This is a genomic window from Streptomyces caatingaensis (assembly GCF_001187435.1).
Classification (GTDB): domain Bacteria; phylum Actinomycetota; class Actinomycetes; order Streptomycetales; family Streptomycetaceae; genus Streptomyces; species Streptomyces caatingaensis.
In genome coordinates this window covers 1-57,088 of record NZ_LFXA01000018.1, presented here as the reverse complement: position 1 = coordinate 57,088, position 57,088 = coordinate 1, and the positions used below count along the sequence as shown (strand labels likewise).

General features: G+C 71.6%; 51 protein-coding genes, 1 tRNA gene and 4 pseudogenes (1 of these 56 cut by a window edge). 29 read left to right on the top strand and 27 right to left on the bottom strand.

Annotation, left to right across the window (positions count from 1 at the left end; genetic code table 11):
• The 7 genes from AC230_RS26920 to ssd all read right to left on the bottom strand — a co-directional run.
• A protein-coding gene (locus AC230_RS26920) for a DUF6262 family protein (protein WP_049718974.1) crosses the window boundary here: on the bottom strand, positions 1–46 show its 5' end (the start). Its footprint begins 527 nt before the window's first position; the window shows 46 of its 573 coding nt (coding positions 1–46); its start codon is at positions 44–46; the stop codon falls past the left edge of the window.
• Positions 43–2,565, bottom strand: a complete 2,523-nt coding sequence (locus tag AC230_RS26915) for a tyrosine-type recombinase/integrase (protein ID WP_049718973.1) — start codon at positions 2,563–2,565, stop codon at positions 43–45. Before AC230_RS26915 ends, AC230_RS26920 begins: the two co-directional genes overlap by 4 nt.
• Positions 2,525–3,652 (bottom strand): tyrosine-type recombinase/integrase, encoded by a 1,128-nt coding sequence (locus tag AC230_RS26910; RefSeq protein WP_198535494.1) that lies wholly within the window; start codon positions 3,650–3,652, stop codon positions 2,525–2,527. Before AC230_RS26910 ends, AC230_RS26915 begins: the two co-directional genes overlap by 41 nt.
• Before the next feature lie 374 nt (positions 3,653–4,026).
• Complete coding sequence (locus AC230_RS26905; RefSeq protein ID WP_241833384.1) at positions 4,027–4,809, bottom strand: type II secretion system F family protein; 783 nt, start codon at positions 4,807–4,809, stop codon at positions 4,027–4,029.
• Between the two features lie 14 nt (positions 4,810–4,823).
• A complete protein-coding gene (locus AC230_RS26900) occupies positions 4,824–5,708 on the bottom strand; it encodes a type II secretion system F family protein (RefSeq protein ID WP_053161432.1) in 885 nt (294 codons plus the stop codon).
• Positions 5,705–6,862, bottom strand: a complete 1,158-nt coding sequence (locus tag AC230_RS26895) for a TadA family conjugal transfer-associated ATPase (RefSeq protein ID WP_049718972.1) — start codon at positions 6,860–6,862, stop codon at positions 5,705–5,707. Before AC230_RS26895 ends, AC230_RS26900 begins: the two co-directional genes overlap by 4 nt.
• A complete protein-coding gene (ssd, locus tag AC230_RS26890) occupies positions 6,859–7,965 on the bottom strand; it encodes a septum site-determining protein Ssd (protein ID WP_049718971.1) in 1,107 nt (368 codons plus the stop codon). The genes AC230_RS26895 and ssd overlap by 4 nt, the downstream gene beginning before the upstream one ends.
• Positions 7,966–8,427: 462 nt before the next feature.
• On the opposite strand from ssd, the gene AC230_RS26885 reads away from it, so the two are divergent.
• Positions 8,428–9,285 (top strand): HAD family hydrolase, encoded by an 858-nt coding sequence (locus AC230_RS26885; protein WP_049718970.1) that lies wholly within the window; start codon positions 8,428–8,430, stop codon positions 9,283–9,285.
• Positions 9,286–9,673: 388 nt separating this feature from the next.
• On the opposite strand, the gene AC230_RS26880 is transcribed toward AC230_RS26885, so the two are convergent.
• Positions 9,674–10,495 carry a Fic family protein gene (locus tag AC230_RS26880; RefSeq protein ID WP_049718969.1) on the bottom strand — a complete coding sequence of 274 codons (822 nt, stop codon included), beginning with the start codon at positions 10,493–10,495 and terminating at the stop codon, positions 9,674–9,676.
• A gap of 101 nt (positions 10,496–10,596) precedes the next feature.
• On the opposite strand from AC230_RS26880, the gene AC230_RS26875 reads away from it, so the two are divergent.
• Positions 10,597–11,589, top strand: coding sequence for an ATP-binding protein (locus tag AC230_RS26875; protein ID WP_049718968.1), 993 nt, complete (start codon positions 10,597–10,599; stop codon positions 11,587–11,589).
• On the opposite strand, the gene AC230_RS26870 is transcribed toward AC230_RS26875, so the two are convergent.
• On the bottom strand, positions 11,570–12,985 hold the full coding sequence (locus tag AC230_RS26870; protein ID WP_049718967.1) for a polysaccharide deacetylase family protein: 1,416 nt from the start codon (positions 12,983–12,985) through the stop codon (positions 11,570–11,572). The genes AC230_RS26875 and AC230_RS26870 overlap by 20 nt on opposite strands.
• A 327-nt stretch (positions 12,986–13,312) precedes the next feature.
• Here AC230_RS26870 and AC230_RS26865 point away from each other — a divergent pair, with 327 nt between their 5' ends.
• The 6 genes from AC230_RS26865 (at position 13,313) to AC230_RS26840 (ending at position 21,130) form a co-directional block, all read left to right on the top strand.
• Positions 13,313–15,556 carry a carbonic anhydrase gene (locus AC230_RS26865; RefSeq protein ID WP_053161396.1) on the top strand — a complete coding sequence of 748 codons (2,244 nt, stop codon included), beginning with the start codon at positions 13,313–13,315 and terminating at the stop codon, positions 15,554–15,556.
• A 122-nt stretch (positions 15,557–15,678) separates the two neighbouring features.
• Positions 15,679–17,652, top strand: a complete 1,974-nt coding sequence (gene acs, locus AC230_RS26860; RefSeq protein ID WP_049718966.1) for an acetate--CoA ligase — start codon at positions 15,679–15,681, stop codon at positions 17,650–17,652.
• A gap of 185 nt (positions 17,653–17,837) precedes the next feature.
• Positions 17,838–19,235, top strand: a complete 1,398-nt coding sequence (gene nhaA, locus AC230_RS26855; protein WP_049718965.1) for a Na+/H+ antiporter NhaA — start codon at positions 17,838–17,840, stop codon at positions 19,233–19,235.
• A 107-nt stretch (positions 19,236–19,342) separates the two neighbouring features.
• Positions 19,343–19,801: a phage holin family protein gene (locus tag AC230_RS26850; protein WP_049718964.1), complete on the top strand. Its 459-nt coding sequence runs from the start codon at positions 19,343–19,345 to the stop codon at positions 19,799–19,801.
• Positions 19,798–20,796, top strand: a complete 999-nt coding sequence (locus AC230_RS26845; protein ID WP_078871608.1) for an alpha/beta fold hydrolase — start codon at positions 19,798–19,800, stop codon at positions 20,794–20,796. Before AC230_RS26850 ends, AC230_RS26845 begins: the two co-directional genes overlap by 4 nt.
• Before the next feature lie 115 nt (positions 20,797–20,911).
• Positions 20,912–21,130 carry a hypothetical protein gene (locus AC230_RS26840; RefSeq protein ID WP_049718962.1) on the top strand — a complete coding sequence of 73 codons (219 nt, stop codon included), beginning with the start codon at positions 20,912–20,914 and terminating at the stop codon, positions 21,128–21,130.
• A gap of 54 nt (positions 21,131–21,184) precedes the next feature.
• Here the strand turns inward: AC230_RS26840 and AC230_RS26835 are convergent, their stop codons facing one another.
• From AC230_RS26835 to nth, 3 genes are all read right to left on the bottom strand, one after another.
• Positions 21,185–22,384 (bottom strand): MarP family serine protease, encoded by a 1,200-nt coding sequence (locus AC230_RS26835; RefSeq protein WP_049718961.1) that lies wholly within the window; start codon positions 22,382–22,384, stop codon positions 21,185–21,187.
• Positions 22,385–22,455: 71 nt separating this feature from the next.
• Positions 22,456–23,148 carry an NUDIX hydrolase gene (locus AC230_RS26830; RefSeq protein ID WP_049718960.1) on the bottom strand — a complete coding sequence of 231 codons (693 nt, stop codon included), beginning with the start codon at positions 23,146–23,148 and terminating at the stop codon, positions 22,456–22,458.
• A gap of 81 nt (positions 23,149–23,229) precedes the next feature.
• Positions 23,230–24,126, bottom strand: a complete 897-nt coding sequence (nth, locus tag AC230_RS26825) for an endonuclease III (RefSeq protein WP_049718959.1) — start codon at positions 24,124–24,126, stop codon at positions 23,230–23,232.
• Between the two features lie 250 nt (positions 24,127–24,376).
• Between nth and AC230_RS26820 the strand changes: the two genes are divergently transcribed.
• A complete protein-coding gene (locus tag AC230_RS26820) occupies positions 24,377–25,051 on the top strand; it encodes a Crp/Fnr family transcriptional regulator (protein WP_004939715.1) in 675 nt (224 codons plus the stop codon).
• A gap of 161 nt (positions 25,052–25,212) precedes the next feature.
• On the opposite strand, the gene AC230_RS26815 is transcribed toward AC230_RS26820, so the two are convergent.
• The 4 genes from AC230_RS26815 to AC230_RS32805 form a co-directional block, all read right to left on the bottom strand.
• A complete protein-coding gene (locus AC230_RS26815; protein WP_049718958.1) occupies positions 25,213–26,055 on the bottom strand; it encodes an MBL fold metallo-hydrolase in 843 nt (280 codons plus the stop codon).
• Complete coding sequence (locus tag AC230_RS26810; RefSeq protein ID WP_049718957.1) at positions 26,052–26,960, bottom strand: NUDIX hydrolase; 909 nt, start codon at positions 26,958–26,960, stop codon at positions 26,052–26,054. Before AC230_RS26810 ends, AC230_RS26815 begins: the two co-directional genes overlap by 4 nt.
• A gap of 90 nt (positions 26,961–27,050) precedes the next feature.
• Positions 27,051–27,515: a RidA family protein gene (locus AC230_RS26805; RefSeq protein WP_049718956.1), complete on the bottom strand. Its 465-nt coding sequence runs from the start codon at positions 27,513–27,515 to the stop codon at positions 27,051–27,053.
• Positions 27,512–27,667, bottom strand: a complete 156-nt coding sequence (locus tag AC230_RS32805) for a Sp36 family protein (RefSeq protein ID WP_157868670.1) — start codon at positions 27,665–27,667, stop codon at positions 27,512–27,514. The genes AC230_RS26805 and AC230_RS32805 overlap by 4 nt, the downstream gene beginning before the upstream one ends.
• A 71-nt stretch (positions 27,668–27,738) precedes the next feature.
• Between AC230_RS32805 and bagA the strand changes: the two genes are divergently transcribed.
• Together bagA and bagB are read left to right on the top strand one after the other, a co-directional pair.
• Complete coding sequence (bagA, locus tag AC230_RS26800; RefSeq protein ID WP_049718955.1) at positions 27,739–28,752, top strand: ATPase BagA; 1,014 nt, start codon at positions 27,739–27,741, stop codon at positions 28,750–28,752.
• Positions 28,749–30,275, top strand: a pseudogene (gene bagB / locus AC230_RS33205) (ATPase BagB); the annotation flags it as partial. The gene bagA and the pseudogene bagB, both read left to right, overlap by 4 nt.
• A 122-nt stretch (positions 30,276–30,397) precedes the next feature.
• Here bagB and AC230_RS26790 read toward each other — a convergent pair.
• Positions 30,398–30,733 (bottom strand): WhiB family transcriptional regulator, encoded by a 336-nt coding sequence (locus tag AC230_RS26790; RefSeq protein WP_049718954.1) that lies wholly within the window; start codon positions 30,731–30,733, stop codon positions 30,398–30,400.
• A gap of 385 nt (positions 30,734–31,118) precedes the next feature.
• On the opposite strand from AC230_RS26790, the gene AC230_RS26785 reads away from it, so the two are divergent.
• A complete protein-coding gene (locus AC230_RS26785) occupies positions 31,119–33,299 on the top strand; it encodes a transglycosylase domain-containing protein (RefSeq protein ID WP_049718953.1) in 2,181 nt (726 codons plus the stop codon).
• 168 nt (positions 33,300–33,467) lie between these two features.
• Here the strand turns inward: AC230_RS26785 and AC230_RS26780 are convergent, their stop codons facing one another.
• Positions 33,468–33,929: a GatB/YqeY domain-containing protein gene (locus AC230_RS26780; protein WP_049718952.1), complete on the bottom strand. Its 462-nt coding sequence runs from the start codon at positions 33,927–33,929 to the stop codon at positions 33,468–33,470.
• A 119-nt stretch (positions 33,930–34,048) separates the two neighbouring features.
• On the opposite strand from AC230_RS26780, the gene AC230_RS26775 reads away from it, so the two are divergent.
• The 5 genes from AC230_RS26775 to AC230_RS32800 all read left to right on the top strand — a co-directional run bounded on the left by AC230_RS26775 (position 34,049) and on the right by AC230_RS32800 (position 37,879).
• Positions 34,049–34,975, top strand: a complete 927-nt coding sequence (locus tag AC230_RS26775; RefSeq protein ID WP_049718951.1) for a metallophosphoesterase — start codon at positions 34,049–34,051, stop codon at positions 34,973–34,975.
• Positions 34,976–35,013: 38 nt separating this feature from the next.
• Complete coding sequence (locus tag AC230_RS26770) at positions 35,014–35,772, top strand: Pr6Pr family membrane protein (RefSeq protein WP_049718950.1); 759 nt, start codon at positions 35,014–35,016, stop codon at positions 35,770–35,772.
• Between the two features lie 46 nt (positions 35,773–35,818).
• A tRNA-Pro gene (locus AC230_RS26765) sits at positions 35,819–35,892 on the top strand.
• Between the two features lie 215 nt (positions 35,893–36,107).
• Positions 36,108–37,454, top strand: a complete 1,347-nt coding sequence (locus tag AC230_RS26760) for an HNH endonuclease (RefSeq protein WP_049718949.1) — start codon at positions 36,108–36,110, stop codon at positions 37,452–37,454.
• A 182-nt stretch (positions 37,455–37,636) separates the two neighbouring features.
• Positions 37,637–37,879, top strand: coding sequence for a hypothetical protein (locus tag AC230_RS32800; RefSeq protein ID WP_157868669.1), 243 nt, complete (start codon positions 37,637–37,639; stop codon positions 37,877–37,879).
• A gap of 283 nt (positions 37,880–38,162) precedes the next feature.
• Here AC230_RS32800 and AC230_RS26750 read toward each other — a convergent pair whose 3' ends face one another.
• From AC230_RS26750 to AC230_RS26745, 3 genes are all read right to left on the bottom strand, one after another.
• Positions 38,163–39,671 (bottom strand): LacI family DNA-binding transcriptional regulator, encoded by a 1,509-nt coding sequence (locus tag AC230_RS26750; protein WP_049718947.1) that lies wholly within the window; start codon positions 39,669–39,671, stop codon positions 38,163–38,165.
• A 32-nt stretch (positions 39,672–39,703) separates the two neighbouring features.
• Positions 39,704–40,081, bottom strand: coding sequence for a helix-turn-helix domain-containing protein (locus AC230_RS34125; RefSeq protein ID WP_422125644.1), 378 nt, complete (start codon positions 40,079–40,081; stop codon positions 39,704–39,706).
• A 125-nt stretch (positions 40,082–40,206) separates the two neighbouring features.
• Positions 40,207–40,722, bottom strand: a complete 516-nt coding sequence (locus AC230_RS26745; RefSeq protein WP_049719492.1) for a helix-turn-helix domain-containing protein — start codon at positions 40,720–40,722, stop codon at positions 40,207–40,209.
• Positions 40,723–41,015: 293 nt separating this feature from the next.
• On the opposite strand from AC230_RS26745, the gene AC230_RS26740 reads away from it, so the two are divergent.
• The 4 genes from AC230_RS26740 (at position 41,016) to AC230_RS26725 (ending at position 45,896) form a co-directional block, all read left to right on the top strand.
• Positions 41,016–42,293, top strand: coding sequence for a DUF3631 domain-containing protein (locus AC230_RS26740; RefSeq protein ID WP_078871605.1), 1,278 nt, complete (start codon positions 41,016–41,018; stop codon positions 42,291–42,293).
• 206 nt (positions 42,294–42,499) lie between these two features.
• Positions 42,500–43,408: a DUF2637 domain-containing protein gene (locus AC230_RS26735; protein ID WP_049718946.1), complete on the top strand. Its 909-nt coding sequence runs from the start codon at positions 42,500–42,502 to the stop codon at positions 43,406–43,408.
• Positions 43,409–43,530: 122 nt separating this feature from the next.
• Positions 43,531–44,184, top strand: a complete 654-nt coding sequence (gene mobC, locus AC230_RS26730; protein WP_049718945.1) for a plasmid mobilization relaxosome protein MobC — start codon at positions 43,531–43,533, stop codon at positions 44,182–44,184.
• Positions 44,181–45,896, top strand: a complete 1,716-nt coding sequence (locus AC230_RS26725; protein WP_049718944.1) for a relaxase/mobilization nuclease domain-containing protein — start codon at positions 44,181–44,183, stop codon at positions 45,894–45,896. The genes mobC and AC230_RS26725 overlap by 4 nt, the downstream gene beginning before the upstream one ends.
• An 85-nt stretch (positions 45,897–45,981) precedes the next feature.
• On the opposite strand, the gene AC230_RS26720 is transcribed toward AC230_RS26725, so the two are convergent.
• Together AC230_RS26720 and AC230_RS26715 are read right to left on the bottom strand one after the other, a co-directional pair.
• Positions 45,982–46,347: an ASCH domain-containing protein gene (locus AC230_RS26720; RefSeq protein WP_049719490.1), complete on the bottom strand. Its 366-nt coding sequence runs from the start codon at positions 46,345–46,347 to the stop codon at positions 45,982–45,984.
• Between the two features lie 11 nt (positions 46,348–46,358).
• Positions 46,359–47,930 (bottom strand): tetratricopeptide repeat protein, encoded by a 1,572-nt coding sequence (locus AC230_RS26715; RefSeq protein ID WP_241833382.1) that lies wholly within the window; start codon positions 47,928–47,930, stop codon positions 46,359–46,361.
• A gap of 339 nt (positions 47,931–48,269) precedes the next feature.
• Here AC230_RS26715 and AC230_RS26710 point away from each other — a divergent pair, with 339 nt between their 5' ends.
• The 6 genes and pseudogenes from AC230_RS26710 to AC230_RS26685 form a co-directional block, all read left to right on the top strand.
• Entirely contained in the window at positions 48,270–49,112 is an 843-nt protein-coding gene (locus AC230_RS26710; RefSeq protein ID WP_049718943.1) for an aspartyl/asparaginyl beta-hydroxylase domain-containing protein, read from the top strand.
• A gap of 47 nt (positions 49,113–49,159) precedes the next feature.
• Positions 49,160–50,056: a hypothetical protein gene (locus AC230_RS26705; protein WP_049718942.1), complete on the top strand. Its 897-nt coding sequence runs from the start codon at positions 49,160–49,162 to the stop codon at positions 50,054–50,056.
• Positions 50,053–50,664 (top strand): LOG family protein, encoded by a 612-nt coding sequence (locus AC230_RS26700; protein WP_078871603.1) that lies wholly within the window; start codon positions 50,053–50,055, stop codon positions 50,662–50,664. Before AC230_RS26705 ends, AC230_RS26700 begins: the two co-directional genes overlap by 4 nt.
• Positions 50,661–51,203: a phosphoribosyltransferase family protein gene (locus tag AC230_RS26695; protein WP_049718941.1), complete on the top strand. Its 543-nt coding sequence runs from the start codon at positions 50,661–50,663 to the stop codon at positions 51,201–51,203. Before AC230_RS26700 ends, AC230_RS26695 begins: the two co-directional genes overlap by 4 nt.
• A complete protein-coding gene (locus AC230_RS26690) occupies positions 51,200–51,877 on the top strand; it encodes an HAD family hydrolase (protein WP_049718940.1) in 678 nt (225 codons plus the stop codon). Before AC230_RS26695 ends, AC230_RS26690 begins: the two co-directional genes overlap by 4 nt.
• A 238-nt stretch (positions 51,878–52,115) precedes the next feature.
• Positions 52,116–52,898 (top strand): annotated as a pseudogene (locus AC230_RS26685) (alanine--tRNA ligase-related protein); the annotation flags it as partial.
• Between the two features lie 235 nt (positions 52,899–53,133).
• Here AC230_RS26685 and AC230_RS26680 read toward each other — a convergent pair.
• The 3 genes from AC230_RS26680 to AC230_RS32795 form a co-directional block, all read right to left on the bottom strand.
• Positions 53,134–53,403 (bottom strand): hypothetical protein, encoded by a 270-nt coding sequence (locus tag AC230_RS26680; protein ID WP_198535367.1) that lies wholly within the window; start codon positions 53,401–53,403, stop codon positions 53,134–53,136.
• Between the two features lie 88 nt (positions 53,404–53,491).
• On the bottom strand, positions 53,492–54,139 hold the full coding sequence (locus AC230_RS30470; RefSeq protein ID WP_053161395.1) for a hypothetical protein: 648 nt from the start codon (positions 54,137–54,139) through the stop codon (positions 53,492–53,494).
• A 1,058-nt stretch (positions 54,140–55,197) separates the two neighbouring features.
• Positions 55,198–55,422 carry a hypothetical protein gene (locus AC230_RS32795; protein ID WP_157868467.1) on the bottom strand — a complete coding sequence of 75 codons (225 nt, stop codon included), beginning with the start codon at positions 55,420–55,422 and terminating at the stop codon, positions 55,198–55,200.
• A 299-nt stretch (positions 55,423–55,721) separates the two neighbouring features.
• Here AC230_RS32795 and AC230_RS34120 point away from each other — a divergent pair, with 299 nt between their 5' ends.
• Positions 55,722–56,336: a hypothetical protein gene (locus AC230_RS34120; RefSeq protein WP_049713962.1), complete on the top strand. Its 615-nt coding sequence runs from the start codon at positions 55,722–55,724 to the stop codon at positions 56,334–56,336.
• Positions 56,337–56,640: 304 nt separating this feature from the next.
• Here AC230_RS34120 and AC230_RS34115 read toward each other — a convergent pair.
• Positions 56,641–56,865: pseudogene (locus AC230_RS34115) on the bottom strand (hypothetical protein); the annotation flags it as partial.
• 8 nt (positions 56,866–56,873) lie between these two features.
• On the opposite strand from AC230_RS34115, the pseudogene AC230_RS33255 reads away from it, so the two are divergent.
• Positions 56,874–57,088 (top strand): annotated as a pseudogene (locus AC230_RS33255) (hypothetical protein); the annotation flags it as partial.

The window sequence follows — 57,088 nt, the reverse complement described above, 5'->3', positions numbered from 1 at the left end:
TGGTCTCCCGCAGCACGTCGCCCGACGTGCGCCTGGTGGCGGTCATGCCCCGGCCCCGTCCACCCGCGGCCGGCGGACCACCGGCATCGGCAGCGCGACCGCCCCGCGTCCGGCCTGGGCCGCACGGACCTTCCTCAGCACCGCCGATGCCTCCTCCACCCGCTCACGCTCCTGCGGGTCCATGGCCGCAACCTGGTCCCGCATCTGATCCACCCGCTTCTTGTACGCCGCGATCTCCTCGTCCATGTTGCGCACGACGAACTCATCGACGTCCATCATGACCGCCTTCTCACGCTGGGCCCGCAGCTGGCGGATGTGGTCCTCCATCGCCGGCAGGTAGGACGGGTCCGGGTGGTACGACGGGCAGCCCACGCACTGGAACCGGATCGGGCACGCGTGCCCGCCCGCCTTCACGTTCGACGGCTCGGTGCAGTTCCCGAACGGGACCTGCACCGACCCCCGCAGATAGGCTGTCTGCGACAGCGGGGTCAGGCGCCCCTTGCGGTCGGTGGTGTGCAGCCGCATCACGTTCACCGCCTCCCGCTTCCGCTTCGCGGAGATCTTGTAATAGGCAGCCGTGGTGACCTCCGAGCGATGGTCCATCAGCTCACGCAGCAGATCCTGATCCAGGCCCGCGTCCGCGTGCCGCTGGCAGAACGAGTGCCGAAACGCGTAGGGGAAGACCAGGGACTTGTCGAACGGGGCCCTGGTTCCGTCCGGACCGAACTCCTCGGCAAACAAGGTCACTTCGTCACAGTCGACCCAGGCCCGGATGATGTGGGCGACCTGCTCGGGCAGCAGGTGCCGCAACTGGCCGTTCTCCCCGGCCGGCGGGAACAGATACCCCTCGCTGCCGGTGGGCAGATCCAGCCCCTCCCGCACCGCCAGCCACCGCTGGATGGTCTCGGCGGTCTCCACGTTGACCGGCAGGTGCCGCCGGGTCCGGCCGGCCTTGCGGTTGTCCCAGATCAAGGTCCAGTGCGCCTCCTCCCGCTTGAGACAGTCCAGGCGCAACTCCCCGATCTCGTAGGGGCGGCGGCCGGTGTCCCGCAGCAGCTCGTAGACGGCCCGGCACATCTCATGGACCTCCCCCGGCGTCAGGCGGCCGTGCGTCACCCCCCGGCCGAGCAGGTGGATCTGGTCGTCCAGCTGGTAGATGACGTCGTTGGGCAGAGCCCGCCCGGCCTCGTCCTCCTCGCTCACCTCGTCCGGGGCGATCACGTGGCTGGGGTGCCGGGCGAAGTAGGCCGACATCCCGCCCAGGTGCCCAGCCGCCCGCCCGTAGTCCAGGACCTTGAAGAAGAAGCCCAGCAGCCCGTTGCGAGCCTTGTTCTTCATCGGCGAGCCGTCCAGCCGCGGCAGATGCCGAAACGCATCCACCACGGCGCCCATGTCGGCGAACGTCAACACCGCGGCGTCCGCGCCACCACCGGGCCGCAGAGCGAGCGCTCTCGCCGCGGTGACACAGGCACGGTGGGCGCGTCTGACCTCGCCGGTCGTCGGCTTCGTCTCATCGATCCAGGTGATCAGCACCCGTCGCAGCCACGGCTGGGCCAGCTCGGTCAGGTCCAGATCGCCCGGACGGCTGGTGCGACCGCCGCGCTTGCCCCGCACGCCCAGCTCGGTCAGATCCAGCGTGGCCTGATCGGCCGGATCCTGCCCGCGGAAGCGCGCAAGGGCGGCGGCCACCACACGATGGGTCTCCCGCAGCAGCGCGTCGATGTTCGACCCCGAGCGATGGGGAAGGGCGTCGGCAGGCACCGCGGCCAGGCTGTCCGCGGCCTCGGCCAGGTGGGCGACCATCTGGCGGGTGGCATGCGGGTCGATCTTCTGCCCGCGCGCATCCCGCTGCTGCAGCGCGTACAGCACCTCCAGGCGGGCGAGCCGGCTCAACGGGGCGAGCGAGAACTGGTGGACTGCCAAATAGGGGGCCTGCCGGTCCAGCCAGTCGGCCGGCACCCTCGCACCCGCCACCCGGGAGGACGGGTGCCGCTTGAAGGTGCGGATGTGCTGGAAGCACAGGGTGTGCGGGCCGCGGCCGTCGAAGCGGCAGCCGCGCACGCGGCAGCTGGCCACCGGCGGGTACGGCTTCTGCCGGGCGACCCAGACCTCCAGCGCGGAGCCGGGATCGCGGTCCAGGTGCTTCTGCCGCAAAGAGGCGTGCGAGCTGCACAAGCCCCACACATGCGCATCGCGCGGGCATCCCCCCACGCGGCACCGCTCCTGCACCCCGGTCATCGTCCGGTCCCGTACCGGCACGAAGACCGCCTTGAACTCCTTCATCGACAGCCCGCTGACCCGCTGGGCCTTCGCGCAGGTCGTGCACAGGCTCTTGGCCCGCGTCAGCGCATCGCACGCCGCGGTGCCACAGCGGTAAACCACCGTGCGCGCATTGGCCACATCGCCGGTGAACACCAGCGTCTGCCCATCCCACTCACCCTCGCGCCAGCCCTCCGCGACCTGCTCGCGCAACCACGCCGCCCACCGCCCGGCCTCCAGCGGAGCCCACCCGGCCCCATGCCCCTCACCGGTTGGCACCCGGTGCAGCGGCACCACCTCGCCCACGGTATTCCTCCCTCCCCTGACGGAACCGGGCTGCCACCAGCTCCACCGCGTCGCGTTTCTCCTGATCACTAACGTGCGAGTAGCGCTCCTGGGACGCCGGCGACTGATGCCCGGCCATGTCCTGGCGCACCGCCCGCGGGACCTTGTTCCGCCGCCACCGGGTGATCGCCGAGTGCCGCAGCATGTGCGGCCTGGCCCGAAACCCCGCCCGCTTCGCCAGCCGCTGGAACAACTCGTGCGCATTGTCGTAGCGCATCGGCTGGCCCAGCGGGGCACGGAAGAGGTTGACGAACACCATGTCGCTGGCCTCCGCCTGCCACACCGCCTCCCGCTCGTAGCGGTACTCGGTGTACAGGCCGACCGTGTCCTCCTCCACCGGAATCCAGCGCGGCTGCACCGACTTGGCGAAGGCGTTGTTGCTGTTGACCCGCCGCCTGACGTGGACGTGCGGCCCCTTGACCTGGCAGCCCAGCAGCCGCGAGTCGGGCAGCACGTGCATGTCCTCGCGCCGCAGCCCCAGCGCCTCACCGATCCGCATCCCCGTCACCGCCAGCAGCCCCACCAGGAAACGGTCCCTGGCGTGCGTGGTCACCGCGAGAACCTGGTGAATCTCCTCGTCCGTCAGCCACTCGTAGCCGGGCACCGCCACCCGGAACTTCAGGCGCCGAGCCTCGATCTGGAGGTTCTGGCCGTCCTCGCCCGGATCGAAGCCCGCCGGGGCGAAGCGCAGGAACCGGGGCGCGACCAGCATCGTCACCACCGTCTGCGGCACACCGAGCCCCGCCAGCGAGCACCACCGCAGGAAGTCGGTCACCGTGCCCGTGATCTGGTTCGCCGTGCCCTTCTCCCGATAGCGCCGCTCAGCCCCCGGCCGGCGACTGCGCGGCGGCAACGGCTCCTCCACCAGCCACCGCTGGAAGGCCATCAGCTGGGCCAGCGTCGGCTCGTTCCACGCGACACCGAACTCCTTGCACCACGACAGATACAGAGCGACCCGAGGCGCGTACGTCCTGCCGGTGTTGAACTCCCGGCCCGTCAGGAACGAGCACGCCTGCCCATGCAGTTCGAAGGACTCATCGACCACCACCCACCGGACGCTCCCGTCCGCGGACACAGCACGCTCAGCCCGATAGTGACGAGGTAACACATCTGCTGTAACCAACGTGCCTTAACTCCCCCCAGATATCGCGCAGTCACGTAGAGATCGACCCTACTTGCCCCACGTGCCTCGCGGCTGCCAGTCGCACCAGATAACGAGTGTTCCCACCGCGTACTCGGCCGTCGACATCCCGGCATCTCCCGCGCCCGCAACCTCCGTTGCCCGTGCCACCGCACGGCATTTGGCCCTCGTCCACCACCGCATGACCATCACTGCCTCCTCGTTCTCCTCATCTCCTCGCGCACGGACACCGGTTGCCCGTGCGTCGCCTTCATGTCCCGCCTTTGGTACGGCCGGTACCGCTAGGAGCCCCGCACCAGCCCGCTCGCCAGGCCGATCACCATCGGCACGACGCCGACGGCCAGGAACGCGGGCAGGAAGCACAGGCCCAGCGGCGCCGTGGCCACCACGCCCGCGCGGTGGGCGCGTATGCCGGCCGCCCGGCCCTGCGCGGCGCGCGAGGCGACGGCGAGCCGTGTCATGGGCTCCACGCCGGGCACTCCCGTCGCCTGGGCCCTCTCCAGACACAGCGCCAGCCCCCGGGCCCCCGGCAGCTCGGCCAGCCGTCCCCAGGCGACCGCCGGATCGCCGCCGAGCCGCACCTCCGCGGCCGCCCTGGCCAGCCGTTCGCCGACGGGGCCGCCGAGCGACCCGCCGACCGCTTCGGCCGCCTCCCGGGGCCCGGCCCCCGCCGCCAGGCAGGCGGCCATCAGATCGGCCGCCAGCGGGAGTTGACGTCCCACCTCTTCGGCGGGAACCGCCCGCTCCCCAGCCGCGGCGCGCTCCGCCCTGCGTCTCCACCACCACAGGCCACCGGCGGCGAACGCCCCCGCGGCCCAGCCGGCGGGGCCGCCGATCACCACGGCTCCCAGGACGACCCCGGCGACCGCGGGAAGCCCCTGACGGACCACGGAGGGCCCGCTCGTACGGGCCCGCAGCCACGCCCGCGTCCGGGCCGGCGGGTCATCGCCCCACAGCCTCGCGGCCCTGCGCCGCACCGTCTTCGCCCGGCCGGGGGCCCTCAGGGCGGCGACCGCGCACGATGCGAGAACGGCCAGCACAGCCGCCATTTCCGGTCCGCCCACGCCTCGTCCGTCCATCACTCCGCCCTCCCGCCGGCCGCCCGCACGATGCGCCCGGTCCACACCAGCCCCGCGTATTCGAGGAAGCCGCCCAGGGCGAGGCAGCCGAGGCCGGCCGGGGTGTGGAGCAGCACCCGCAGCGGGTCCGCGCCGAGGGCACTTCCCATCAGGAGGGCGAGGAGCGGGAGCAGCGCGAGCATCACGGCGGTGGACCGGGTGCCCGCCAACTGGGCGTTCAGGTCCTCCCGTTGGTCCCGTTCGGCGGCGAGCGCGGCGCCCACCCGGTCGAGCCCGGCGGCCAGCCCCGCCCCGCCGTCGACGGCGACCTGCCAGCAGGCGGCCACTCCGGTCAGGCCCCCGGCGCCCGGTTGCCGGCCGGCCTCCCGCAGTGCCGCGGGGACGTCGCCGCCGAACCGGGCGGCCGCCGTGACGGCCGGCCACGAGGGCCCCAGCGCGTCGCACCGCGCCGCCGCCATCGCCTCGCCCGGCTGCCGGCCCGCCCTCAGGTCGCCCGCGACGGCCCCGCACAGCTCGATCACGGCGTCCTCGCGCCGGCCGCGCTCCCGCTGCCGCCGCCGGGCGGCCAGCCGGCGCCGCACCAGCGGGACGGCCGCCCCCGCCATGAGCGGGGGCAGGACCGACCCGCCCAGCAGACCGACGGCGCAACCGGCCGGGAGGCACCACAGTTCACGCCGGCCGCGCGCCGCGACGAGCAGGCGCCGCACGACCTCCCGCAGCCACGCCGGAAGGAGCGGGCAGCGGCCGGGACAAGTGCGCCCCAACAGGGCTCCGGCCCGGCGCAGTTGGCGCCCCCGCCGCACGGAGGGGCGCGCGGCGGCCGCGGCACCGAGCAGTGCCGTGGCGGTCAGCGCCGTCTCGGGCACCGTCACCGGAACCGTCATGGCGCACCCCCGCCCCGCCCGCACAACGCCGCGAGCCGGTCCCACCCGGCAGCCCGCCGGAAGCCCTCCGGGCCCCAGACGGCGGCCGGCACGGTGGTGACGAACCCGGCGCGGTCGCGGTCCAGCACGTGCACCTCGGCGACGCGCCGGCGGCCACCGCGGTCCCTCACGAGGTGGATCACCACAGCGAGGGCCGCCGCCAACTGGCTGTGCAGCGCCGCCCGGTCGAGCCCCGCCGTGGAGCCGAGCGCCTCCAGCCGGGCCGGTACGTCGGCGGCGGCGTTGGCGTGGACGGTGCCGCAGCCTCCCTCGTGCCCGGTGTTCAACGCGGCCAGCAGATCGGTCACTTCCGGACCGCGCACCTCCCCGACCACCAGCCGGTCGGGCCGCATCCGCAGGGCCTGGCGGACCAGGTCCCGCAGGGTGACCAGGCCGGTGCCCTCCTGGTTCGCCGGGCGGGTCTCCAGCCGTACGACGTGCGGGTGGTCCGGGCGCAGTTCGGCCGAGTCCTCGGCGAGGACGATCCGTTCGTCGGGTGCGACCAGGCCGAGCAGGCTGGACAGGAGGGTCGTCTTCCCCGAGCCCGTTCCGCCGCTGATCACGAAGGAGAGCCGGGCGTCCAGCACGGAGCGGAGCAGTTCCTGCCCGCCGGGCGGCACCGTTCCGGCGGCGGCCAGTTCGTCGAGGGTGAAGGCCCTCGGGCGGACCACGCGCAGCGAGAGACAGGCCGACCCGACGGCCACCGGGGGCAGCACGGCGTGGAGCCGGGTGCCGTCGGGGAGGCGGGCGTCCACCCAGGGGCGGGCGTCGTCCAGCCGGCGGCCGGCGACCGCGGCGAGCCGCTGGGCGAGCCGGCGGACGGCCGCGGCGTCGGGGAAGGACACGTCGACGCGGCGCAGGCCCGCTCCCCGGTCCACCCATACCTGGTCGGGCGCGGTGACGAGGACATCGGTGACATCGGGCTCGGCCAGCAGCGGTTCCAGGGGGCCACTGCCGATCAGCTCGGAGCGCAGCCGGGAGACGATGCCCAGCACCTCGGCGTCGCCCAGGAGCCTGCCCTCCTGGCGGAGGGCCTCGGCGACCCGTGCCGGGGTCGGCTCCGCACCCGTCCCCGCGAGCCTGAGCCGTACGGCGTCCAGCAGTGCGGTGCTCATGCCGCCACGTCCTCGCCGTCGGGCAGTACCCGTGCCCAGAACTCCGCGCAGAAGGCGGCCAGCGGACCCCTGTCCGCGCCCGGGGCGCGGCCCGCCGCCAGCGCCCGGGGCAGGCCGGGGTCCTCCGGCACCTCCCCGGCGAGCGGGAGGGCGAGGAGGCGGGCGATCTCCTCGCCGTCGAGCCCTGGCCCGCACGGCCCCCGGACCACCATCCGCAGGTCGCCCATCAGCAGGCCGATGGACCGGGCGACCCGGTGGGCGGCGGCGACGGCCCTCAGCTCGGAGGGCACCACCAGCAGCCCGAGGTCCAGCTGCCCGAGCACCTCGGCGGCCGCGCCGTCGGCGCCGCGCGGCAGATCGACGACGACCACCCCGCCCCGCCGGCGCGCGGCGGCCAGCACCGCGCGCACGGCCTCGGGCGGGACCGCCGCGCACTCACCGCGGTCCCAGCTCAACAGGCGCAGGGAGTGCGGGTCGGGCAAGGACTCCTCCAGGGCCCGGCACGCCACCCGCCCCCGGGAACCGGCGAACGCGGGCCAGCGCAGACCGTCGGCGCGTTCGGCCCCGAGCAGGACGTCGAGCCCGCCGCCGAGCGGGTCGGCGTCGATCAGCATGGTGCGCCGCCCGGCCCGGGCCGCGCCCACCGCGAGGGCACAGGCCAGGGTGCTGGCCCCGGCGCCGCCCCGGCCGCCGATCACGCCCACGGTGAGGGCGGGGCCCTCCGTCCCCTCCGCCGCGTCGGCGATCCGGTCGACCAGCCAGCCCTCCGCGTCGGGCAGCACCGCCACATGGCGCGCGCCGACCCGGAGAGCGCGCTTCCAGACGCCGGGGTCGTCGGGATCCCGGCCGACCAGCGCCACGCCCTCGCGGTGTGCGGCGTCGGGCAGGCGGTCCGCGCAGTCGTCGCCGACCAGCACCAGCGGGGCGCCGGACCACTGCTCGGCCCGGACGGACGTCCCGTGGGCGACCTCGGGCAGGGCGCCCGCCGCCGCGCACAGGCGCAGCAGGTCGTCGAGCAGGGTCTCGTCCTCGGTGATGATCAGCGGGCCGCCCTGCCGTCCTCCGGCGGCGGCCTTCCTCTCCGCTGTGACGTGTCCGGTCACGGCCTCTCCCCCTCTCCTGCGCGCCACACGGCGCGCTCTCGCCTCCGCGGACATCGCGGAACTCGTGGGGAATCACCGTGCAGCCGACCGGGAAATCGTGTGGATCTTGGTGAAAAACTGTGGACAACTCGCCAGTTGTGAATATCCCGCTCACCTATACCGGTGACTTCCCCAGAGCACTGCGACGATTACGCACAGTTACGTGTATGAAGGAGGCGGGAGCGGCGCCGCGCGGGGCGCCCGACGGCCGGAGGAGGCCCGAGATCATGCCCAAAATGCATCCGGACATGCGACGACCCCCGCCGGGGGGGAGAGCGGGGGTCGTCCCCACGGCCGACTCGGGGGGGGAGGAGTCGGACCGGGTTAGACACGGTCGCGAACGATCCGTGACTTCCATGGTGTACCCGAGAGCCTTCTCAGGCAAACCCACACGCCTCAGCTTACGCCGAATGGAGGGCCCCTATGCTCGGCGGCGTGGAAAACCACTCCTTGCGCCGAACAGCCGCGTTCTTTGACCTGGACAAGACGGTCATTGCGAAGTCGAGCACGCTCACCTTCGGCAAGTCCTTCTACCAAGGCGGTCTGATCAACCGGCGCGCGGCGCTGCGCACCGCGTACACGCAGTTCGTCTTCCTGCTCGGCGGCGCCGACCACGAGCAGATGGAACGGATGCGGAAGTACCTCTCCGAGCTCTGCCGCGGCTGGAACGTCCACCAGGTCCGGGAGATCGTCGCGGAGACCCTCCACGAGCTCATCGACCCGATCATCTACGACGAGGCCGCCTCCCTCATCGAGGAGCACCATGCCGCGGGGCGCGACGTGGTCATCGTCAGCACCTCCGGCGCGGAGGTCGTCGAGCCCATCGGCAGGCTCCTGGACGCCGACCGCGTCGTGGCCACGCGCATGGTCGTCGAGGACGACGTCTTCACCGGCGAGGTGGAGTACTACGCGTACGGCCCCACCAAGGCGGAGGCCGTCCGCGAGCTCGCCGCCTCCGAGGGGTACGACCTGGCCGGCTGCTACGCCTACAGCGACTCGGCCACGGACCTGCCGATGCTGGAGGCGGTCGGCCACCCCCACGCCGTCAACCCCGACCGGGCACTGCGCCGCGAGGCCGCCGCCCGGGAGTGGCCCGTGCTCACCTTCAGCCGTCCGGTACGGCTCAAACAGCGGGTGGCCGCCCTGCCGATGCCCTCCCGCCCGGCGCTGCTGACCGCGGCGGCGGTCGGCGCGGTCACCGCGGCCGTGGGCCTGCTCTGGCTGGCGGGCCGGCGCCACACACCCCGGCAGCGGTGCCGCACACCCCGACAGCGGTCCTGATTGCCCCTTTTTGAAGCTAAAAGTAAAGAAGTGCGAACTGGCCTTCCGCTTACCCCGCAAGCGGAGTAGAAAGGAGTCAACGGCCCGCGAGACCAGGGACATCCGAGAGGAAGCCCTCCTACGCACCATGGCCCCACGGACCGAGTACGGACGCCGGGCACCCACGCGACGCCGACCCGTCGATTACGGGCCAGTCGCACCAGGCGAGGCAAAGTTCCCCCGCCTGATGGACGCCTTTCGTGCACGCACTGGTAACCCGGCGAACGTGCCAGCGGCGGTACCGGAGCAGGACCGGTACCGCCGCAATGTCACGCCCCGCAGGAGCAGTTGCCCCGGCGCGACCTCTGGCGGCGCAGCCCTGGAGGCAGTGCAGCCCTCGGTGCAGCACTCAGGCGGCGCCCCGCTGAAGCGCCTCGCAGACCGCCGTCGACTCGCGGGCCCCCAACTCCGCCGCGCGGGCGCAGTGCACGATCCACGCCGCCACACCCTCCGGCGTACCGGAGACATAGCCCTCCAGCGCGGCCGCGTACGCCGCCCGCCCCAGCTCCGCGTGCCCCACCTCCGCCGGGCAGATCGACTTGGGGTCGAGCCCGCTGCCGACCAGCACGATCCGTTCGGCCGCCCGGGCCACCAGCCCGTTGCAGGAGCCGAACGGGCGCAGGGCCAGCAGTTCGCCGTGCACCACCGCGGCGGTCACCAGCGCCGGAGCCGCACTGCCGGCGACCAGCAGCCCCGCCAGGCCCTCCAGCCGCCCGGCCACCTCGTCCGCGTCCGGCAGGGGCAGGTCGATCAGCGGTTCGTCCACCGTCTCGCCGTGCAGCCGGGGCCGGCCCACCGCGTCGTCCGGCTCCGCCTTCCCCGCCGCCACCAGGTGCAGCCGGGCCAGCACGCGTGTCGGGGACTGCCGCCACACACCGAGCAGCTGGCCCGCCTCGGCCGTCAGCCTCAACGCCGCCCCGACGGTGCGGGGTTCGCCCTCGCCGCCGAAGTCCGAGCGGCGGCGCACCTCTTCGAGGGCCCAGTCGGCCCCGGAGAGCGCGGCCGAACCCCGCGCACCGCGCAGCGCCGCCTCGGAGGTCACTTCGTTGCTCCGGCGACGCATCACCCGGTGGCCGTACACCCGGTCCACCGCCCTGCGTACGGAATCCACGGAATCGGCGACACCCGGGAGCGAGCCCAGGGCGGCCAGGGGATCGGCAGTCGTACTCATGAGTAAGACCCTACGCATTTCCGGTTCACACCCCTCGAAGGAGTGGTCTTCTTCACTCACCGACCTCACTTCCTGCTCCCCCGCACCTACGCTTGGTGAACATGAAGATCGCTTTCGTAGGCAAGGGCGGCAGCGGCAAGACGACGCTGTCCTCGCTCTTCATCCGCCACCTCGCAGCCCGCCGCGTCCCGGTCGTCGCCGTGGACGCCGACATCAACCAGCACCTGGGGGCGGCGCTCGGGCTGGACGAGGCCGAGGCGGCGGCCCTGCCCGCGATGGGCGCGCACCTCCCGCTCATCAAGGACTACCTCCGCGGCTCGAACCCCCGCATCGCCTCGGCCGAGACAATGATCAAGACCACGCCGCCCGGCCGGGGTTCCCGGCTGCTGCGGGTCGTCGAGGACAACCCGGTCTACGCCGCCTGCGCGCGGACCGTCCCCCTCGACAACGGCACCTCCGTACGGCTCATGGCCACCGGCCCGTTCACCGAGTCGGATCTCGGCGTGGCCTGCTACCACTCCAAAGTGGGCGCGGTCGAGCTCTGCCTCAACCACCTCGTCGACGGACCGGGCGAGTACGTGGTCGTCGACATGACGGCGGGCAGCGACTCGTTCGCCTCGGGGATGTTCACGCGTTTCGACATGACGTTCCTGGTGGCCGAACCGACACGGAAGGGCGTCTCCGTCTACCGCCAGTACAAGGAGTACGCACGGGACTTCGGCATCCGCCTGAGGGTCGTCGGCAACAAGGTGCAGGGACAGGACGACGTGGACTTCCTGCGGGAGGAGGCCGGCGACGACCTGCTCACGTGCTTCGGCCACTCGGACTGGGTGCGCGCCATGGAGAAGGGCCGGCCGCCCCTGTTCGACCTGCTCGAGAGCGCCAACCACGAGGCGCTCGGCACGCTCCGCGAGGCCGCCGACGCGGCGTACGAGGGCCGCGACTGGCACCGCTACACCCGTCAGATGGTGCACTTCCACCTGAAGAACGCGGAGAGTTGGGGCAACGCGAGGACGGGGGCCGACCTGGCGGCCCAGGTCGACCCCTCCTTCGTGCTCGGCGAGCCGCTGCCGGCTACCCCGCAGCCGGCCTGACCAGCACGGGCCGGATCCGCACCGGCTTGCCCCTCGACGACTTGCGCCGTGCCGGCTTGTCATCGTCCTCGTCGTCGTCATCCTCGTCGTACCGGCCGGAGCCGCCGTCCGGTTCGTGCGTCGAGGGCTCCTGCGAGGACGGGGCGTGCCAGGAGGGCGCGTGCGGGGCGGGCGTGTGCGACGGCGGGGTGTCGGCGAGGTGGGCCCAGCCGCGTCTCGGCGCCTCGCCGACGTCGAGGCGGCGCAGCCGCGCGAGCACACCGGGATCCTGGACGTCCAGCCAGTCGGCGAGCTGCTTGAAGGAGACGCAGCGCACGCCCTCCTTGGTGCAGACCCGGGCGATCACGCTCTCCACGGCCCGCATGTAGGTGCCGCCGTTCCACGACTCGAAGTGGTTGCCGACGAACAGCGGGGCGCGGTTGCCGTGGTAGGCCCGCTCGAACCCGGCCAGCAGGCCGTCGCGCATCTGCCGGCCCCAGGCGGCACGCCGGGAGCGGTCGCCCTTGGTCGTACCCGACTGGTTGGCGAGGAAGTTGTAGTCCATCGACAGGGTTTCGAAGTCACGGCCGGGGACGGGAACGTCCTGCAGCGGGAAGTCCCACAGACCGCCGGTCTTCGAGGGCCAGACCTGGCGGCCGCCCGCCGAACTGGCGTCGTAGCGGAAGCCGAGCTTCTTGGCCGCCCGGACGAGGTTGCGCTGGCCCTCCAGGCAGGGCGCGCGGCCGCCGACCAGTTCCTTGCCGTAGTCGAAGGGGAGGGGCGGCTCGTCCTTCAGGTCCGCGTTGGTCTTCCAGTTGCGCACCATCCACTTGGCCTGGCGGATCTCGCTCGCCCACTCCTTGGGCGTCCAGGTGCCGACGCCCCCGTCCTCGCCGCAGAAGTGCCCGTTGAAGTGGGTGCCGATCTCGCTCCCGTCCAGCCAGGCGCCACGCAGCTGCTCCACGGTGTCCCGTACGCCGCGGACGTCGTTGAAGCCGATGTCCGAGGAGCCGGCGGGGTGTTGGGGCGGCTCGTAGAGGGTGCGCTTCTCCTCGGGGAGCATGTAGACGCCGCTGAGGAAGTAGGTCATCGCGGCGTGGTACTTCCTGCCGATCCTGCGGAAGCGGGAGAACAGGTGCTGTCCGTCCTCCCCCGCGCCGTCCCAGGAGAACACCACGAACTGCGGCGGCTTCTCGCCGGGTGCCATCCGCCGCGGCCTGGGCTGCCGAGGCTGGGCGCCCGTGTCGGCGGTGGAGCCGTCACCGATCAGACGCACGGGCCGTTCCGCGGACTTCGGGCCGGCGGCCGCCTGAGGTCCCGGGGCGTCGGGGGCGTCGTCCCCCGCGCAGCCCGCCGCCCCGGCCGCCAGTGCCAGCGCGGCCAGGCCGCCCAGTGTGTGTCTCCATGCAGCCGCCATCAGGCATCTCACCCTTCGACCCGCTCAGCCGGTCCGGCGGGGGGCTCGGCGCCCTGGTCCGCCGTCGTCCGCCCAACCTCGCACGGTCAAAAGAAAAGATAAGTATGACAAGCCGAAAAAAATGAATATTCACCCCATGGGAGGAAGGTGGCCTTCGAGGCGAACCGCCCCCTTCCCTCGCGCCTTTACTCTCCATTACCCTTCGTTTACTCAGAGTTGATGACTTCCCCCGCAGCCCCGCCGCGCAGCCGCTCCGGCCGCTGCCCGCCGTGACCCCGGCCGTGCCCCTCGGCCCCGGCCGCCGCCCGACGCAGACGGGACCCGACCATGCACGCGCAGCCGATCCCTCCACCCCTGACCGACCGCCCCGCCACCGAGCGGCAGGAGCGTCCCCACCGCCCCACGACCGGGCGGGACTTGACGGCCTCCGTCACCCTGGCGCTGACGGCCGTCCCGCTGTCGCTCGGCATCGCCCTCGCCGCCGGCGCGCCCCCGCGGGCCGGGCTGGTCGCGGCGGCGGCCGGCGGCCTGATCGGGGGCTGCCTGGGACGGGCGCGCCTGCGGGCCGGCGGTGCGGCCGTCGGGCTCGTCGCGGTGACGGCCGAGCTGGTGCAGCGCTTCGGCTGGCGGGCGGCCTGCGCCGTGACCGTGCTGGCCGGGCTGGCGCAAGTCGCCCTCGGGGCCGCACGGGTGGGCCGGGTGATGCCGGCCGCCGGGCCGGTCGTCGCGCGGGGCGTGCTGGCCGGCATCGGGGTGACCGTCGCACTGGGCCGGCTCCCCGCCGTGCTGGGCGCCCCGGCCTCGGCCGGTCTCGGCTCGTTCCTCCCGGAGTTGACCCGTCCCCGCCTCCCCGCGCTGGCGGCCGCCGCCTGCGTCCTCGCCGTGCTGGCCGTGTGGCCGCGGCTGCCCGGCAGGGCCGGGCGCGCGGCCCGCGTCGTGCCCGCCCCGCTCGCGGCGGTGGCGCTCGCCACCGCGGTGAGCGCGGGTGCGGAGGTGCCGCGGCTCCCGTTCCCCGCCTGGGAGGTGGCCCCCTTCCCGCTCCTTCCCTCCGGGCCGTTCCTCGCGGTCTGCGCCGCCGTGCTGACCATGACCCTGGTGGCGGGCATGGAGGCGCTGACGCCACCGGCGGGCGCCCGGCCCACCGGGGAGCCGGACCGCGAGCTGATCGGGCACGGCGCCGCCACCGTCGTGTCCGGGCTGCTGGGAGGGCTGCCGGTCACCGCAGGACGGACGCCCGGGGCCGCCGACGCGGCACCCGCCGGACGCAAGTCCGTGATCCTGTACGGGATGTGGGTCCTGCCCTGCGCCGCGCTGTGCTCCTGGGCCCTGGAGTTCGTCCCCGTGGCCGCCCTCGCCGCGCTGGTCCTGGCGGCGGGCGTCCGCATGGCCGTCCCCCGGGAGCGGGAGCGGATGCGGGGCCGCCGCGAACGGCCCGTCCTCCTCACCGCTCTGGGCTCGGTCGCCCTCTTCGGCGTCCTCCCGGGCACCGCGGCCGCCATCGTCGTCGCCGCCCTCCTGTCGGTCCGCAGGCTCGGGGGCACCCGCATCACCGTCTCGACGACGCGGGAGGGCCACCACCGCGTCGTCGTCCACGGGCAGTTGACGTTCCTCTCGGTACCGAGGCTGCGCCGCGCCCTCGCCGGCGTGCCGCACGGCACCCGCGCCGTGGTGGAGCTCGGCGGGTCCTTCATGGACCACACCGCCTACGACGCGCTGCGCACGTGGTCGGACGCGCACCGGGCGCACGGCGGCCGGGTCACGGTCGACGGGCGGTCGGGCGGTCCCGTCGCCGAGCCGGCGGACGGGCACCCCTGCCGGCCCTGGACGCCCTGGCGCAACCACCACTGCGTCGGCCCCCGGGCCGCCACGGGGGAGGCCCCCGGAGGCCGTCAACTCCTGGGCGGGGTGAGCGCGTTCCAGCGCGACACGGCGCCCCTCGTCCGCGAGGAGCTGGCACGGCTGGCCCGCGAGGGCCAGCGCCCCGGCCAGCTCTTCCTCACCTGCGCCGACTCCCGGCTGGTGACCAGCATGATCACGTCGAGCGGCCCGGGCGACCTGTTCACCGTGCGCAACGTCGGCAATCTGATGCCCCCGCCCGGTGACGACGCCGCGTGCGACTCGGTCGCCGCCGCCGTGGAGTACGCGGTGGAGGTGCTGAAGGTCTCCACCATCACCGTCTGCGGGCACTCGGGATGCGGAGCGATGCAGGCCCTGCTGGAGACCGCCGCGCCGGCCGGCACACCGGCCGCCCCGCAGACCCCGCTCGCCCGCTGGCTGCGGCACGGCCGGCCGAGCCTGGCGCGCATGCAGCGGATCGGCCGGCTGGGGCGCGGCGAAGTGGCCCTGGCCGAACGGCCGGTGGCCGACGACATCGAACGGCTGGCGCTGGTCAACGTGGTGCAGCAGCTCGATCACCTGATGGCGCACTCCTGCGTGGCCCGGCGCGTCGCCGAGGGCACGCTCCACCTCCAGGGGATGTACTTCCACGTGGCCGAGGCCCAGGCCTATCTGCTGGACCAGCGGTCACGCACCTTCACCGCCGTGCGGCCGGGGGTGCTCGATGCCGTCTGACCTCGACCGACCACCCCCAACAGGTCTAAACCACCATTCCTCCGTCACCCCTTGTCAGGGTCCGCCCCCACCTGGTGAGCTATGCCCGGGACGCAACGGACCCCCTGGGAAAGGGAGATGTCGTGAGCAACGAAAGCCTGGCCAACCTCCTGAAGGAGGAACGCCGGTTCGCACCGCCTGCCGCCCTGGCCGAGCAGGCCAACGTCACCGCGGAGGCCTACGAGCAGGCGCGGGCCGACCGGCTGGGCTTCTGGGCCGAGCAGGCGCGCCGCCTGAGCTGGCACACCGAGCCGACGCAGACGCTGGACTGGTCGAACCCGCCGTTCGCCAAGTGGTTCGCCGACGGCAGGCTCAACGTCGCGTACAACTGCGTGGACCGCCACGTGGAGAACGGCCTCGGCGACCGGGTGGCCCTGCACTTCGAGGGCGAGCCGGGCGACACCCGCTCGATCACCTACGCCCAGCTGCAGAGCGAGGTCTCCCGAGCCGCCAACGCCCTGCTGGAGCTGGGGGTCCGCCCCGGCGACCGGGTGGCGATCTACCTGCCGATGATCCCCGAGGCGGTCGTGTCGATGCTCGCCTGCGCGCGCATCGGTGCCCCGCATTCGGTGGTCTTCGGCGGATTCTCCGCCGACGCCCTCGCGACCCGCATCAAGGACGCCGACGCCCGCGTCGTCATCACGGCCGACGGCGGCTTCCGGCGCGGCAAGCCGTCCGCGCTCAAGCCCGCGGTGGACGAGGCCCTGACCCGCCCGGGCACGGAGGACGTCCGCAGCGTCCTCGTCGTCCGGCGCACCGGCCAGGAGGACATCGCCTGGACCGAGGGCCGCGACCTGTGGTGGCACGACCTGGTCGACCGCCAGTCCGACCGGCACGTCCCCGAGGCGTTCGACGCCGAGCACCCGCTGTTCATCCTCTACACCTCGGGCACCACCGGTAAGCCGAAGGGCATCCTGCACACCTCCGGCGGCTACCTCACCCAGATCTCCTACACCCACCACGCGGTCTTCGACCTCAAGCCCGAGTCCGACGTCTTCTGGTGCACCGCCGACGTCGGCTGGGTGACCGGCCACTCGTACATCGTCTACGGCCCCCTCAGCAACGGCGCCACCGAAGTCCTCTACGAGGGCACGCCCGACACCCCGCACCGGGGCCGCTGGTGGGAGATCGTCCAGAAATACGGCGTCACCGTCCTCTACACCGCGCCGACCGCGATCCGCGCCGCGATGAAGTGGGGCGACGACATCCCGGCCGGGTTCGACCTCTCCAGCCTGCGTGTGCTCGGCTCCGTCGGCGAACCCATCAACCCCGAGGCGTGGGTCTGGTACCGCGAGCACATCGGCGGCGGCCGCACGCCCGTGGTGGACACCTGGTGGCAGACCGAGACGGGCGGCATCATGATCAGCCCGCTGCCCGGGGTCACCGCGACCAAGCCCGGCTCCGCCCAGGTCCCGATCCCCGGCATCGCCGCGACCGTGGTGGACGACGAGGCCCGCGAGGTGCCGAACGGCTCCGGCGGCTACCTCGTCCTCACCGAGCCGTGGCCCTCGATGCTCCGCACCATCTGGGGCGACGACCAGCGCTTCCTCGACACCTACTGGTCCCGCTTCGAGGGGCGCTACTTCGCGGGCGACGGCGCCAAGAAGGACGACGACGGGGACATCTGGCTGCTCGGCCGGGTCGACGACGTCATGCTCGTCTCCGGCCACAACATCTCCACCACCGAGGTCGAGTCCGCCCTCGTCTCGCACCCGAGGGTCGCCGAGGCCGCGGTCGTCGGCGCGACCGACCCCCAGACCACCCAGGCGATCTGCGCCTTCGTCATCCTGCGCGGCGACGAGGACGCGAGCGCGGACGAATCCGCGCTGGTCGAGGAGTTGCGGGCGCACGTCGCCAAGCAGCTCGGCCCGATCGCCAAGCCCAAGCGCATCCTGCCGGTGGCGGAGCTGCCCAAGACCCGTTCCGGCAAGATCATGCGCCGGCTGCTGCGCGACGTCGCCGAGCAGCGCACGCTCGGCGACGTGACCACCCTGACCGACTCCTCGGTCATGGATCTCATCCAGGCCAAGCTCCCGGCGGCCCCCGCGGAGGACTGACCAGAGGACCACGCGCCGTGAAGGGCGTCCGGCTTCCGCCGGGCGCCCTTCACGCATTCGGGCTAAAGTACAGGGACACCGCGTATAGAACTCGACAAGAATCACAGGCGCGCCGGGAAGTCTGGTCGGCACTCGCACACGTGACCCCACGTGTGTCCGTCGATCGACCCCAGGAGGTCCTCATCGTGGCCGCGCCCAAGAACCACCGTTCCGTCTTCCTCGGCCGGCTGCCGCTGCCCGAGCGGAACTTCCTCGCGGACGCGCTGCGCACCGAGACCGTCGGCGGCGTGCTGCTGCTGGCCGCGGCCGTCGCCGCGCTGATCTGGGCGAACACGCCGATCAAGGACGCCTACGAGTCCATACGCGGATTCCACCTGGGCCCCGGATCGCTCGGTCTGAACCTCTCCGTCCAGCACTGGGCCGCCGACGGACTGCTGGCGATCTTCTTCTTCGTCGCCGGCATCGAGCTCAAACGGGAACTGGTCGCCGGTGAGCTGCGCAACCCCAAGGCCGCCCTCCTCCCCGTGGTCGCCGCCCTGTGCGGCATGGCCGCGCCCGCCCTCGTCTACGCCACGGTGGCCACCACCGGCGGCGGCTCCCTGAAGGGCTGGGCCGTCCCGACCGCCACCGACATCGCCTTCGCGCTCGCCGTGCTCGCGGTCATCGGCACGGCGCTGCCGTCGGCGCTGCGGGCGTTCCTGCTGACGCTGGCCGTCGTCGACGACCTCTTCGCGATCCTCATCATCGCGATCTTCTTCACCTCGACCCTGAACTTCACCGCCCTGGGCTTCGCCGCGCTCGGCCTCTTCGTCTTCTGGCTGCTGCTGCGCAAGGGCGTCCGGGGCTGGTACGTCTACGTCCCGCTGGCCGTCGTCAACTGGGCGCTGATGTACAACAGCGGCGTCCACGCCACCATCGCCGGTGTCGCCATGGGCCTGATGCTGCGCTGCCACCGGCGCGAGGACGAGCGGACGTCGCCCGGCGAGCACATCGAGCACCTGGTGCGCCCGCTCTCGGCCGGTCTGGCCGTGCCGATGTTCGCTCTCTTCTCCGCCGGGGTGACCATCTCCGGCGGGGCGCTCTCGGACATCTTCCGCCGGCCGGAGACGCTCGGCGTGGTCCTCGGCCTCATCGTCGGCAAGGCGGTCGGCGTCTTCGGCGGCACCTGGCTGGCCGCCCGGTTCACCCGCGCCGAGCTCAACCCCGACCTCAAGTGGCCGGACGTGCTCGCGGTCGCGTCGCTGGCCGGCATCGGCTTCACCGTCTCCCTGCTCATCGGCGAGCTGGCCTTCGGCGGCGATCCGACGCTGGTGGGCGAGGTCAAGGCCGCGGTCCTGGTCGGCTCGCTGATCGCGGCGGTCGTCGCGAGCGTCCTCCTCAAGCTGCGCGACAACAAGTACCGGAAGCTCTGCGACGAGGAGGAGCGGGACGAGGACCAGGACGGCATCCCCGACATCTACGAGCAGGGCAACCCCGACTACCACCTGCGCATGGCCGCGCTCCTCGAGGCGAAGGCCGCCGAGCACCGGCGTCTGGCGGAAGTCGCCTCCGGACGCGCGACCGGCGACGATGGTCCGGCATGATCTGAGTGTCTTCACATCCGCTGAAGACGGGCGGAACACCCACGGCGGACCCGGGGTGCCCGCGGAGGACTCGCAGACGACGGAGCGACGACGATGAGGGAGCAGCGATGAGCGCAGCCGACGACGGTGCCGACCGCAGCCTCGGCCAGCTGGTGGCCACGGCCACCACGGAGCTGTCCGCGCTGGTGCACGACGAGATCGCACTGGCCAAGGCCGAGCTGCGCGAGGACGCCAAGCGGCTCGGCGTCGGAGGCGGCGCGATCGCCGCGGCCGGCACCCTGGCCCTCTTCTCGCTGCCGGTGCTGAGCTTCGCGGCGGCGTACGGCATCCACAACCTGGGGCTGGGCCTCGCCTGGTCGTTCCTGATCACGGGGGGCGCCTTCCTGGTGCTGGCGGCGCTGCTCGGGCTGCTGGCCGTGCGGAAGTTCAAGAAGATCAGCAAGCCGGAGAAGACCATCAGCTCGGCCCGGGAGACGGCGGCGGTGCTGGGTACGGTCAAGCCTCACCCCCGTCCTCTGAAGGACACGAGCCAGGCGGGCGCATCTGTGACACGCTCGTCCGTATGACGGTGCCCGATACCCCCGCAGCGCCCGCTTCCCCCGGTTCCGGCCACCATCCGGAATCCAACGCTCCGGTGACCGTCGCCGCGTCGCCCACGGCGGTCGTGCGCCCCGACGGTCCCTGGACGCACCGGGACGTCGCGGCGAACGGGGCGCGGTTCCACATCGCCGAGATGGGCGAGGGGCCGCTGGTGCTGCTGCTGCACGGCTTCCCGCAGTTCTGGTGGGCGTGGCGGCACCAGATGCCGGCGCTCGCGGAGGCGGGTTTCCGGGCGGTCGCGATGGACCTGCGCGGGGTGGGCGGCAGCGACCGCACGCCCCGGGGCTACGACCCCGCCAATCTGGCCCTGGACATCACCGGCGTCATCCGCTCGCTGGGCGAGCCGGACGCGGCGCTGGTCGGCCATGCCCTGGGGGGGTATCTGGCCTGGACGGCGGCGGTGATGCGGCCCAAGCTGGTGCGCCGGCTGGCGGTCTCCTCGATGCCGCACCCGCGGCGGTGGCGTTCGGCCATGCTCACCGACCCGCAGCAGACCGCTGCGGGCTCCGCGGTCTGGGGCTTCCAGCGGCCGTGGCTGCCCGAGCGGCGGCTCGTCGCGGACGACGCGGCCCTGGTGGGACGGCTGATGCGCGACTGGTCGGGCCCCCGGCTGCCGGACGACGAAGCGGTGGCGGTCTACCGGCGGGCGATGACCATCCCGTCCACGGCGCACTGCTCCATCGAGCCGTACCGGTGGATGGTGCGGTCGATGGCGCGGCCGGACGGCATCCAGTTCAACCGCCGGATGAAGCGGCCCGTCCGCGTGCCCACCCTCCACGTCCACGGCTCGCTCGATCCGGTGATGCGCACCCGCAGCGCCGCCGGATCGGGCGAGTACGTGGAGGCGCCCTACCGGTGGCGGCTCTTCGACGGGCTGGGCCACTTCCCCCACGAGGAGGATCCCGCGGCCTTCTCGACGGAGCTCATCGGCTGGCTCAAGGACTCCGAGCCGGACCGGTAGGAGCACCCCCGGATATCGAACGAACGGCCGGCGAACGGCCACTTGCCCGACGCATAGGCCAATTGCCGGGCCCCCGGGCGATTACCGACCTCCCGCCCCGGGCACAGACCGGGGTATGGGCTGGACGCACGACCATCGCGACCTGACTCAGCGGCGCGGCGCCGACGACGATGCCGCGCTGACTGTGGCCACCGAGGTGTCCGAGCGGACGGAGGAGTGCCGCGGCACCTTCCCGCCGGGGGAGGCCGCCGACCTCCGGCTCGGCATCCCGCGCATCATCCGGCGCCGCGCGCGCTGGGTCTCGGCGCGGCTGCGCCACCCCCGCGGCCGCTGAGCCCCCCGGGCGCGCGGCCGCCCTCCCCCTCCGCGGACGGCTCCCGTCACCGGCTCAGAGCGCACACCCCTGCGTCTCGGCCCGTGCCGTGGCCGTGCGGCCCGCCACGACGTCCTCATGCACCTCGTCGGCCGTGAGGGCGTAGCCCGTGTCCGCGTCGTCGAGCGACTTGGCGAAGACCACGCCGTAGACCCGCCCGTCGGGAGTCAGCAGGGGGCCGCCCGAATTGCCCTGCCGCACGGTCGCGTACAGGGAGTAGACGTCGCGGCGCACGTAGCCACGGTGGTAGATGTCCGGGCCGTTGGCGTCGACCCGGCTGCGGACCCGGGCGGACCGCACGTCGTACGCGCCGTTCTCCGGGAAGCCCGCCACGATGGCGCTCCCGCCGCTCTCGGCGTCCACGGAGGCGAAGCGGAGGGCCGGCGCCTCCAGCGCGGGGACGCTCAGGACGGCGATGTCGCGCTTCCAGTCGTACAGCACGACCTTGGCGTCCAGGAGCCGGCCCCTGCCGCCCACCTGCACCGTCGGCTCGGTCACCCCGCCCACGACGTGGGCGTTGGTCATCACGCGGTGCGGTGCGAAGACGAAGCCACTGCCCTCCAACACCTTCCCGCAGCCCGCCGCGTTGCCGACGACCTTGACGATGCTGCGCTGGGCTCCGGCGGCGACGGCGCTGCCGGACAGCTCGGGGTCGGGGGGCGGCACGGCGGTGATCGTCTCGGCCGAGAAGGGCGCGAAGACCTGCGGGAAGCCGTTCTGGGCGAGGGCGGTGCTGAAGTCGGCGAAGAAGGTGTTGGCCTCGCCGGGCACCACCCGGGCGACGCCGAGCAGCACCTTCGAACCCCGCACCTGCTTGCCGAGGGTCGGCAGGGAGGTGCCGGCGAGGGCGGAACCGATCAGCCAGGCGACGAGCAGCATGGCGACGACGTTGACGAGCGCGCCTCCCGTCGCGTCCAGCGCGCGGGCCGGTGACCAGGTGATCTGACGGCGCAGCCGGTTGCCCAGGTGCGTCGTCGCGGCCTGCCCGACGGAGGCGCAGACGATGACGATGACCACCGCCGCCACGGCGGCCAGGGTGCCCGGGGACCGGTCACCGGCGGCGCTGTCCCAGATCACGGGGAGCGTGTGGAGGGCGGCCAGGCCCCCGCCGAGGAATCCGACCACCGAGAGCACGCCGACCACGAACCCCTGGCGATAGCCGATGACCGCGAACCAGGCGGCGGCCAGCAGCAGCACGATGTCCAGTACGTTCACCGAAGGGTGCCTCGCATTGCGGTTGTCGGCGGGACGGCGGCGGGTCCGCGGGGACCGCGGTACGGGACGGGTCAGGAGCTCCAGTCGAGCGGGACCTCCCGGCCGGCGTCCCAGGGCCGCTCCCAGCCCGCGTAGTGCAGGATCCGGTCGATCACCCCGGCCGTGAAGCCCCAGACGAGCGCCTCGTCCACATGGAAGACCGGCCCGCGGTGGCCGCTCGGGTGCACGGCGGTCGCGCGCTTCGCCGGGTCGGTGAGCTCGGCGACCGGGACGGTGAAGACCCGGGCCGTCTCGGCGGGATCGACCGGCCCGACCGGGCTGGGCTCGCGCCACCAGCCGAGCACGGGCGTGACGACGAACCCGCTGACCGGGATGTACAGATCCGGCAGCACGCCGAAGACCTGGACGCCGGACGGGTCGAGGCCCGTCTCCTCCTCGGCCTCGCGCAGCGCGGCGCGCACGAGCCCGCCACTGGCCGGATCGCCGTCCTCCGGATCAAGGGCGCCGCCGGGGAAGGACGACTGCCCGGCGTGGGAGCGCAGGGTGCCCGCGCGCTCCAGGAGCAGCAGCTCGGGCCCCTGCGGACCGTCACCGAAGAGCACCAGGACGGCCGAGCGCCGCCCGCCCGTCGCGGGGGGCAGGTAGCGGCTCAGCTGCTGCGGCTCGACGTCCCGCAGGGCCCGCGCGACCGGTTCCAGCCAGGCGGGCAGCCCCTCGGCGGTGACGGTGATCTCCCGGTCGGCCCGGCCGTACGTGCTCCTCATGCGCTTCCCCATGTCCCCGTTGTCCCCGGTCGTCCCTGGTCCGTGCCCGTCGGGCGCGCGGTGCTCCCGCGCGCCGGTCCGTCATGCGGCTCCCAGCGGGGGCGCGGGCGGGCCCGGGAAGTCCGGCGGCGGCTTGAGCCGCTGGCCGGGCATGCCGCCCTTCTCGTACTTGAGCAGTTTCTTCGCCTTCTCCGGATCCGTCTCGCCCTCGCCGTAGGACGGGCACAGCGGGGCGATCGGGCAGGCCCCGCAGGCGGGCCTGCGGGAGTGGCAGATGCGGCGGCCGTGGAAGATGACGCGGTGCGACAGCATCGTCCAGTCGCTCTTCGGGAAGAGCGAGCAGACCTCGGCCTCGATCTTCTCCGGCTCCGTCTCGGCGGTCCACCGCCAGCGGCGCACGAGGCGCTGGAAGTGCGTGTCGACGGTTATCCCCGGGACCCCGAAGGCGTTGCCCAGCACCACGTTGGCCGTCTTGCGGCCGACCCCCGGGAGCGAGACGAGGTCCTCCAGGCGGCCGGGCACCTCGCCGCCGAAGCGGTCGCGCAGGGCGGCGGACAGGCCCATCAGCGACTTCGCCTTGGCCCGGAAGAAGCCCGTCGGCCTGATCAGCTGCTCCAGCGCCTCCGGGTCGGCGGCCGCCATGTCCTCCGGTGTCGGGTAGGCGGCGAAGAGGGCCGGGGTGGTCTGGTTGACCCGCAGGTCGGTGGTCTGGGCGGAGAGGACCGTGGCGACGAGGAGCTGGAAGGGGTTCTCGAAGTCGAGCTCCGGATGGGCGTACGGATACACCTCGGCGAGCTCGCGGTTGATCCGCCGGGCGCGCCGGACGAGGGCCGTGCGCGACTCGGGCTTCCCCGGCTTCACGGCGGCGGGCTTCTTCTTCCCCTCGGCCGCCCCGGCCGTCCTCCCCGCCGCCCGGCGGGCTCTCGGTTTCGCCTCTTTTGCGTCGTTCGCCCCGTTCGCGGCGGGGCGTTCGCCCACAGCGGAATCCTCCGTCGACGTCACCCTCCCGGCCCCCTTGCCCTGTGCTCTCACCGGCGTATTGGACACTCGGCCAGACTAAAGCCCAGCAGTGACATCCGCCCCGGCCGCGGGAAAAGCACAGCCCAATCGGACCCCTGCCGTAGGGCTTCCGCCGACGATGCGCCACACTTGTGTTTGATCACACAGTTTTACCGACGGGCATCATGGGGACCACGGTCCTCTGTGCATGTCGACAAGGAGAGAACTCGTGGACGACGTTCTGCGGCGCGCCCCGCTCTTCGCGGCGCTCGATGACGAGCAGGCCGCTGAGCTGCGCGCCTCCATGGGCGAGGTCACGCTCGCGAGGGGCGACGCCCTGTTCCACGAAGGCGACCCGGGCGACCGCCTCTACGTGGTGACCGAGGGCAAGGTGAAGCTCCACCGCACCTCCCCCGACGGCCGCGAGAACATGCTCGCCGTCCTGGGCCCGGGCGAGCTCATCGGCGAGCTCTCCCTCTTCGACCCGGGGCCGCGCACCGCCACCGCCACCGCGCTCACCGAGGTCAAGCTCCTCGGCCTCGGCCACGGCGACCTCCAGCCGTGGCTCAACGCCCGCCCGGAGGTGGCCACGGCCCTGCTGCGCGCCGTCGCCCGCCGCCTGCGCCGCACCAACGACTCCATGTCGGACCTCGTCTTCTCGGACGTCCCCGGCCGCGTCGCCAAGGCCCTGCTCGACCTGTCGCGCCGCTTCGGCGTGCAGTCCGAGGAGGGCATCCACGTGGTGCACGACCTCACCCAGGAGGAGCTCGCCCAGCTCGTCGGCGCCTCCCGCGAGACGGTCAACAAGGCCCTCGCCGACTTCGCCGGCCGCGGCTGGCTGCGCCTGGAGGCGCGCGCCGTGATCCTGCTGGACGTCGAGCGCCTGGCGAAGCGCTCGCGCTGACGCGCGCCCGCCCGCCGTCCTGCACGACGGAGCCCCGCCCCCTCCCGGAGGCGGGGCTTCCGCATGTACCGGAGAACCCCCAAGGGAGCCGCCCGTGAGCGGGGTTGACGGCGCCGGGCGCGCCGGACTTGACGGACTCCGGCCGTTTCCCGCGGCCGTGCCTAGATCAGCCCGTGCTCCCCGAGATAGTCCAGCTGCGCCCTGACCGACAGCTCCGCCGCCGGCCAGACCGCGCGGTCGACGTCGGCGTAGACGTGGGCGACGACCTGCTCGGGCGTGCGGTGGCCCGCCTCGACGGCCGTCTCCACCTGGGCCAGGCGCTTGGCGCGATGGGCGAGGTAGTACTCCAGGGCACCCCGGGCGTCGTCCAGGACGGGGCCGTGCGCGGGGAGGATCGTCCGGACGTCCTCCTCGACGGCGAGCGTCCGCAGCCGCCGCAGCGAGTCGAGGTAGTCGCCGAGGCGTCCGTCGGGGTGCGCGACGACGGTCGTGCCGCGGCCGAGGACGGTGTCGCCGGTGAGGACCGCGCGGTCCGCCGGGAGGTGGAAGGAGACCGAGTCGGCCGTGTGACCGGGCGTGGGGATCACACGCAGGTCGAGGCCCCCGACGGTGATCACGTCCCCCGCGGCCAGGCCCTCGCCGCCGCCGGCCCGCAGCGCCGGGTCCACCGCCCGCACCGGGGCGCCCGTGAGCTCGGACAGCCGGGCCGCGCCGTCGGAGTGGTCGTGGTGGCCGTGGGTGAGCAGGGCGAGGGCGATCCGCTTGCCCGCCGCCTCCGCCGTGGCGACGACGGCCCGGAGGTGGCCCTCGTCCAGCGGCCCGGGATCGACGACGACCGCCAGGCCGGAGCCCGGCTCGGACAGCAGCCAGGTGTTGGTGCCGTCGAGGGTCATCACGGACGGATTGGGCGCGAGGACGCAGGTCGCTCGCTCGGTGGCGGGCCCGCCCGGAACGGCCGCGCGCGGCCGGCCCGGCAGGTCGGCGGCCTCGGCTTGGTTCGTCATGCATCGGCTCCCGGAGTCGCTGGAATGTGCGGCGGGCCCGGCAGGCGGAAGGGAAGGTGCTTGCTGAACTCCTCGTGCCCGGGCCAGCTCAGCACGATCTCTTCCCCGACGAGCTCGACGCGCGCGAGCACCGGGGTGAGATCCTGCTCACCCGCCGCGCCCAGCGCCTCGGCCACACTGCCGAACGGCACGAGCGAGCGGAGCGTCGCGATGGTCGGCGGCATCATCAGCAGCTCGCCGCGGTCGTAGCCGGCGGCCGCCTCGGCGGGCGCCGTCCACACCGCGAGGTCCGCCTCGGTGGAGTCGTCGCAGGTGCGCTGCCCCTCGGGCAGCGCGGCGACGAAGAACCAGGTGTCGTAGCGGCGCGGCTCGAACTCCGGGGTGATCCAGCGCGCCCAGCCGCCCAGCAGGTCGCTGCGGAGCAGCAGGCCGCGCCGTTCGAGGAAGTCGCCGAACGACAGCTCGTGGCTGACGAGCGCCGCCCGGTCGGCCTCCCACTCCGGGCCGGTGGTGTCGGCCACGACCGTGGCCGGGGCCGGCCCGGCGAGCAGGACGCCCGCCTCCTCGAACGTCTCGCGGACCGCCGCGCAGACGATGGCCTGCGCCGCGGCCGGCTCGACACCCAGCCGCCCGGCCCACTCCTCGGGCGACGGCCCGGCCCAGGGCACGTCCCGCTCGTCGCGCGGATCCACGGACCCGCCCGGATACGCGAACGCGCCTCCGGCGAAGGCCATGGAGGCGCGTCTGCGCAGCATGTGGACGGCGATCCCGTCCTCCGCCCCGTCCCGCAGCAGCAGGACCGTGGCGGCGCGGCGCGGCGTCACGGGGTCGAGCCCGCCCCGCGCGAGCAGCCGGATCCGGTCGGGCCATTCCGGTGGGTACCACTGGCCGTTGGTCGTCGCCATGGCCGGATGCTATGCGCTCACGGGCGGATGTTCGAGGGGCCCCCGCGCCCCGGCCGGCGGGCCGCGACGCCGAGGAGCCCGCCGCGGCCGTCAGCCGGCGACCTCGACCTGGATCTCGACCTCGACCGGCGCGTCCAGCGGGAGCACCGCGACACCGACGGCGGAGCGGGCGTGCACGCCCTTCTCGCCCAGGACGTCGCCCAGCAGCTCGCTGGCCCCGTTGAGGACGGCGGGCTGGCCCGTGAAGTCGGGCGCGGAGGCGACGAAGCCGACGACCTTCACCACACGCACGATCTTGTCGAGGTCGCCCACGACGGACTTCACGGCGGCCAGCGCGTTGAGCGCGCACACGCCCGCCAGCTCCTTGGCCTGCTCCGGGCTCACCTCGGCGCCGACCTTGCCGGTCACCGGGATCGCGCCCTTGACCATGGGCAGTTGGCCCGCCGTGTACACGTACGAACCGGTTTGCACGGCCGGCTGGTACGCGGCCAGCGGCGGCACGACGTCCGGCAGCGTCAGCCCGAGCTCGGCGAGCTTCGCCTCGACGGCGCTCACTGCTTCGGCCGCTTCAGGTAGGCCACGAGCTGCTCCGGGTTGGGCCCCGGAACGACCTGGACGAGCTCCCAGCCGTCCTCGCCCCAGGTGTCCAGAATCTGCTTGGTCGCGTGCACCAGCAGCGGCACGGTTGCGTATTCCCACTTGGTCATGGCCCGACTGTAATGCCTCCCACCGACAGCCTCGTGCGCGGTCGCCACGGGGCTTGGCTAGGCTCCGCACCATGAGCAGGCTCCATGTCGTCAGCGGCAAGGGCGGTACCGGCAAGACCACCGTCGCCGCTGCTCTCGCACTCGCCCTCGCGGCCGGGGGCAAACGCACGCTGCTGGTCGAAGTGGAGGGCCGCCAGGGCATCGCACAGCTCTTCGAGACGGAGGCACTGCCCTACGAGGAGCGGAAGATCGCGGTGGCCCCCGGCGGCGGCGAGGTCCACGCGCTGGCCATCGACGCCGAACGGGCGCTGCTGGACTACCTCCACATGTTCTACAAACTCGGCAGCGCCGGACGGGCCCTGAAGAAGCTGGGGGCGATCGACTTCGCGACGACCATCGCCCCCGGCCTGCGGGACGTCCTGCTGACCGGCAAGGCCTGCGAAGCGGTGCGCAGGAAGGACCGCGCGGGCCGCTTCGTCTACGACCACGTCGTCATGGACGCGCCCCCGACCGGCCGCGTCACGCGCTTCCTCAACGTCAACGACGAGGTCGCCGGCCTGGCCCGGATCGGACCGATCCACAACCAGGCCCAGGCGGTGATGCGCGTCATCAAGTCCCCCGAGACGGCGGTGCACTTGGTGACACTGCTGGAGGAGATGCCGGTCCAGGAGACCGTGGACGGCATAGCCGAGCTGCGCGCCGCCGGCCTGCCGGTCGGCAGCGTCGTCGTCAACATGGTGCGGCCCGAAGTGCTGGACGGGGCGGCCGTGGAGGACGCGGCGAACGGCCGGCGCGCGGCCGTGGCCGAGGCCCTCGCCCACGCCCTCGCCCGCACCTCCTCCGGCGGCCGGAGCCGGGCGGACGCGGCGGGCGCCCTGGTCACCCCGCTGCTGGACGAGGCCCGCGAGCACACCGCACGGCTCGCGCTCGAACGCGGCAGCCGCGCCAGAATCGCGGAACTCGGCCTTCCGACCTGCCAGTTGGACCTGCTCGGCGACGGGGTGGACCTGGCCGGGCTCTACCGCATGGCCCGTGTGCTGCGCACGCGGGAGATCGTGACCGGCACGAGCGAGGGGGCCAGGTGAGCCTGGACAGGACGACCGCTCTCGACGTCGACGCCATCCTGGACGACCGCGGCACCCGCATCGTGGTGTGCTGCGGCTCCGGCGGGGTCGGCAAGACGACGACCGCCGCGGCGCTCGGCCTGCGGGCCGCGGAGCGCGGCCGGAAGGCCGTGGTGCTGACCATCGACCCGGCGCGGCGGCTGGCGCAGTCCATGGGGATCGACGAACTGGACAACGTGCCACGGCGCGTGCCCGGCGTCGACGGCTCGGCGGGCGGCGAACTGCACGCCATGATGCTGGACATGAAGCGGACCTTCGACGAGATCGTCGAGGCGCACGCGGACCGCGACCGCGCCCGGGCGATCCTGGAGAACCCCTTCTACCAGTCCCTGTCGGCCGGCTTCGCCGGCACGCAGGAGTACATGGCCATGGAGAAGCTGGGCCAGCTGCGCTCCCGCGACGAGTGGGACCTGATCGTCGTCGACACGCCGCCGAGCCGCTCCGCGCTGGACTTCCTGGACGCCCCGGGCCGGCTCGGCTCGTTCCTCGACGGCAGGCTCATCAAGGTGCTGATGGCCCCCGCGAAGATCGGCGGACGGGCCGGGATGAAGTTCCTGGGCGTCGGCATGTCGGTGATGAGCGGCCCCCTCAACAAACTGATGGGCGCCCAACTGCTGCGCGACGTACAGACCTTCGTGGCCGCGATGGACACGATGTTCGGCGGATTCCGTACCCGCGCCGATGCCACGTACCGCCTGCTCCAGGCGCCCGGAACGGCCTTTCTCGTGGTGGCCGCGCCCGAGCGGGACGCGCTGCGCGAGGCCGCCTACTTCGTCCAGCGGCTGGCGGAGGAGCGGATGCCGCTGGCCGGGCTGGTGCTCAACCGGGTGCACGGCAGCGGGGCCGCCCGGCTCTCCGCCGAGCGCGCGCTGGCGGCGGCCGAGGCGCTGACGGAGGGCCCCCTCACGACGGCGGACCGCCCGGCGGACGGAACGGCGGAGGGACCGGGGGAGGGACCGGGGGGCAGTACGGCGGACGGAACCGCGGAGGGGCCGGAGGACGGTACGGCCGGGAGCGCGGGCGACGCGACCGGAACCGTCAACGACCCGACCGAAACCGTCAACAACCCGACGGCCGCCGCGGATTACCCGGAAAATCTTGCCGGCACCGGCATTGTGGATCGTGACAGCGGGCAAGCTGGGACACGTACCGCTGATGACCCTGGCACCGCCACTCCCCTCGACACATCCTCTCCCGAGAGCGGCTTCCCCCGGCCCGTGTCCCCCGGAGTGCCCCCGGTGCACGCGGAATCCGCGGTGCCCACCGGGACGGCCTCCACCGGTTCCGAGGAGATCTCCACCGAGCGGCTGGCCGCGGGGCTGCTGCGCCTGCACGCCGAACGCATGCGGGTGCTGGCGCGCGAGCGGCGGACCCGCGATCGCTTCACCGCGTTGCATCCGGACGTACCGGTGGCCGAAGTGGCCGCGCTCCCCGGCGACGTCCACGACCTGGCGGGCCTGCGGTCCATCGGCGAACGCCTCGCCGGCCGCACCGGCCCGGACGGTCCGGCCCCCCTGCCGGCCCAGGCCACGGCCGATCCGGCCGTCCGCGCACACCACGCGGGACGGGGCCCGGAGCGGGACGCCCCCGCGCGGGGCTCCGAGGGCTAGCCCGCCGCCGCGTACGCGTCGTACTCCTCCTCGCCCAGCGGCAGGAGGCCGGCGCCGCGCTCGTACTCCGTGCGGGCCGTCTCCAGCAGGCGGCGCCACGACGTCACCGTCGGCCGGCGCCGCAGCAGCGCCCGCCGCTCGCGCTCCGTCATCCCGCCCCACACGCCGAACTCGACGCGGTTGTCCAACGCGTCGGCCAGGCATTCGGTACGGACCGGGCACCCGGTGCAGACCGCTTTGGCCCGGTTCTGTGCTGCGCCCTGAACGAACAGTTCGTCCGGATCGGTCGTGCGGCAGGCGGCCTGCGCACTCCAGTCGGTTACCCAGCTCATGCTGGCGCCGTCCTCTCCCGAATCGAGGCTCCCCCACGGCGGCAGCGGCATATTCACCGTTGCCAGTTGAGGACGTTACGGAAGCAGGACAGGGGGCAACACCCCCTTCGGGCCCAATCTTGGATAGCCCGAAGGGACTATGCGTACGCGGCAGATCACCCAACGGAGTGAGCTGGCGACAACAGCGACTTTTCCGTACGGATAAGGGCAGTTCACCCCTCCTGGACGGGACGTCCCGTGACACAGGCGGCGATCTGGACACACCTCATCACCTACAGGAGTGAAGGCAGAGGTGATGCTGAAGACGACCGCAGTGACTGGCGTAAAACAGCGTAGGCGAACACACGGGCGTCTGTCCGCCGAATGAGAACGTAGGCTTTCCCCCATGGCTATGAAGCGCTCGGGCGGGGGGTCCTCTTCGGGGGGCCGGCAGGCCGCCAAGTTCCTCGGCGTCAGCGTCCTCTCCGGAGTCGTTCTGGCGGGACTGGCCCTGCCGGGCGTCGGCGCCTTCGGCCTGGCGGCGAAGGGCACGGTGGAGGGCTTCGACGAGCTCCCCGCGAACCTCAGGACGCCGCCGCTGAGCCAGCGGACCGTCATCCTCGACTCCGAGGGCGGCGAGATAGCCAAGGTCTACTCGCGCGACCGCACCGTCGTCCCCCTCGGCAAGATCTCGCCCTGGATGCAGAAGGCGATCGTCGCCATCGAGGACGCCCGTTTCTACGAGCACGGCGCCGTCGACCTCAAGGGCGTGCTCCGCGCCCTCAACCGCAACGCCCAGAGCGGCGGCGTCTCCGAGGGCGCCTCGACCCTCACCCAGCAGTACGTCAAGAACGTCTTCGTCGAGGAGGCCGGCGACGACCCGGACAAGGTCGCCGTCGCCACGCAGCAGACCGTCGGCCGCAAGGTCAAGGAGCTGAAGTACGCCATCCAGGTCGAGAAGGAGCTGGGCAAGCAGCGCATCCTCGCCAACTACCTGAACATCACCTTCTTCGGGCAGCAGGCGTACGGCGTCGAGGCCGCCTCCCAGCGCTACTTCAGCAAGCACGCCAAGGACCTCACCCTCGGCGAGTCCGCCCTGCTGGCCGGCATCGTCCAGTCGCCCAGCCGCTTCGACCCGGTCAACGCGCCCAAGGCGGCCACCCAGCGGCGGAACATGGTCCTCCAGCGCATGGCCGACCTGAAGAACATCACCCAGGCCCAGGCCGACGCCGAGAAGGCCAAGCCGATCAAGCTCGACGTCAGCCGCCCGAAGAGCGGCTGCATCACCGCCGTCAACGGCGCCGGCTTCTTCTGCGACTACGTCCGCCAGGTCTTCCTCCAGGACCCCGCCTTCGGCAAGACGAAGGAGGCCCGCGCCAAGCGGTGGAACGAGGGCGGCATGACGATCCGCACGACCCTCGACCCGCAGACGCAGAAGTCCGTCCAGAAGTCGATCACCGATCACGTCTACCAGAGCGACTCGGTGGCCACGGCGATCTCGATCGTCGAACCGGGCACGGGCAAGGTGCTGGGCATGGGCCAGTCGAAGCCGTACGGCTTCGGCAAGAACCAGACGCAGATCAACCTGTCGGCCGATCACGCCATGGGCGGCTCGACGTACGGCTTCCAGCCCGGCTCCACCTTCAAGCCGATCATCGCGGCGGCGGCGCTGGAGGAGGGCAAGTCGGCGAACCAGACGTACTCGTCGCCGTACAGCATGCCGTACCCCTCCGAGATCGCGACCTGCAAGGGCACCTGGAAGAACGGCGGCGACCAGGTCAACAACGAGAACCGGAGCGAGGTCGGCCCGTACGGCATGGCCGAGGCGACCGCCAAGTCGGTCAACACGTACTACATCCAGCTCCTCGAGGACATCGGCCTCTGCCCGGCCGTGAAGATGGCGGACAAGCTCGGCCTCAAGCCGGCCAGCGGGCAGAAGATGGAGGAGGTGCCGGCCATGGCCATCGGTGGCGCCGCGGGTATGGCCCCGCTGAGGATGGCCGCCGCGTACGCCGCCTTCGCCAACAAGGGCACCTACTGCACCCCCGTCCTCATCACCTCGGCCCAGGGCCCCAACGGCAAGCCGCTGAACGTCCCCAAGTCGAGCTGCTCGCGCGCCATGTCCGAGGAGACCGCCGAGACGATCAACACCCTGCTCAAGGGCGTGGTCGAGGACGGCACCGGCAAGGAGGCCGGCCTCGGCGGGCGTGACAGCGCGGGCAAGACCGGTACGACCGACGGCCGCAAGGCCGCCTGGTTCGTCGGCTACACCCCCAACATGGCGGGCGCGGTGTGGGTCGGCGGCGCCGGGGACGAGGTGTCGATGGAGGACATCACCATCGGCGGCGTCTACCACGGCCAGGTCTACGGCGGTGACACCCCGGGGCCCATCTGGCGCGACGCCATGAGCGGCGCCCTGGAGGGCAGGCCCGCACCGTCCTTCGACACCGTCTCGGGCATCGACACCGGCGGCTCGGACAAGGCGAAGGACAAGGGCAAGGACAAGGACGGGAAGAACAAGAAGGGCGGCGGGAAGAACCACCCGGGCCCCGGCAACAAGCCCGGCAGGGCCAACCGTCCCCACTGACGCCCGGGATCCCTGCCCGACGGTCAGGGGAAAGGGGCCCGCCCGGACCACGTACGGTCCTGGGCGGGCCCCTTTCCCGTATCCGGTGCCCGTTCCCGTATCCGGTGCCCGTTCCCGTATCCGGTGCCCGTTCCCGTATCCGGTGCCCGGCGCCCTCCGCGCTACGCGCTACGCGAGCTGGCGCTTGACCTCGGCGGACACCCGGCCGCCCTCGGCCCGGTTCCCCACCTTCGGCTTGACGATCTTCATGACGGCGCCCATCGCCTTGGGCCCCTCGGCACCGCCCGCCTTCGCCTCGGCCACGGCCTCCGCGACGAGCGCGGTCAGCTCCTCGTCCGACAGCTGGGCCGGCAGGTAGGCGGCGAGCACTTCGCCCTCCGCGCGCTCACGCTCGGCCTGCTCGGCGCGGCCGCCCTTCGCGAACGCCTCGGCGGCCTCGCGGCGCTTCTTCACCTCGCGGGTGATCACCTTGAGCACCTCGTCGTCGGAGAGCTCCCGGGCGGTCTTGCCGGCCGTCTCCTCGTAGCCGATGGCGGAGAGGGTGAGACGGAGGGAGGAGGAGCGCAGCTCGTCGCGCGCCTTGATCGCGGCGGTGAGGTCATCCTGGAGCTTTGCCTTGAGCGTGGTCATGGCGCAATCTTCGCATCCCGCCCGCTCCGGTGCCGCCCATTAACCGCCGTCCCCCACAACTCCCCTCCCCCGCCGGGCCCGTGGCGTCCGGGGCCGCCCCGGTCTGCGACCATGGCCGTATGCGCGCGCGATACGCAGTACCCCTGGGAATCACAGCAGCCGGAGCGGCGGGCATCGCCTACGCCGCCGGCTTCGAGGTCCGCTCCTTCCGGCTCCGCCGGGTCACGGTGCCCGTCCTGCCGCCCGGCATGCGGCCCCTGCGGGTCCTGCAGGTGTCCGACATCCACATGGTGGGCGGACAGCGCAAGAAGCAGCGCTGGCTGCAGTCCCTCGCCGGGCTGCGCCCCGACTTCGTGATCAACACCGGCGACAACCTCTCCGACCCGGAGGGCGTCCCCGAGACGCTCGACGCGCTCGGCCCGCTGATGCGCTTCCCCGGCGCGTACGTCTTCGGCTCCAACGACTACTACGGGCCCAAGCTGCGCAACCCGGCCCGCTACCTGATCGAGAAGGCCACCGGCCGGCACGGCCTCAACGGCAACGCCCCCGTCGTGGGCGCGATCCACAACCCGTGGGAGGAGCTGCGCGACGGCTTCGACGAGGCGGGCTGGATCAACCTCACGAACACCCGGGGACGCCTGAAGATCGACGGCAGGGAGATCGCGCTCACCGGCCTGGACGACCCGCACATCAAGCGGGACCGGTACGCGGAGGTCGCCGGCGGTCCGGTCGCGGACGCGGACTTCTCGATGGCCGTCGTCCACGCCCCCTACCTGCGGGTCCTCGACGCCTTCACCGCCGACCGCTACCCGCTGATCCTCGCCGGCCACACCCACGGCGGCCAGCTCTGCATCCCCTTCTACGGGGCCCTGGTCACCAACTGCGACATCGACACCGGCCGGGTCAAGGGCCTGTCCACCCACCGGGCGGGCGGCCACCGCTCGTACCTGCACGTCTCCGCCGGCTGCGGCACCAACCGCTACACCCCCGTCCGCTTCGCCTGCCCGCCCGAGGCCACACTGCTCACCCTGGTCCCACGCGACTGAACGGCTGATCGTTTCCCGGGCACCCGTACGGTGGAGGGATGATCGATCCGCCCCCCTCCACCACCCGGCCCGGCGCGGCGAGCGCCGCGAGCGTTCCCGCCTCCGCCGTCGTCCCGGCCGGCCGCCGCCCCTTCGCGGCGGCCTTCCGCGCGCTCGTCGCCCTGGCCGCCGTCACCGGCGTCGTCCTGGACACGATCGACTCCGACGACCTGGGCCGGCTCTTCAGCTACTTCACCATCCAGTCCAACCTGCTCCTCGCGGCCGCCTTCGCCTGGTCCGCCCGCCGCGCCTGGACCGGGCGCCCGGCCCTCTCCCCACGGATCACGGGCGCGGCCCTGCTCTACATCTCCATCACCGGTCTCGTCTTCCACTTCGTTCTCTCGAACGACTCCAGCGGCTTCTCGATGACCAGCGAGCGCACCCCCCTTGAATCGGCCGCCAACCAGCTCCTCCACACCGTGACCCCGCTCGCCGCCGCCTTCGACTGGCTCGTGCTCACCGCGCCCGGCGGCTTCCTCCTCCGCCACGCCTGGCAGTGGCTGGTCTATCCCCTCCTCTACCTCCCCTTCGCCCTGATCCGCGGCGCCCTCCTCGACCCCGGCACCGACGGCCGCTACCCCTACCCCTTCCTGGACGTCGACCTGCACGGCTACGCCGGCATCGCCACCAACGCCGTCGTCTTCGGCCTCGCCTTCTACGCCCTGGCCCTCGCCCTCACCCTCGCCGACCGCGTACGCCCCCACCTGCGCACCCCCCGGAATCGGATTTCGCCTACGGGCTCCGGTCCGCTAAAGTAGAGCTCGTTGCGCCGGGGACCCTCGCAAGCGGGGACTCGGGGTACATCGGGGTGTAGCGCAGCTTGGCAGCGCGCTTCGTTCGGGACGAAGAGGTCGTGGGTTCAAATCCCGCCACCCCGACAGGTGTAACACCAGGTCAGGGCCCTGATCCACTGAGTGGATCAGGGCCCTGACTCGTTTCTGGAGATCGTTTGGGAGAAATCTGGGAGAAGATCTTGGTCGGCTTCTCCCGGCCCGCGTTCGCCGGGCAGGTGGGACGGACCCTGCCCATAGCGGCACGCCTCTGTGCGTTCGTAAACTCCAGCAGCCAACTCGATCCCGACTGAGGACAGCTCGTGGACCACACCCTGACCACCGACGACGCCGACAACACCGCCTCGGAGCCGGCGGGGCGCCCGTGTGTGATCTGCGGCACGGCGATGGAGTACTGGCGCCCGCGCAGTCAGAAGTACTGCTCCGACCCCTGCCGCGCTGCCGCGGCCAAGAGGCAGCGCGCTGAGCGTCCGAAGGACGCGGCGAAGACACGTTGCCCCAAGCCGGCGCTTACGCCAGGGACCCCGCCTGTGCCCGACCCGGCCAGGACTCGCGAGGTGCCGGGCGATTCGTACTGGAGCCCCATCCTCGCCGCAGCCGAGCGTGCCACGGGCGGTGAGCCGTGCCGGGTCTGCGCCGAGCCCATATCCGCCAAGGCGCACTGGTCCTTCCGGGACCGCCACGTCTGTTCCGACCGGTGCAACGGCACGCTCAAGCGGCGTACGAAGGCCAGGATCGGACGCGGCGAAATCGACCTCGCCTCCATCCTCGGTATGGACATCCGCACCGCGGCGAACGAGGAACAGCGCGCCCGTTTCGGCCAAGAGCGTCAGCCGAGCGTCTTTCGCACCCGAGACGCTGGCGCCGATTTCCCTTACGAGTTCTACGGGCTGGGCCCCATCCCTGGTGATGTCGTAGAGCGGCACGGCTCGGTCACGACGTACGCCACTGCCACCTCCATGGGCGCAGACTGGCTGGTGGACCTTGTACGTGCCAATTCCGAAGACGACGCGGAGCCGATCCTCGCCATCCACGAGCAGACCGGTGCACTCCTCGCTTACACGGGCCGCACGCTGTGGTGGACCAGCGTGCCGGGCCAGGAGCATCCCCTCGTCCAGCAGCGGTCGTTCCAGGGCGACGACGGGCGGCGGTGGGTCTGGCAGAACGAGCTCATCCGCGACGTGGACGAGAACGGTACGACCTACGACTGGGAAGCGTGGGTCTGCGTGGCCGAACGCATTCCGCCCCTCTGGACGCCGGCGTACACCGCCCGCTCCGAGAAGCAGCGGCGCTCCACCCGCGCCCGCAACAGCTACCAGGCCCGTATGCGCAGTTACGGCGTGCTCAACGCCGACGCCACTCAGGTGGATCCCTTTGACATATACGAGCGCGACCAGTGGACCTGCCAGGTGTGCCGCGAGGCGATCAACCCGGCGGTCGAGTGGCCCGATCCGTGGTCGGCGACCCTGGACCACATCAAGCCGGTCTCACTGGCCGGCGAGCACGTGGAAGGGAACCTCCAGGCCGCCCACTGGGTCTGCAACATCCGCAAGGGAGATGCCTGGGGGCCAGGGGAGGCCCACACCAAAGCCAGTGTCAGGGGAGATGTCTCAGGGCCAGGGCTGACGCGACATGAGGTGTATAAGTAACCGGCATGAACCGTTTCTGATCCACACGCCCAAGAGGGGGGACCCGCATGTTCGGTAGTGGAAGGACCCTGAACGACTTTAAAGTCGGAGACAAGGTCACGGTCAGATCGCCAAGCGACAGGCCCCTGTACCACCATGGGTCACACGGGACCGTCGTCACCATAGGCACCAAACGGGTCCACGTGAGGATGGACAAGGCTGCGTTCGAGAGCCATGACGGAGAGGTGGCTAATTTCCTCCCCGGTGACCTGGACCCTGGCCATGTCGGCACACCGCGAAACTCGGACCGCTTCAACGACGCCTTCACCACCCTGAAGCTGGCGACCGGGACGGATCTTGTGGCCGTGGCGCTGGAGGCTGGCATCATCACTGTCGAGCAAGCCGAACAAATCAAGGCTGTATGGGCCAGCCACCTGCAGGGCTGACGATCCACGGCTTTGCCAGCAATTTTTCTCGGATCGCACCCCGAGTGGGTGTCTGCCTTCCACAGATGAGCAGTGCGGGGACACCCGCAGCCCGCTGAAGCGCTTGGCCATGCGGCCAAAGTGGACCGCGACAACCATGCGGAACCTGCAGGCAGCCGCGCACGCCCCCAACTGCGACATCGTCAAGGGAGAACGTCTGGGGCCAGCGGAGGCGGGGCCCAGGAGAGGCCCAGCCCTCCGCAGAGGAGGACCGGGCCTGATCGCTCCTGGCTGGGCAGCGGGGTCAGGCGGCCCTGGCCAGCAGCAGCCGGTCGAGCACGGCGACCGGTGACCTCGGGCTCATCGCACGGCGGGCGTCGAGGGCGGCCTCCCACTGCTCGGTGAGACCGAGCATGAGGCGCCGGCGCATGCCGGGGGTGACGTGGGCGTAGCGGGCGGAGACCGAGCCGTCGAGGTGGCCCATGCGCTCGTCCATGAGGACCTTCTCTGTTCCCAGGTCCTCCATCATCGTCCGGTGGGTGTGACGGAGGCCGTGGGGCGTGAGGCCCTTGGCGATCGGGAGCCAGCAGGCATCCGCGCGATCAGTGGCGCCCCGCCCTCGTGCTGGGACGCCGGGCCACGGCTCGCCGAGGATGGGCACGGGGCGGGCTTCCTGCGGAGCCTTCTTCGGGTACCAGCCGGAGGCTGCCGGGGTGAACAGCCAGGTCGCAAAACCGTTCCTGCGCCAGTGGGCTGCGTGCTCGGATACAGCGCCGCCCCGTACGAACCCGAGGTCGGCGGCGGCCTTCTCGACCCGCACCCGCGTGGTGTCAGCGACGCGGTGGGGGTGGTTGAGGACGTTGGACACCGTGCCCGTGGAGACCCCGGCCAGCCGGGCGACGTCGACGAGCTTGGCTCCGTGGTGGCCGCCGGTCCGCGCTGCCCCCTGGCCGCGGAAGACGTACGTCTTGCCGTGGCAGGGGCAGGGCGTCGGCTTCGTGTGGGCGATGTGGTCGAAGACCAGGGCCGAGAGCCAGTCCATCGCGTCGATGGTCCGGTAGCTGTCGTCCTTGGGCGGGCAACGCACCAGCTCGCCGGTGTCCAGCTCGTACAGCTGCCACTCGACGCGGAACGCACCGGGCCGGACGAACTCCGTCTCCAGTCCGACGATTTCGCCCCAACGCTTGCCCGTGTAGCCCTTGAGGACGACGGCGACGAACTCGTCATCGCGGCCGGAGAGCAGGGAGGCTCGCTCGGCGGTCAGCAGGATGCCGAGCGCGTCGGTGACGACCTTCTCCGGGCCGCGGTTGCGGGAACGGCCGGCGCGTTTTCCGCGCCCGCGACGCCGGGCAGCCGGGTTGGACGTGATCAGGCCCTCGTCGATCGCGTCCTCGAAGATCAGGTGGAGCGTCGAGCGCCAGGTCTTGACGCTGGAGGCCGCGTACACGGCCTTCTCCTTCTTCTCCCAGGCGTCGACGTCCGTGCGCAGGATGCCGGCGAGCGCCTTGTCCTCGAACTCGGGGAGCAGGTGCTCCTCGATGTGGCGCTTGTAGTTCTGCATGGTCGAGGCGGCCAGGTCCTGGGCCTCGTACCAGCGGCTGGCGTACTCGCCGAAGGTCTCCTGACCGAGCCCTGGATCGCGCCACTGGCCACGCCGAACGGTCACCTCTTCCGCGTCCGCCGCCTGCTTGGCCTCGCGCTTGGTGGCGAACTTGATCACGGCACCCGTGGAATCGGCGACGGTGCCGTACTTGCCGTCCTCGATCTTGTACCGGCCACGCCAGTAGCCACCGCGCTTTTCTGCGTACCCCACAGGGTTCCCTCCCTTCTGTCGTGTGGGGTTCGTTAAGCGGCGGTTCCGAACTGGGACCTGGTCATACGGCGAGGCGGCCGGGCCTTGAGGCGGACCGTGGGCACGGCTGTCTCTGCGCGCTCTCGCATCGCAGGCTTCCGGGCCGGCACAGCAGGGCCAGTGGGCCGCTGAGGATTCCGGGCCGGGCGTTCTTCGTGCATGCGCACGATCTCGGCCAGGTGATCCGGCGAGAAACGGTAGGCCCGGCCGACGCGGGTGAACGGGATGAGTCGCCGACGGGCGCGGTCCTTCACCCACCAGGCAGAGCAGCCGAGGACGGCGGCGACTTCCTCGGGGAGGTAGAGGCGCGGCAGGGCGGCGTCGGGGTGCGGAGCCGACGTGGAGGCAGGGGGTATTGCGGGTCCGTTCAAGGGGTGAGTCCTCTTCTGGCGGGCGTGGGTGCGGCAACACCGGCCCGCCGGTCGATCGCTAGGGATGAGGGAGAGGTGTCCCGTGCTGGGGGTTTGCGGGCCCAGAACGGGAGAAAGGAGCCGAGCTACGTCTCGTCGGCGGAGCCGGCGTCGCTGCTCTCGCCGGGGGGCGGACCGTACGTCTCCAGCAGGTATTTGGCGGACGCCTCGGCGATGGCGTTGGACACCATCACGTCGGCCTCCTCGCGGACGTCGGGGTGCTCGGCGAGGTAGGCGTCGAGGTCGTCCCGTGCCTTGGTGAAGGCGGCGTTGGCGCGCTGGGTCTCGCGGAACGCGTCCACGACGGCATCGATGAGTTCCATGGCGCGGGCCTGGGCGGCGAGCTGTGGGGGGCCGACGAGGTTGCGCAGGTCGAGGCCGAAGACCTCGGCGAAGCCGATGGCCTCGTCCAGGTTGATGCGGCGCTTGCCGTTCTCGATGCGCCAGACCGCGGACGGGTTCATTTCAAAGCCGGCCTCGTTCAGGCGGTCGGACAGAGCATTGGTGCTCCACCCGCGCGCCTCGCGCTCCAGCTTGATGCGCACCGCGACGTTCGCCTCGCCGCTGAGCAGCACGCCCTGTGGGGAGTCGTCGTCTGCCACGGCTACCACCTCCTTCCGTTCGTAGCGGTCCACTGCGATTTGCAGCAACCCCTAAACCATACCATGGTCACTGCGAGACGCAGAGCACTTCTGCAATTGGCAATTCGTGTGGCATGGTGGTGCCCCCAACCGCACTGACCGAGGAACACGCCACGACGCGCACCGCATAGAAAAAGCCCCCGGCTATGCCGGGGGCCAAGCGCAAACCTCTCAACCGCCATCCCTAGCGATCGACCCGCGAGGCCGGGATTGCCGTCCCATATGGCCCGCGAGCAGAGGAGCTGATGCCCAGTATGACCGATGCCCAGCCGAACACGCCATCCCACCACGACGACACCACCGTGTCGCGGCCTCCAGCCCACATACCTGGCCAACTGGCCATCCCCGCCGCAGCACCCGCGGTGGGCACCCCTGGTCATACTGCCTCGCCGGCACCGCTTCCCGAAGGAGAGCGGATCCTGGCCGACCTGCGCGCGCAGGTCAAGCGGTACGTGGTGATGCCGGGCGAGGAAGCCCTCACCGCAGTGACGTTGTGGGTGGCGGCCACGCACCTGCAGCCGGCGTGGCAGCACGCGCCCCGCCTAGCGGTGGTGGGCCCGGCGAAGCGGTGCGGCAAGTCGCGGCTGTTGGACGTGGTGACCGAGACCGTGCACAACCACCTGATCACGGTCAACGCCAGTCCTGCGGCGATCTTCCGCTCGATCACCGACGAGGACCCGCCGACCCTCCTGGTCGACGAGGCCGACACCCTCTTCGGCACCGCCAAGGCGGCGGAGAAGAACGAGGATCTGCGCGGCCTGCTGAATGCAGGACACCAACGCAACCGCCCCACCCTGCGGGTCTCCGGGCCCGAGCACAAGCCGCAGGCGTTTCCCACCTTCGCCATGGCCGCGCTCGCCGGCATCGGCGACCTGCCTGACACCATCATGGACCGGTCGGTGGTCATCCGGATGCGCCGCCGCAGGCCGGGCGAGACGGTCGCCGCCTTCCGCACCGGCCGGGACACGCCCGCCCTGCACGCGATACGCGCCCGACTCGCTGCCTGGCTGCGGCCGTTGTACGCCCAGGCCATGGACATGGAGCCGGCCCTGCCGGTCGAGGACCGCGCGGCCGACACCTGGGAACCGCTGGTGATCATCGCCGACCTCGCCGGAGGCGAATGGCCCGCGCTCGCCCGCACCGCCTGCAGCACCATGACCGACTACGAGGCCGGGCAGGACGAGGAGGGCGGTCTGCGTACCCGCATCCTGGTCGACATCCGCCGCGCCTTCGCCGCCGAAGGCGAACCCGCCGTGCTGCGGACGAGCCGTCTGCTGGAGTACCTCAACGCGGACAAGGAAGCGCCGTGGGCCGAGTACGGCGCCAACGGCCTCACCCCGCGCGGCCTGCAACTGCTGCTGAAGGACTACGGCATCAGCTCCGCCAACCGCCGCTTCCCCGACGGCACCCAGGCCAAGGGCTTCGCGCGCAACCAGTTCCTCGACGCCTGGGCCCGCTACTGCCCCGAGCCCGGCACACGGGGCGAGCCCACCCAGGCGGTCGGGGAGACTCTCCCCAGCACCGGAGCCTGACCCGACTCGACTCGTCACACTCGTCCCCGCCCAGGTCAGCGCGGGGACGAGTGCCGAACCCGCAACGAGTCGACCCGACATCACCACGCCACCCGTACCTGCCCTGACCAGGCACGCAACGAGTGGTACGAGTCACCGCACCCCACGGCGGCCACCCCTCCCCCGCACTCGTGGCCACCGCCCGAGCCCACCCGGAGTGCTTCCGCTTGCCTTCCTCCACCACCGCAGCCACCGCTGCCCTACCCGGCACCACCGCCATCCGCGCCGGCATCGCCCTGCTCGGCACGATCGGCTTCGCTCTCTCCTACGACGCCCTGCGGCAGATGGCCCTCGCCATCCACATCCGCGGACCGCTCACCTACGCCTTCCCCCTCGTGATCGACGGCTTCATCGCCATCGGCATCGGCGCCCTCCTCATCCTGCGCACCGCCCCGCTGCTCTCGCGCCTGTACGTGTGGACACTCGTCGGGCTGGCGACCCTCACGAGCATCTGGGCCAACGCCCTGCACGCCGTCCGCCTCAACCAGCAGACCCGCTCAGGCGGACTGCACCTCGACGACGTCACCGTCGGCGCCCTGTCGGCCATCGCCCCGCTCGCCCTCGCCGGCGCGGTCCATCTCTACCTCGTCATCCGGCGCCACCCCACGCCCCGCGCCCAGGAGGCCGACGCCGCCGAGGAGGCTGACGCCGCAAGGGGACACCACGCAACCGGCCACGGCCGCAACGGCTCCCACCGCGCCCAGCCGCTCGCTGCTGTCGAAGGCGACCCTGCCCCGCCGGAAGAGGCACCGGCCACGCTCGATGTGGCCGACCGCTCCGGCGACGTGGCGCCAGACACGGCCAAGGTGCCGAAGGCTCCGGAGCCGCCCTCCGGGGCGGAAGGCCAGGAGCCGGTCGCCACATTGGACGAACTCCTCGCCATCGCCCGCACCGCACCACCGGGACGCGGGGGTCGCGCGTCACGCCGCCACATCGAGGCGGCCATCCGCGCCGCAGGGCACCGCATCGGCAAGGACCGCCTGACCCAGATCAAGGACCGCCTCCAGGCCGAACTCGACCAGGCTGCCCGCCAGCGGCAGAGCGAGCTCGACAGGGAACCCGTCGGCGCTCACTGAGTCTGCAGCACACGTCCATCACCCATGTCGCACGACCTCCCCGTCCCCGCGCAAGCCGACGCGGGGACGGGCCCGTCGCCCGGGCACCCCCGCCCGCCAGCAACTCCACGGAGAACCGTTCCATGCACGACCTGCACATCGACCTCGCCACTGGCCAGCAGGAGATGATCACCACCGCCACCAGCGCAGCAAGGTATGACGTTGGACCGTCCAAGAGCCGGTCCAACGCGAACACCTCCGCCCCGGGGGTGGCGGAGGACCTCGGGTACCAGGGGGTGCCCGAGGAGGAGACGCCCACCGATGCAGCCGAGCAGCCACCCGCCTGTTCCGTCACCGCCGAAGACACGCTGCGTCGTATCGCTCGCCGCCGTACCCGCGAAGACGTCCAGCGCAAAGAGCGTGTCGACGTCCGCTACAGCGTTGATGAGAAGACCCGGATCGTCACCCGCGCCAATGAGATGGGCATCGCCGGCGCCCACCTCGTCGGCGCCGTGATCACGGCCTACCTCGACGGCGATCTCACCGTGGAGCTGGCCGGGCAGCGCACCCAGCTCGATGACTCCCTCGACAAGCTCGACGCCCTGCGAGCCGAGGTCGCCCGCATCGGCAACAACGTCAACCAGATCGCCCACCGCCTCAACGCCGGAGGCGATCCACACTCTGTGGACACCGCCGTCCTCACCCAGACCGAGCGCACCCTGGACACCGTCCGCGCCGCCATTGGCGACATCGCGCAGACCATGAACCACGCCGTCTCCGCTAAGGCGGCCTGGTGATCGCCAAGATCAGTAGCGGCAAGGACACCGTCGGCCTGATCCGGTACCTGTTCGACACCAAGAAGGCCAAGGACCACACCGACCCGCACCTGGTCGCTTCCTGGGACGGCTTCGCACCCGACCCAGGCCGCGCCGACGACTTCGACGCCACAAAGAAACGCCTCGTGGCCGACCTCGACCTGCGGGTCAAGCAAGCCCGCCGACTGGGCCGGGCGCCCGAGCGGCACACATGGCACTGCTCCGTACGTGCCGCCCCGGGCGACCGGCACCTCACCCACGCCGAGTGGGCCGACATCGCGCGGCGCGTTGTGGCAGCCACCGGCATCGCACCCGAAGGCGACCCCGACGGGTGCCGGTGGGTCGCCGTCCGCCACGCCGACGACCACATCCACATCGCCGCCACCAAGGTCCGCGGTGACCTGCGCACCGCCCGCCACTGGAACGACTACCTGAAGGCCGACAAGGAACTCGCCGCCATCGAGAAGGAATACGGCCTGAAGCAGGTCGTGCGCGGCGACCGCACCGCCGCCAAGCGCCCCACCCGCGCCGAGATGGAGAAGGCCCGCCGCGCCGGGAAGAGCAAGACCTCCCGCGAGCGCCTGCGCACCACCGTCCGCCAGCTGATGTCCATCGCCACCAGCCCGGAGGAATTCCTCCACCTGCTCGACGGCGTCGAAGGCGTCCTCGTCGATGTCCAGCGCTTTCCCTCCGGCGACGTACGCGGGTACAAGGTCGCCGTAGAAAGCGATACCAACGGCGCCGGGGAGCCGATCTGGTTCTCCGGTGCCGAACTCGCCCCTGACCTGTCCTTCCCCAAGATCCGCGAACGCCTCACCGCCATCGACACCGCGCCCGCCACCGAGCCGGGCAGCCGGCGCAGGCCCGACCCCTGGCACCAGGCCACTGCAGCGGCCGAGCGCATCCCCCACCGCCTCGACCACGGCAACGACGAAGCCGCCCAGGCCCACATCGCGGCCTTCGGCGAAGCCATCGACGTCCTGCCGCTGCTCGCCCCCAGCCACCTGCGGCCGCAGCTGCAACAGGCCGCAACCGCCTTCGAACGCGCCACCCGCTCCCGCATCCGCGCCCAGCAGGACCAGGCCCGCGCCCTGCGCGGCGCGGTCCGGGCCCTGCGCACCGCGCCGGTCACCGGGGACGGTTCCGGGCTGGCGATGTTCCTCGACATTGCCGTCCTGGTTGTCGTCGCCACCGCCCGCTGGCACCAGGCCCGCCAGCACGACCAGCAGGTCGCCGCCGCCCATCAGACCCTGCTCCACCTCCAGGCCGCCTATCAACAGGCCGCCGCCGGGCCGCTGGCCGCCTTGGCCCAGCGCAAGCCACCGGCCCGCGCCATGGAACGGCACGCCCAGCGCATCCTCGTGGCCGTGTCCGACTACGCCCAGCAGGTCCTCGACGACCCCGCCTGGCCGGCACTGGCCGCCGCCCTGACCGAAGCCGAGAACGCCGGCCACGACCCCGAACAGCTCCTCCAGCATGCCGTCCGCCAGCGCACCCTGGACGACGCGCGCTCCACCGCCGGCACCCTCACCTGGCGCATCCAGCGCCTCGCCGCCCGGCAAGCCCCAAGCGCCCGAGCACGAGCCGCCCAAGTTCGAGCTACCGCCCCAGCAGGGCCGACACGGACCGCCCCTTCCCCGACAGGGCCGTCGCCGCAGCCTGGCCCCACCGCACAACCGACCCGGCGACGCTGAACCCGTGGGGCAAGAGGCGGGGTGCGCGAGGCACACCACCAGCACGCGTTCGCCACACCGCGTTGATCAACGCCGTCGGCTGGTCTCAGATCTCAGCCTGCACGAGGGAGAGGTGGAGGGCGAAAACGCCGAGCGCTTCCTTCTCGGGCGGGTAGATGTTGCGGATCGCGGTGACGAGCTCGTCGTGGCTCATGTCCGGCCCGCCGATCGCGGCGGCGTCCTCGGCGTCGAGCATCGCGGCGAAAGATCCGTACTCCTTCACCGCGTCGACGCGGGTGGTCAGGGTGTCGTCGCCGCAGGTGAACTGAAGGATGTCGCCGACAGCGATCTTGCGGATTTTGGGGTAGCCGACGCGGACCTCGATGGTCTTGGCGCCGGAGGCGACCAGGTCGAAATACGGCTTGCGGATGGTGAGGGTGTGCTCGCCGGGCTGCGGCTGGGTGGTCGTCATCACGGCATCCATCACTTTCCGGGAGAGGGAACTGAGGCCAGAGCCGGCCGTGCAGCCGCGTCGACAGCCGCCAGGCGTTCACGGAGACCTTCGACCGCAGCCTGGCGAGGGTAGCGGCGGGTCAAGAAAGTAGTGAGGTCACCGGCCCGGTGGCGGACGGAGTCGACAACGCGGGCGGAGTCGAGGGCTTGGTGACCGAGGGCGACGGCGTCGTCGGGGTCACCGAGCTGGGCATGCGCCAGGGCCAGGTCGATACGGGCGATGGCCTCCCGGCTCGGGGACCTCGATGCCTCGGGGGCCGCCTCGTACGTTGCCAGCGCCCGTTCGGCATGCTGCCGGGCCTGGTCCGCCTGGCCGAGCCAGATGCACGACGTTGCCGGATACGAGGTGAGGGCATAGTCGGCCAGCGGCAGCACGTCCATGCCGAAGCGCCGGGGTGAGCGGGGTGGCAGGAGCCGATGGGCGTCCTCGGCGGCGTGGAAGGCGGCGGCGAAGCCCTCCGCGTCGCCGTCCGCAGCTGCTGCGCGGGCGGCCTGGGCATGCAGCCGTACGGTCAGCGGATGTCCGGCCGGGGCCTCGGCAAGGCCCTTGAGGGCAGCATCACGGGCCCGGCCGGGCCGTTGTTCGTACAGGTTGATGGAGGCGGCAGCGTCCATGGCCCACGCGCACAGCTGGCCGTGTCCGGCCTGCTGGCCGTGGACGAAGGCGTCGGTGGCGAACGCCAGGCCGGTACGGGCGTCCCCGAGGTCGTGGGCGAGCCAGGCCAAGAGCTCGGACAGCCATCCGGCGAACGCCAGCAGTTCGCGTTCCTGGCGGTGTGTGCGCTTGGCCTTCAGCAGGCCATCGACCTTGCGCCGGTAGTCCATCACCGCGTCGAAGACCAGCTTGGGCGGCCTGAGCGAGTAGGCGTGGTTGAACTCGGTGACCGCGAGGTCGAGGTGGTCGAGGGTGCCGGAGCCGAGCGAGGTGGCCTCGGCCTGCCGGGTGAACTCCATGGCTTCGGCGGCGGCTTGTTCCAGGATCTGGGCTGCGGCTGCCGGGGCCGCGAAGGCCAGTCCGGCAAGTTTCACCGCGTCGCGACGCTTCGTCTCCGCCACCTCCGCCCCGTTGACTGGGCTGGTTCCCCCGGCACTTGCCGGTTCCGTCGGGAGTGTCGCATTCACCGTCGTCCCGCTCCAAAGTGGATCAGCTGGAGGGGGCGAGTAGTCACGGGCGAAGCCCAACAGCACGGGGTTAGTGGCGAATAGCCGGCACAGCAGGTCCTGGTAGTCGGGGCTGGGCAGGACGCCGGCCTCCCAGTCCTTCCAGGAGCGTTCGGACAACCCGACCTTGGCCAGGTTCTCGGCTTCGACGAGCCGATGAGCTGCCGCCACAGCCTGGATGACGGTCCAGCCCATCGCCAGGCGACGGCATTTGAGGAGCCGGTGGCCGCAGTGGGCCTCGATCTCTGCGGCAATGGCCGCGACGAGGCCCGGTGGCACGGGGTTGGGAGATCCGGCACGGCCGAGGGCCCGTTCACGCAGGGCCCGGCCGCAGGAGACGTCGTGGACCGGTTGAGATCTCTCCGCCGTCTCGGCTCTCACGGGCCGCCTCCCCGGGGGCACGCGGGCGCGCCGGTTGCGCCGCTGGTGCTGACGAAGATTGCTTGCCTGTTCCACACAGCGGTCAAACCTCTGTTCCAGGGCGGCCCGGCCGCCTGTCATGGGCGACGTCATCGCCCACGCAGGGCGGATGCCTCTCACTACCTGCAAGGACGTCGTCGGACCACTCTGAACCTCGGCGCCGCGTCCGGCCGACGGGGCCCCTTCACCTCCGGCTGGCTCCTTGCAGGTGAACCAGGGGCATCCGGCCGGACGCGTCGCGCCTTCCACCCCTGTCCCCACCGCCTCGGCCTGCTCGGGCGGCACATCGAGAGGGAACCCATGGAAGACGAAGCGCGACCGACGCACGCCCTGGCGGGGCAGGTCGCCCAGCTGGAGCGGCTGGACGCCTCGCTGATCGAGCGGCTGCGGCACGAGGCCCTGACCGCCTCGGCCTCCTGGAGGGCCGAATACGGCGACTACCAGTCCGGTGGCTGGTGGACGACCTCGCTGATGAACGCCTCCGGCGACGCCGGCGACGTTCGGATCGGCGACTGCACCGCCCGCCCCACCACCCTGCTGCAGCACATGCCGATCACCGCCGGCCTGCTGGCCGACCTCGGCCTCTCCTACATGTGGGTACGGCTGGCGCGGCTGGAGGCCAACGCGTTCCTCTGGGAACACCGGGACTACGACGAACTCGACCAGGTCGAACGTCACCGCCTCCACATCCCGCTGCACACCAACTCCTCGGCGTTCCTCGTCACCGGCGGGACCAAGGTCCACATGGCCGGCGGACGCATCTGGCGGCTGACCCCGACGTACGCGCACGGGGTCTGCAATCTGCTCGGACCGGACCGGATCCATCTGATCGCCGACGTCTACGCCGACGACGCGTACGACCGCCTGGCCGGACGTGCCGATGCGCCGGAAACCGCCGAGCGGCTGCCGACTGCAACGGAGGCGGTGCTGACGGAGCGGTTCGCCGCGGCCCGGCGCCTGGCCGACCTCGGTTACATCGACGCGGCCGAACAGCTCCTGCTCCGGCTGTTCTACTGCGTCGCCCTGCCCGAGGGCACCGTCTACGACCTGATCGCCGACCTCCACACCGGCCGAGGCGATGCCGAGTCCTGCCGCCGCTGGACCGTGGCGAAGTCCAAGCTCCTCGCGCTCGCGGCCCCCTGACGTACGCCCCCCCTTCAACACGCCAACCTGGCATGGAAGGAATGCGCATGCCCACCGCTCTGCCCACGGCGCCGGCCGAACTGCAACTGGTCGAACTCGCCGAAGCCAACCGTCCCGCCCAGCTGCCGCTGCTGACCCGCATCTGCGAGATGCTGGCCGCCTCACCGGCCGTCACGCACCTGCTGGTGCGCGGCTCGCTCGCGTCCGGCACCGCCGACCGCCTCTCGGACGTGGACTTCGTCGTCGGGATCCACGACCGCGACCTGTCCACCTTCACCCAGTCCCTGGACGACCTGATGACGGTCGCGGGCGGAGCCCTGCTGCCCGGCTGGCGCGACACCATCGTCGCGGACCTGGGCGGCATCGGCTTCGTCTTCCTCGTCCAGCACGAGGGCAAACTGCAGCAGGTCGACCTCTACCTCTGCCCTGCCTCGCAGATCAGCCTCCTGCGGCGGAAGGTCGCCGGGAAACTGCTGCTCGAACGCCCGCCGGCCGAGATCACCACCGCCCAGATCACGCAGGCCCGGATCCACATCACCGAGACGCTGTCCCGCCCGAGGTCGTGCACCGAGCTGCTGATCGAGCACCTGGTGCTGGCGGTACTGCTGCACAAACGCATCCGGCGCGGGCAGCGGTTCGTCGCCTACGCCGAGTGGCACATGCTGCACACCGCGACGAAGGACCTGATCAAGGCCGCGCTCGCGCCGGCGTCGAGTTTCTGGGGTTGGTACCAGCTGCGCGAGGAGATCGCGATCACCCCGATCGGCCGGTCCTGCCTGGCCGAGCTGGACGCGGCCATCACCTCCCCGGCCGTCCCGACGACCGACGACGTGAACGCCGCCCTGGACCGGGTGATCCAGCTGACCCAGCGGGCCTGCCCGAACGCCCTCGACGGCCTCACGGACGCGATCACCGCCTACCGCACCTACCTGGAGCTGGCGTGAAGCGCCAGAGCCGCCGCCCCGTCCCGGCCACAGGCCGGGACGGGGCCCGCGGCCGGCAGACGACGGCGGTGTTCTTCGGCGGAGTCGTCCCCGCCTCGCCGGACGAGGAACGCCTGGCCGAAGAAGTCGGCATGGCCCTGGCCGGGGCCGGCTTCACCCTCCTGCATGGCGGCTACAACGGGCTGATGGAGGCCGCCGCCCGCGGAGCCGCCTCCAAGGGCGGCACGGTCACCGCGGTCACCCTGGCGGACAAGCACGACGAGTGGGGCGCCTTCAACCCGTACGTCACTTCCGACGTCCGCCTGCCCGACATCGGAACCCGCCTCAACCACTACCTCGACCACGCGGACCTGGTGGTCGCGATGGGTGGGGGCGTCGGCACCCTGCACGAGCTGACGGCCGCGGTCTACTACGCGGGCAACGTCCGCCCCGTTCCCGTTTGGATCACCGGCCCCACCGCGCTCGGGCTCCTGGCCTACCTCCGACGAGAGAAGTGGCTGTTCGAGGCTGAGACCCGCCCCCTGGGCTTCCTCCGCCCCATCGCTTCGGCTGCCGCGTTCGCCGTACAGCTTCACGACCTGATCCCGCTGGGGGAGGCAGAGGCATGACCACCAGCACGACCTCCCTGGCTGCCCGGCTCGCCGCCACGGCGTGTGTCACCGACGCCTTCGCGCTCGCGGACGGGCAAGTGCTGGACTCGTACTTCGACGAGTACCGCCTGGCCGCCGACCCGCAGCTGCTGCACGACGTCGCCGACGCCATGTCCGTCCTCGTTCCCGAAGGCGCCCAGGTATTGGCCGGCGTCGAGCTCGGCGGCGTCCCGCTGGTCGTCGCCTTGTCGGCGGCCACCGGCCTGCCGGCCGCATTCCTGCGCCGGACGCCGAAACGCTACGGCTCCAAGCAGCAGGTCGAAGGCGCCGCTGTCGGCGGGCGGCGGGTCGTCCTGGTCGACGACGTGGTCCGCTCCGGCGGCCAGCTCCTGGCCATGGCCCGGATGCTGAGGGTCACCGGAGCGCACGTCGCCGACGCGCTGTGCGTCCTTGAGCGCCCGCTGGGCGGGCGGCTGCTGCTGAACGAGCACGGCGTCACCCTCGGTTCGCTTCTGCTTGAGAGCGACCTGACCACAAGTGCCGGGGCAGCCTCATGAAGCTGGCGGTGCTGTTCGACATGGACGGAGTGCTCCTGGACAGCAAGGCCGCGATGCTGGCCACGCTGGCAGGTGTCGCGACCGCCGCCCTTGGCCGCCGCATCACGGTTGCCGACCTGCCGCCGGACGCAGTGACGACCCCGCGCGTCGAAGTGCTGGCCAGGCTCGGAGTCCCCAACCCGGACGAGCTCTGCGAGGTCTGGTGGAACCCGGCCCTGGCCACTGCCGCCGGTACCGCTCTGTTCCCTGGCGTCGTCGAGGGAATCACCGCGCTACGGGCCGCCGGCGCCGCCACCGGCCTCGTCACCCTCCAGACCCGGGACCGGCTGCCCTGGCTGCTGTCACCAGACGTCCTCGCGCTGATGGACACCACCGTCTGCCGGGAGGACGCCGAACCCAAGCCCGCCCCTGACGGCATCCTTCTGGCCCTGGCCCGGCTGGGCTCCAGCCCGAAGGCGGCCCTGTTCGTCGGCGACACCCTCACCGACCACACTGCGGCCTTCGAAGCCGGTGTCGCCTTCGCGGGCGCCGGCTGGGGATACGCCGGCGCCCGTGCACTCACCGCCGCCGGCGCCCGGGTCGTCCTGATCCACCCCTCGCAGATCGGCGCCACCCTGCTGGACCTGATCCCCGGCAGCCGGCCCCCACTACAAGTGACCATGACATCGCATTAAGCGATCTTGACGTCCGACCCGCTACAGTCGGTGGTGCAGCAGACCATGCCTTCTGTCATGGCGGTCTGCTGCACCACCTGCATGATCAACGGATCTGGAGTCATGGTTTACACCGTGGGGGCGCGAGCTATCTGCGTCGAGCTGGAGAACTGAGAACCCTCTCAGTCCCTGTTCTCGGCCCGGCTCGGCGTGTGATCTTCCCCCACCTTTCACGACTCTCCCGTGAGGCCAAGCCGCCATGCGCTCGACGCAGATCCGCAAGACCTTCACCGACTTCTTCACCTCCCACGGCCACCAGCTCGTCCCGTCCAGCCCGCTGGTCCCGGACGACCCCACCCTGCTGCTGGCCAACGCCGGGATGAACCAGTTCAAGCCGTACTTCCTCGGCGAGACCACCCCGCCGTTCCCGCGCGCCACCAGCATCCAGAAGTGCGCGCGCACCTCGGACATCGACAACGTCGGCCGCACCAACCGGCACGCCACGTTCTTCGAGATGATGGGCAACTTCTCCTTCGGCGACTATTTCAAGGAAGACGCCATCGCCTTCGCCTGGGAACTCCTCACCCAGGGATACGGGCTGGAGAAGGACAAGCTCTGGATCACCGTCTACGAGGACGACGACGAGGCCGAGCACATCTGGCGCCGCATCGGCGTTCCCGCCAGTCGCATCCAACGGCTCGGCATGGAGGACAACTACTGGTCCATGGGCGTCCCCGGACCCTGCGGGCCCTGCTCTGAGGTCAACTACGACCGCGGCCCCGCCTTCGGCAAGGAAGGCGGCCCTGCCATCGACGGCGAACGATACGTCGAGATCTGGAATCTGGTCTTCATGCAGTTCCAGCGCGGCGAGGGCGACAAGAAGGGCAACTTCCCCATCCTCGGCGAGCTCGCCCGCAAGGGCGTCGACACCGGCCTCGGCCTGGACCGGCTCGCCGCGATCCTCCAGGACGCGCAGAACGTCTGCACCACCGACCTGCTGCTGCCGACCATGCACACCGTCCAGGATCTCGCCGGCCGCGCGATGCCCGACGAGGGCGAGGGGTGTTCACGAGAGGGCCTGACGTGCAGTGATTCAGCCCCATGAAGATCGTTCCCCACCCCGCTGTAGATCACTTCCCATTCCTCCGGGGTCCAGAGAGCGGCGAACGCGGCGATGGGCCGCACAGGAATCCGTGCGGCCCATCGCCGTCCAAGCCGTACGGCCCAGCTCGGTGGTCACGTTGCGTTGCCGACCACCGGTCCCACCAAGAGCACAGTCAGCTGCTGTTGGTGCGGTGGTGGGTTGCTCGCTGAAGCCGACCGAGGTGGACGGCCTGCGTGATGCCCATTCCCCAGAAGGCGGCCGTGACCCATGCCGGTATCGCCTGCGCATCGGATCCGCCCAACAGCATCTGGATGAGCACCACGGCCGCGACTCCGGGCAGCAGCGCCAAGGCGTCCGTGAAGGCTTCCAGGCGGGCCATGCGGCTGCGCACTCCTCGGTGCGTGAGATACACGTCCAGGCCCAGGGAGGCTGTGCAGAACACTGCAACGCCTGTCCATAACCACCAGTTCACAGGAAACACCCCTTCTGCTGCCGCGTTCTCCGTCATGATGGCAGAGGTGCAGGCTGTGTTAGTCGCAGCCGTTGCTGTAGACGCCCGGGATGAAGATGCCGGCGGCGAACTTGATCTTCAGGCAGTAGCCGTCGCCGCGGGCTTCGACGGCCTTGGCCGAGACCAGCGCGGCGTTGACCGAGTACAGCGCGTTCAGGGGCGGCGGCAGGAATTTCGTGGATATGGCTGCGGTCGCTCCGTAGATGGCGATGTTCTTCGTCTCGGACTTGGTGAAGTATGCGGTGCCGGTGACGTTGCCCCAGGTGATCTTGGGGTCGGCCACGACGGGGAAGGCCGTGTCCTTGTTGGTCTCGATGTGCTGGGTGAGCGTGTTGCCCTCGAGCTTGTAGCTGGTGGCGACGGGCTTGCCGTTCGCGTCCTTGGCCCAGGGAGCCTCGATGGCGCCGACCATGACGCTCTTGCCGCCCGCTGTGGTGCGGGAGACGTGGTATCCACCGTCGGCGTCGGGCAGGACCAGGGCGCCCTCGGGGAGGTTGAGGGCGAAGCGCTGGTCCGTGGACGCGGCCGAGTCCTTGAGGGTGACCAGGGTGCGGGCACCACCGTCGACGGTGGGCTGGACGGCGAGGTCGGTGGACCGGGCGACACCGGAGTAGACGACAGTGCCGGCACCGGCCTTGACGCCGGCAACGCTCTTGGCGTTCTCCAACTGCAGGCCCAGGGAGGTCCCGTCCGCCGCGGCCGCCTTGACCTGTCCGGCGGAAGAGGCGGGGCGGTGACCGTGATGCGGCCCGCTTCAGTGCTGGTGGTGGCCTGAGCCGCGGCTCCGGCAGACGCCGTGGAAGAGGCAACGTCGTTGGTCCCGCTCGCCTTCTCCACGACCGAGACAGCACGTGCAGTGTCGTTGGGGGCGCCGTCGGCAAAGGCGGGCGACGCCGAACCCACGAGGGCCAAGGCAGCCACGAGGGACGCAGCAGACATCACACTGTTAAGAGCAGATCTACGAACCATGCGCACAAGCCACTCCAAGAATCGAGATGACAGCCTGGGTCGGCAGAAGGTGCGGCCCGGCTGCGTTAGCGATCAAGAAACTAGATGGCCGACGCAATCAGCCCAAGTGCCGTACCGCAGTACAGGCCATTTGGGGACCCCTGCTCACGTGGGCAATCCACCCAACGGACCCAGGTCTTCCGCATCGGGGCTCGCGCGTCGACGCCTCCGCCTCCGGGCAACCCGCATGCACCTCCGCGCAGTTGCCGTCTCGGTCAGCTCTTCCAGGAAGGCCGCGTCTCGATCAGGCGTGACGAACGGAAAGCAATCACAGTGCGACCGAAAGTAACTGCATGGCCAAGAATGCCCTCTTGCCGCGCCGAGCTCCGCCAGACAACGGAACTCAGGGCGGCCGGCGACGGACCGGGCCTGCCAGTACGCCCCGGCCGACGACTGTCGCCTCCGAACAGTGCCGCCGGGAGTGGGACCCGGGTGCTCAGGAACCGGGAGCGGGAGGTGGTTCCTTCACCCAGGTCAGCGTCGCCGATCGCAGGACGAAGCGAGCCCTGGGGTTGCAAGGGCAACAGATCCGACCTGCATGGCGTGATCTTCACCAGTCCACGCACGGACGGTAACGAGCGGAGCTTGAGCCGTTGTTGTCGTTTGGGATCTTTGGCGATCAGCCCCTGCGATCTTGGACGGGCTCCCCTACGGCGTGGGTGGGGTTCCGGCTGCCCTGAGGCAGGGCCTCAAGGGGGGCGTTGTCGAGAGAGCGCGTCACCGACGCTTCTTGATCCAGGTGATCAAGGCCGCGACTCCCAGGGGCACAACAACTGCCGCTTTCGCCGCAAGCTTCGCCGACAACCATCCGGTCCCGGGGGTCAACCAACCCAGCCACCAGGCAAGGGCTGCCAGCAGCCCAGCAGCCACCAGCGCGCCGACTGCGAACAGCACGCTCCGAAGACCGCCGCTGCCTCGTAACTCTCGTTTCCCTTCGCTCATGAGGGCGACTATAGGGGCATGCCGGAATGCTTCATTCCTGGACTGCCCGGTCCGACAGCCGACCGAGGCCGGGCCCGGCCGGCAGGTGTCAGGCTCCGCCACGAAGCGAGCAGCCGCACGTGCGCAGTCGCTACCGCACTGACCACACGAACGAGGTGCATCAGGTCTTCGGATGCGCGGGAACGACATGCCAGGTCTTGCAACTGTCTTGCACAGTTGGCGAATTGGCTGCCAGGTGCGGCTGGCGTTGCCTACGATGGCTGCCGTTGCATGGGCAGCCAGGTATCGGGAGGGAGCGGATGGGCTCCGTCGACACAGATGAGGTAGCCGCGGTACCAGGGCTGCGGGCAGCTGTCGGTTTCTACTCCGGCAAGGTCGGGCGGCTGCTGCAGAGGAAGTCGGAGCTCGAAGCCGAACTCGCCCTTGTCGCCGCGGAGGTGGCGAAGGTATCCGCCACCCGTGACCAGTTGCGTGAGGCGCTTGAGGAGATCCTCGCGGATGCTCCGCCACCCGTGAACGAAGAAACAGCCCCGGACGGCCCCGCGGGGGACGGCTCCCCGCAGACGGAGTCCGGGCCCAATACGGACCCGCCTCCCGGACAACAGGACAGGGCACCGGCCGATGACGATCCACCGCCTCCCCGGACAGAGGTTGCCGCAGGCCAGCGGACCGCGACGGGCGAGTTGATGGAGGCGGTCGAGCGGATTCTGGTGACTGCTGGGCGGTCGATGCCGGTGCGGGACATCACGGAGGCGCTCGGGCGGCCGACCCGGGGGAAGGCAGGGCGGGGGCCCCTCGCGACGGTCCGCGGGACGTGCAAGCGGCTGGTGAAGAACGGCCGGGTCGTCGAGGAGCCGGTGGGCATGTTCGCCGTCGCCAGGGCCAACGGCTCACCGACGAAGGAGGCCGCCTAACGAGAGCCTGTTCATTGGGTGTTCCCTCCCCCTCGGCGGGGGAGGGAACCAGCTCCCTGAGGTGGCACCCTCGTACGGGAGCGCGGCGTGGTCCCGTTCGCAGTGGCTCACGCACTCCCGAGGCTAGAGCAACTGGGCTCGCCTCGGGGGCGCGTGGCCTATTTTGTCGCCCCTTCGGCCGCCGATGCCGGGGGCGGAAGGGCTGTTTTCCATGCGTACGGCGCATTCCTCCCCCGGGCGGGTAGAGGGTGACGGCGAGGAAGTTCTCCAGGCGGGCGACGGTGGCGATGTCGGGCCAGCAGCGGCCGGCGATCAGGTCGGCGATGGCCTGCCGGTTGACTCCCGACCCTTCGGCGGCCCGCCGCAGACTGCGGCCCTGGTCCGCCAGGGTGGTGCGAGGGTGCGGGCGATGTCCTGGACGACGGCGGCGGCGGGGTCGTCGATGAGGGCGTGGGGCCAGGTTTCCGGATCGCGGGCAAGATCGCGCGGCGGCCTGCTGCGGGTCAAACCTCCGACCATGTTGATGCACTCCTCTCGGTGAAGATCGGCTTCGATGCCTTCACCGGCTGCTTGTCCAGCCGATTTGGTTGGACCGTGACGTTGAGCCCTGAGGTTTCCCGGCGGATCCGCGACTACCGTCCCGTCTGCCACACCGGCGGTGGGCGCCGGTCGCCGACCCAGGTCAGAGCGACGGTGGCCGCGGCGGCTCCTGCCACCTGCTACGAGGCGGGGCATCTGCTGCATGTGGTGGG

Excerpts from the sequence above, each read along its gene's own strand:
- AC230_RS26900 (WP_053161432.1), bottom strand. The coding sequence starts at position 5,708 with ATGACGGTTCCGGTGACGGTGCCCGAGACGGCGCTGACCGCCACGGCA.
- AC230_RS26895 (WP_049718972.1), bottom strand. The coding sequence starts at position 6,862 with ATGAGCACCGCACTGCTGGACGCCGTACGGCTCAGGCTCGCGGGGACG.
- AC230_RS26885 (WP_049718970.1), top strand. The coding sequence starts at position 8,428 with ATGCTCGGCGGCGTGGAAAACCACTCCTTGCGCCGAACAGCCGCGTTC.
- AC230_RS26880 (WP_049718969.1), bottom strand. The coding sequence starts at position 10,495 with ATGAGTACGACTGCCGATCCCCTGGCCGCCCTGGGCTCGCTCCCGGGT.
- AC230_RS26875 (WP_049718968.1), top strand. The coding sequence starts at position 10,597 with ATGAAGATCGCTTTCGTAGGCAAGGGCGGCAGCGGCAAGACGACGCTG.
- AC230_RS26870 (WP_049718967.1), bottom strand. The coding sequence starts at position 12,985 with ATGGCGGCTGCATGGAGACACACACTGGGCGGCCTGGCCGCGCTGGCA.
- AC230_RS26865 (WP_053161396.1), top strand. The coding sequence starts at position 13,313 with ATGCACGCGCAGCCGATCCCTCCACCCCTGACCGACCGCCCCGCCACC.
- AC230_RS26850 (WP_049718964.1), top strand. The coding sequence starts at position 19,343 with ATGAGCGCAGCCGACGACGGTGCCGACCGCAGCCTCGGCCAGCTGGTG.
- AC230_RS26845 (WP_078871608.1), top strand. The coding sequence starts at position 19,798 with ATGACGGTGCCCGATACCCCCGCAGCGCCCGCTTCCCCCGGTTCCGGC.
- AC230_RS26840 (WP_049718962.1), top strand. The coding sequence starts at position 20,912 with ATGGGCTGGACGCACGACCATCGCGACCTGACTCAGCGGCGCGGCGCC.
- AC230_RS26830 (WP_049718960.1), bottom strand. The coding sequence starts at position 23,148 with ATGAGGAGCACGTACGGCCGGGCCGACCGGGAGATCACCGTCACCGCC.
- AC230_RS26815 (WP_049718958.1), bottom strand. The coding sequence starts at position 26,055 with ATGACGAACCAAGCCGAGGCCGCCGACCTGCCGGGCCGGCCGCGCGCG.
- AC230_RS26810 (WP_049718957.1), bottom strand. The coding sequence starts at position 26,960 with ATGGCGACGACCAACGGCCAGTGGTACCCACCGGAATGGCCCGACCGG.
- AC230_RS32805 (WP_157868670.1), bottom strand. The coding sequence starts at position 27,667 with ATGACCAAGTGGGAATACGCAACCGTGCCGCTGCTGGTGCACGCGACC.
- bagA (WP_049718955.1), top strand. The coding sequence starts at position 27,739 with ATGAGCAGGCTCCATGTCGTCAGCGGCAAGGGCGGTACCGGCAAGACC.
- AC230_RS26790 (WP_049718954.1), bottom strand. The coding sequence starts at position 30,733 with ATGAGCTGGGTAACCGACTGGAGTGCGCAGGCCGCCTGCCGCACGACC.
- AC230_RS26785 (WP_049718953.1), top strand. The coding sequence starts at position 31,119 with ATGGCTATGAAGCGCTCGGGCGGGGGGTCCTCTTCGGGGGGCCGGCAG.
- AC230_RS26780 (WP_049718952.1), bottom strand. The coding sequence starts at position 33,929 with ATGACCACGCTCAAGGCAAAGCTCCAGGATGACCTCACCGCCGCGATC.
- AC230_RS26775 (WP_049718951.1), top strand. The coding sequence starts at position 34,049 with ATGCGCGCGCGATACGCAGTACCCCTGGGAATCACAGCAGCCGGAGCG.
- AC230_RS26770 (WP_049718950.1), top strand. The coding sequence starts at position 35,014 with ATGATCGATCCGCCCCCCTCCACCACCCGGCCCGGCGCGGCGAGCGCC.
- AC230_RS26740 (WP_078871605.1), top strand. The coding sequence starts at position 41,016 with ATGACCGATGCCCAGCCGAACACGCCATCCCACCACGACGACACCACC.
- mobC (WP_049718945.1), top strand. The coding sequence starts at position 43,531 with ATGCACGACCTGCACATCGACCTCGCCACTGGCCAGCAGGAGATGATC.
- AC230_RS26720 (WP_049719490.1), bottom strand. The coding sequence starts at position 46,347 with ATGACGACCACCCAGCCGCAGCCCGGCGAGCACACCCTCACCATCCGC.
- AC230_RS26710 (WP_049718943.1), top strand. The coding sequence starts at position 48,270 with ATGGAAGACGAAGCGCGACCGACGCACGCCCTGGCGGGGCAGGTCGCC.
- AC230_RS26705 (WP_049718942.1), top strand. The coding sequence starts at position 49,160 with ATGCCCACCGCTCTGCCCACGGCGCCGGCCGAACTGCAACTGGTCGAA.
- AC230_RS26695 (WP_049718941.1), top strand. The coding sequence starts at position 50,661 with ATGACCACCAGCACGACCTCCCTGGCTGCCCGGCTCGCCGCCACGGCG.
- AC230_RS26690 (WP_049718940.1), top strand. The coding sequence starts at position 51,200 with ATGAAGCTGGCGGTGCTGTTCGACATGGACGGAGTGCTCCTGGACAGC.
- AC230_RS32795 (WP_157868467.1), bottom strand. The coding sequence starts at position 55,422 with ATGAGCGAAGGGAAACGAGAGTTACGAGGCAGCGGCGGTCTTCGGAGC.
- AC230_RS34120 (WP_049713962.1), top strand. The coding sequence starts at position 55,722 with ATGGGCTCCGTCGACACAGATGAGGTAGCCGCGGTACCAGGGCTGCGG.